This window comes from Peribacillus aracenensis, assembly GCF_025175645.1.
GTDB classification, from domain to species: domain Bacteria; phylum Bacillota; class Bacilli; order Bacillales; family DSM-1321; genus Peribacillus; species Peribacillus aracenensis.
On sequence record NZ_JANZMJ010000031.1, the window covers coordinates 1 to 57,671 of the forward strand.

Sequence of the window (57,671 nt, forward strand, 5' to 3'; positions counted from 1 at the left end):
ATGAGCTACTGGCTTCAGTTCCTGGATTAGGAGATGCAACCATTGTTGATTTGCTTTCAGAAGTTGGAAGCTTTTCACTTTATGAAAATCCACGCCAATTGATTAAACTAGCGGGATTAACATTACGGGAAAACTCATCTGGTCAACATAAGGGACAAAAACATATCTCCAAACGAGGAAGAAAGCGACTTAGATCTATTCTTTTCAAAGTAATAGTACCACTCATTCGTCACAACGAGGGGTTTAAACAGCTTCATGAATATTACACAACACGCCAACAAAATCCCTTACGCGGAAAGCAATCGATGGTGGTACTCTGTGGTAAATTGTTGAAAGTATTGCATGGTATTTGTAAAAAGAAAGTCCATTTTAATAAGCAGAGTATGATGAAAGATCTCTACTGCCTCTCAGAGGCAGCGTAAGCATTTCTAACTATCGATTTATAACAAGAAGGATGACACGGAGAAGCCAGCAACATTACTAAACTAAGACCAAGAGTCCCCGGGGCAGCTTAGCAGGCCTCTGCCTTATGAATAGACCGAACGAAGGAATGTAAGCGCAAATGACGCTAAGAGACATGGGAGGGTACGTCATCATAAGTTTCGCAGAGATCTATTGTGCATCACATAGTGGAGAAAATAGCTAATGATTTCCATTAGTTTTAGCGAAGCGTACTCTCAATTTAGTAATAAAAACCAGAATTTCAATACTCTGTTTAAAAGTAGGGTAAAAAAATAATTCGCCTAATACACCGAGTGGTGCAAACCGTTGATACATCAATGTTCATAGAGGGAGTTTTTAAAACTTCTCCAGACAAATGTGTGAAAATTTGTGCAAAACAAGAATATCTCGTTAAAGCGGTGGATGTATTGAAAATTGCACAAGAGTCTTCCGCTATTACACTCGGGCAAATCTATATTAATTTGGAATATCTTGTGGGCCAACTTCATTCCAATATTTAGGTCTGGAGGTATCTTATCAGAAAAATTGATAAGGCAAATTCTTTTTGTGCTTAAAGAAATGAAGCGTTTAAAGCTTACCAGATTGGCTATCGATTTGCGCCACATTATAACAAAAGATGAGGAATTAAAAGTGATTGATCATTATAGCTCCTATATAAGAATTCGAAACAGGCCAGAGTTGATATTCAAAGTTTTGAAAAAGTTGGGTCCATTACCATTATTTTTGGAAGAGTTAAAATAAATGGATTTCGATTCTATATGGAATGGAAAGATTTATAGATAAAAAAAGTAACTCCTTTAAAGCTAATAAGGAGTTACTTTTTTCTAGGGGAAAAACCAATGTTATTTTGGGTTGCTATGATGCTGGATGATACGATCAACGATATCTGGCAATTTAATTTTCTGGTCTAAAAGAAACTTGTAGAGAGCATCTCTATCCTTCTTACTCACATTCCACTCTTTTGGGATGGATTCAATCACTTGATAAATCGATTTGTTCGGCAATTTCACTACCTTTTCTATAAACGATGTAAGCTCTGTGTGATCATCGAGAAGGGAGTAGGCCCATTTATAAAAAGGCCAATGGTAGTTATATACCGGTGTTTCACTTAGCGTTTGAGCTGACCATTTGTAACGTCCAGGAAAAACTCTGCCATGATCAATCATATGGACATAATAGCCACCATCACTTAGATTTTCCAATATGACATTCATCGTACCTCGATCAGAGTTATTTACCCATTGGTCGAATACCGTTATACCGGCTAGCATATCTCGGTTTTTAACATCCGACTTAGTGGGAAGACTCTGTCTAACATTTTCGAAAACTGTACTGTTTTTAATATAAACACAGCCATATTGGTATCCAGATCTATAATTGTATATAGTGGATTGTAATTCAGGAGTTTTCTTGATAAATTCTTCCGGTATATATACAAGATCAAATGGGATAACGGGAAGTGAAAGGAGCTCAGCCAATTTGCCGATCAGGTATTCATTGACCACTTCTTTTTCTCTTTCTTTCTTAATATCGAACCACTTCACGACATATTCTTTACCATCGCTGAAAAGAATGACATGTGCGGTTCCGCCCCTTAATGTTTGTACATACCGAACAGGATATTTTGTCATATCACTTTGTCTCCTTTAAAAATATTTGTCTAGCTTTTACCTTGTCTTTTTTATAAGCATATTGCTCTTGCATTGTTCGATCAAATTGGTCATAAGATTCGGTATATGACCTTTTGTTCTAAAAGAAATTTGTACAGCGCTTCACTTTACTCTTTTGGGAACCCGCCCTTAACAGGGATGGTTTCCAGTTAATTCGTATGGAAGGGGCACAATTTTTTCTGTAAATGATGTAAAACCCTCTCCATTTAACATAGTGAATCCCCATCGGTTTCTTTCTGGTAAGGGATATCATATTTCAGATTCTGGGTAAGCGTTATATTAGACTAATGACATCCACCCTAATATGTTCCATGATCAATCAAATGGACAAAATAGCCGCCTTCACGTACTACAATGAAAATGCTCATGGTCAGAACTCGCGTATTGGCATTCTAACTGAATTTTGTATTTTTTTGGAATGTGATTCAGGAGTACTTTATAAGAATTACTAGTCCGAGGGGGATAAAAGGAGAAAGGAACATCGCTGATTTACTGACAACATAATCATTTACTTTGACTATGTCAATTAACTCCGTTATTTTTTTCCATTAAGCTGTATAGCCTTTGTTGTTCGATGATTTGTTTTTTTAAATCAAAATTTTCATCAATAACCTGTCTTGCACTTCTGGTATATCTCTTCCATACTCTTGGATGATTCAGGAAATATTTTATACCTTGAGCCAATTTTATATCATCTTTCTCAGGAACAAGGTATCCTGTTTTTTTATGCTCAATCAATTCCGGGATTCCTCCATGAAAAGTGGAGATGACTGGTAAACCGCTTGCCATGGCTTCTTTTAATGCATTGGGGATTCCTTCTACATCGCCATCTTCGCCTGTTTCACTGGCAAGGCAAAAGAGATGGGAATCTCTTAATTCCTTAGAAATTTGATTGGAATCCATTGGCCCCCTAAGAAAAACGTGTTCGTTTAATTGGTTTTCATCAATGAAAACTCTTAGCTTCTCTTCATCTTTGCCTGTCCCAATGATGTGCAGTGTCGTTCTTGGGTATTCTTTTTGAATCCGTTGAAAAGCCTTCAAAAGCGTAAAAAATCCTTTTTTCTCGACAAGCCTGGCCACAGACAAGATTCGGATTTCACCTTCTTCAGGTAGGGAACGTTGGACATACGGGTATAATTCTAAATCTAGACCGCCATATAATACATGTATTTTATCTTCTTTAAATCCTAATTTTTTTAGTTCATCTGCAAGAAAATGGCAAACGGCAAAGCAGCCGGCTCCCTGTTTTACTAAATTTTGATATCGGAGGACATTTTTGCGAAATCTCTTATATGTTTGAGTGGATGAATCACGTCCCCGAAAATGCACAATCAAAGGAATATCATACTCTATAGCTGTTGGTAATATATCAGTGGAATGTTTCCCTTGGTGAGCGTGAAACGCCACGACATTTTGCTCCTTAAGGAAGGTTCCAAGGTCTGGGATTTCGTTTAAATTAAAATAATGTTCAAACTGATATTGAACATTGTCGGTATTTGGGTAAGGTCCTATTACAATAGGCCGATATTGATCCAACATGATGATCTGATTGTACATAAATCCTTGATTTATTTTAATAGGTTCTCTAATGTAAAAAGCGATGGTCTTCACTACTTCAATCCCTTCCTTCCCTTTGAAATCAAGTTTTCGATAAAACTTTGAAATATTTGTCGATCTCGTTCAGTTAATTCTTTCGGAAAGGCGGACCATTTAAAAAATTGAACCTTTTGTATTTCCATATCATCAGGTTTTAAATCCCCGCTGAGTATGTCTTCGGTCACGTAAGCAATGTTGACTGGATAGTATTGATCACCATTAGGCAGCTTCGTAAAATAGTCCTTCCCTGAAAAGACGCCAATTAATTGAAGATTACCAATGTTAATTCCCGTTTCCTCCAAAATTTCACGTCTGCATGCCTCTTCCGCAGATTCTCCTAATTCGATAAATCCGCCCGGGAATTTCCATATTTCATCAGATTGTACCATCAGAAAACGGCTGTTTTGATCGATAACCAAAACGGTAACCCCAGTAAGTATCAAAGCTCTGGTCCCAACGAGAGCACGTAAATCTTCAATGTATCCCATCTCACGTCTCCTTTCTGATCATTGATCATTTTCTTTCTGGTTATTCCTCTTTTTTATTAAATGCAAAATGGAGAGGACTTGAAACGGACAAGTACATATATTTGTATGTTTTTTGTGAAGTTTTTAATTGTACGTATATGAGCATAAGACACTGAAGAAATGCTGGGAAAAGCTTTCCTTTAGGACCTTTTCATCATTAAGAACCCTGTAAAAGAGGGGATGACTTAATTTTGTGAAAAAGTGTGTTATTAACCTAAAGCAACTAATCGATGATTTCATATTATAGGTTATGGTTATAAAGAAGAAAAGAGGTGCAAGAGTAGATGGAGGAGTTTAAATCAATAAAGGTTGAGAGAATAGAAAAGAACGGTAAAAAGGGACTTATTATTCATAATCCAACCAGATTAAAACTAATTGGGGAAGGAAGTCAAGGTGCAGTTTTTCAGCTTGATGAAGATCTTTGCGTAAAAATATATGTCAATCCGAATGCAGCAACTAAAGAGGGGAAAGCACTTGAAGCAGCGAAGGAAACTCATATTGTTCCGAGGTTATATGAAGTCGGACCAAACTATGTAATCATGGAGTATTTAAAAGGTCCCAATCTAAAAGATTATTTGAAAGGAAAGCAGGATATTCCCGAAACGTTTACAGAACAAATCATAATGATTCGAAAGGAACTAAAGAGAGTTGGATTTAGTAGAATCAAGACCTCAATCGGACATTTTGTTGTAACAAAGGGAAATGTGCTGAAAGCAATCGATCATTCAGATGGCCTCACAATGAATGACCCATATAATCCGAAGATGTTTCGTGATCTAAAGAAATTGGGGTTATTGGATTCATTCCTGGAACAAGCAAAGAAAATCGATCCTGAATCATATGAAGACTGGCAGAAAAATATCGATTTCAATGCGATATAGGAAACCTATCCGTTAGTAGGACAATATGGGGAATTGGCTTCCGCAAATGCTCTAACCGGTACAAGTATGGCATACGTCAAAAAAATTAATGATGTATTCCCCACAGAACCAATTATGTTGTACAGGCAGGAAAAGCTAAAGGAATAAAGTCGATTCTTTCATGTAAAGGAGTTCGACTTATTAGGATGGAATTCTCTTAGACTATAAAATTTGCGAAATGCCCAGTATGCCTTGTTACTCCCTTTCGTAATGTACACGTTCGGTAATATCCTTAGCGGCTTTGTAAAAACAATAGCCTATTGTTTTTCCGAAAGGAATGGTTGCCGACATGTTCCGCGCCAACGAACTCTACGGTCTAATTTAGCTGCTGATAGGCCTAGCTGGATAAAATGGGATGTCGCATTCTTAAATGGGTATAAGTAAGAGCTCTATACGTTTTTCATAAAGTCATAGACCTTCAGGAAGCAATTCGCGATATTCATGTCGCGAATTTTTTCCGTTTTGCCTTCATTGTCACGAAGATAATTATATTTTTAAAAACGGACAACGATTTTTTCTTTTATAAAGTGGTTTTTTTGCAAGGTGGTATAAGTTTAACGGCCATACATGACAAACGCTCAGTCATTCAAAGGTGTGTTGAATACTGGTTTATCTATTTAAGATCTCTGTCAAGAAGAATAACAAAGTACTCATGTATGGATTCCTAAATAAAAAGAGAGGTCATTTTTTCTCAAATAGCTCTAATATTGCAACCGTTTCCCCATTGCTCCTAAGACTGTACCGCTCTTTTTGGCTTCCATTACTCTTGAAGAATTGGACCTAGCTTCCAGCAAAAATGCTGAGCGAAAGAAGCTTTAATTTGAAGGACACAACAACTAGTGACTTCTTTGATTACGGTGGATCAATTTTTGCCCTTCATTGACTAGGAGATAGTTAATAAATTTGCCTAAGCTATATCCATTCCAACATATTTCGTACTCTTAGTTATCAAGCCTGAACACAATTTAATTAAGAATGTAGGGGAGAATAGACCTCCCCTTTTTATTGTTTTATCAAATAGTAGATTAAGAATTAAATTGTAAAAATTCCCCCCTTAAAAATCGTGAATACAGTCCATCATATATTTTGATGAAAAGTGGACTAAAAGGTATAAAACCCATATTAATTAGTCTCGTAAAATGGGACTTGCGATACCCATCATATTAATCAAAGAAATTGTTGCCTTCATTTCTGACGGCTGGAGTTTTTCAATGAAAGAAAAAAGGAAATCGCAAAGCCGCAAAAAAGCTCACACGTTGGTTTATCCAAACTTTTTATCGACCATTACACCAAAACCATGGTAACTCCATTGCATAAAAAGTGTAAATGGAGTTTTTAATTTAGCACCAACCGACTGGTTGCGACGCTCGGCTACAGCCATTATGGGATGCTTGCATGTATAGCCTACTGGTCCTCGTTAAATAAAAATAGACTAATTGGGCTACTAACTAGACCGGAAGTTGTCCTAATGCATATAAAGGATTAATGAATGACAAAGGAGGCAGCTTATGAAAATCCGAAAGGCCATTATTCCGGCCGCAGGCCTTGGAACCCGATTTTTGCCTGCAACAAAAGCTCAGGCTAAGGAAATGCTGCCGATTGTTGATAAACCAACGATTCAATATATTGTTGAAGAAGCCGTAGCTTCGGGTATAGAGGAAATTATTATCATAATCGGTAGAGGCAAAAGATCAATAGAGGATCATTTTGATAAATCCTATGAGTTGGAAGATGCACTTTTAAGAAAAAATCAGCTAGATATTTTAGAGGAAGTTCAGAAAATATCAAGTTTGGCAAATATCTATTTTGTCCGTCAAAAGGAACCGATGGGGTTAGGGCACGCAATTCTCTGTGCTGAAAGCTTCATTGGAAATGAACCTTTTGCTGTTTTGTTAGGAGATGACATCGTTATGTCTAACACACCCTGTCTGAAACAAATCATCAGTGTTTTTGAGTATTGCAACAGTTCCGTCGTAGCTGTACAGAATGTACCGGAAAAGGATGTCAGTAAATATGGAATTATTAAGCCAAAAGGGACAATGATTGAGAATAACCTTTTTCATATCGATTCTATGGTGGAAAAACCGAAAAGGGAAGAGGCTCCATCCACATATGCGATAATGGGGCGTTATGTTTTTAGACCTGAGATTTTTGAAACGCTATCAAAGCTTCCGATTGGACATGGTAATGAATTACAACTTACTGATGCCATAAATGAGCTAAATAGGCAGCAGGCCGTATTAGCATATAATTTTGAGGGAAACCGATATGATATTGGTGATAAAGTTGGATTCATTAAAGCAACAATCGACTTTGCTTTACGCAGGGATGATATAAGAGATGAAATACTTTCTTATTTAAGGGATGTAAATAAGAAAGAAAACCTTCAGATTATAAAGAGAGAGCTTGAATAATATGAAAATAGCCGTATTGGGTACAGGTTATGTCGGGCTTTCCACAGGGGTTTGTTTGTCCGAAATAGGGCATAGTGTCATTTGTATCGATACAGATGAACAGAAAATTAAAAGTTTACGTCAAGGGATTTCTCCAATATATGAACCGGGCATTGAGAGTTTGCTTACTCAAAATGCCGCAGCGGGCAGACTGCTGTTTACAACATCTCATCGAGAGGCGCTAAATGGTGCCGAGATCATCATCATTGCCGTAGGTACACCGCAAATGGAGGATGGGGGAGCAGATTTATCGTATATTGTGCAAGCCGCGAAGGATATTGCCGCGAACCTAGTGCAGAGTTCAGTAGTCGTTATAAAGAGTACTGTGCCAGTTGGTACGAATGATTTTATTAAAAAAATTATGGAAGAACGCTGTAACGAAAGGGTCACCTTTAATATGGTTTCAAATCCTGAATTTTTAAGACAAGGATCGGCCGTTATGGATACGATGAAGGCAGATAGAATCATCATCGGTTCTGAAAATGATGAGGCGGCTAAGAAAGTCCAAGAAATGTATCGTCCGTTAAATGTACCATTTATACTAACCAGTATTAGAAGTGCCGAAATGATTAAGTATGCTTCTAATGCATTTTTGGCGACTAAGATTAGCTTTATCAATGAAGTTGCCAATCTATGCGAAGTAGCAGGTGCAGATGTTAAAGATGTAGCAAAGGGGATGGGAAAAGATAAAAGGATTGGAGAAGCTTTTTTACAGCCCGGTATTGGTTATGGTGGATCTTGTTTTCCAAAGGATGTTAAAGCGTTGCTTCATACTGCCAAGTTAAATGGAGTACATTTTTCCCTATTAAAAGAAACAGTAGCGATTAATGATTTTCAGCAGGAACTCCTTGTAACGAAAGCGATAAATCGCTTTGGGGATTTAAAAGGGAAAAAAGTTGCAATGTTTGGTCTTGCTTTCAAGCCAGAGACAGACGATATGAGGGAAGCTCCATCCATCAAAATTGCACGTTCTTTAACCAAACTTGGAGCAGAAGTGGTAGCTTATGATCCGGTGGCAATAAACAATGCGAAGAAGATATTAGGGGATACAATTAAATTTGCCAGCTCAGTCCGCGAAGCGACAGTGGGTGCGGATGCTGTATTTATTGTTACCGAATGGAATGAGTTTAGACATTTAGACGTGGAGACATTGATGAATAGAATGAGACAACCGATTGTTTTTGATGGCAGAAATTGTCTTGAAGAAGATCGAATCAGAGCGTGCAAGAAAATTGAATATTATCCAATAGGAAGACCAGCAATTGTTATTGATATGACATAAAGCGAAAACACTTTCTAACACTTCATTAATCCGAACATGATTCTTTAAAGACATATGTTCGGTTCATACCGGCAATACAGCACCTTTGATAGTCCTAGGGTGCTTTTTTATATTTCTTTAAATGGATGAAATATCTTCATCGATACATTGTTTGCACAAGCCCTTACTTCAATCCCTCCTTTGTATTAGGCTCTCCGCCATTTAGCTTTACTTTATGTTATTAGTCCATGCGTACCTAAAGAGTTCTGCATAATATACTTGAAAAGGTCCAGGAAATTTGCTTACTATGCATGAAAGGAGATCATTTATTTGCACACAGTTATGCATTTGAATTTAAGAGTCGACCCGACCCAATATATTTCACAGATTCGAGAAGTTCCTGATTATGATTATATCCACATGGTACGACAACCTAAGTATATGATAGATCTTTCCCTTTTGAATGAGAAAGTTCATTATCTCAATGAAATTTTCTCACCGAAAGAATATGTGAAAAGTAATAATATCTCCCTCTTACATGCTCACCATGGTCAATTAGGCATGTTATTACTTCCTTTTAAAGAGGAAACAAACCTTCCGTTGGTAACAAGTATAAGAGGCAGGGATGCAACCCTGGCTAATCAGCCCATTGGCTATCTAGATAACATGAAAAAGCTATTTGATCGAGGTGAGCGTTTTTTTCCAGTTTGTCAGTATTTAGCAGATAGGCTAATTGCTTGGGGTTGTCCTTCAGAAAAAATCAGAGTGCTCTATGGGGGCGTAGACCTTAACGAATTCAAATACCGGACTCCAGACAAAGGGGGCTCTCAAAACATTTTATCCATCGGTAGGTTGGTGGAAAAAAAAGGACATCATATCTTAATGCAAGCATTTCAAAAAATCAGAGGTAAATTTCCAAATGCAACCCTAACGATTATCGGAAGGGGGGAGCTTGAAGAATATATCATGTCATTGGCAAATCAACTTAATTTAGGAGACTCTTTTCGTTTATTGAATCATCTCCCTAAAGATCAAGTACGAGAACAATTGACCAATGCGGATATATTTTGCGCCGCGAGCTTAGAATCTGCCGATGGCGATGTTGAAGGAATACCTAATACATTAAAAGAAGCTATGGCGATTGGAGTACCAGTGATTTCGACCAATCATGCCGGCATCCCTGAATTAATAACCAATAACAAAGAGGGGGTTTTAGTACAAGAAAACAATGTGGATGAACTGGCAGATGCTCTTGAATTCATGCTAACTAACAGAGAGATGTGGGAAACATATACATTGGCGGCTCGTCAAAAAGTCGAACAAAACTTTAACCTCGCCCATCAGCTTCGACAACAAGCTGAATTTTATGATGAACTTGTAGCCCCTTATGAAGTAAGGAAACAATATGCAGTAAAACCTCGCCGAATTGATAAAAAATCCCTTAAGGGGACTCCACAGCCTCAACAGCAAGGTAATGATGGCGAAACAATTACGTCTAGAAAAAAAGTCGATTTAGCCAAAAAAGCCCTTATTTATATGCAACAGCTACAGAAGTTTCCAGAGCTTCAAGAACTTCCACAGCTACAGCAGCTACAACAGTTTCAAAAGCTACAACGGCAGACTAAAGATAAAGTCAAAGATGAACTTGTAGCATCTAATAAAAAGGACAAAAAAGAGAAAATTCAACTGAAGGCTAAAGGTAATGATGAAAAAATAGCATCTCGTAAAAATGCAAAAAAGGCTCAAAAAGCCGAAAAGGTCAAAAAAGCCCTTAATAAAATTCAAAATTTTCAACATATGGCCAAAGATGAGCAGTTAGGAGGAGAACATGGAGGATTATAAAACCATTACTGTAACTAAAGGTGAAAAATCTTTGGAAATTCACAATCCGACTACCTATACGCTGATTGGAATGGGAGCTCAAGGTGCAGTATTTAAACTTTCAGAAGATAAATGTGTAAAAATCTATTCAGACCCCGTACAAGCGGAAATGGAGGAAGAAGCTCTTAAAGCTGGAAAGCACCTTCCCTTTATGCCAATGGTGTATGAAACAGGTCCAAATTATATAGTCATGGAATATTTTAATGCGCCAACCTTAAAAGAATATCTGAGAAATTGTACGTATATCCCTGATTCTATAGTAAAGAAACTTCTCTATATATTAAAAGAATTAAAACAAGCAAAATTCACCATGTTAGATGCCCCCCTACGTCATATTTTTGTCGTTGGTAATGAGGAACTTAAGGTGATTGACCATGTAAATTCCTTTAAAAGGATGCACCCTGTGCCTTTAAAATTATTAAGAGATTTAAATATTATCCTTTTAAAGGAATCGTTCTTAACCCAAGTGAAAAAGCTTGAACCGGACACCTTCAATGAGTGGAAGGATTATTTCAATCAAAATAATATGGACTTTAGAAACATTCCCGTCCTCTCAGGCGGGTCAGGTAATGGAGTGAAAGTGGATAGCGCTATATCACAAACACTTATTGGAAAAGGGCATCAAGGTGCTGTTTATCGAGTGTCTGAAAACGCATGCGTTAAGCTATACGGGAAAACTGAACATGCAGATCAGGAAAAAATGGTTCTTTTATCAAGTCAAGATTTGCCTTTTATACCGAAAGTCTTTGAAACAGGACCCAATTATATTTTAATGGAATATCTATTAGGTCCGGATTTAAATACGTTTCTAAAAAAACAATCTGTACTTTCTGAGGACATAACAAGTCGATTACTCTATATATTAAAAACAATGGAAAGTTCAGGTTTCAAACAAATTGATGCTCCATTACGGCATATTATCATAACCAAGAATGGTTTTAAATTAGTCGACCATGTGTACTCGTTTTCACGTGAACAAAAAAGGCCTCTCGAGTTATTTAAAGACCTTCGAGAAAGAAATTTTTTAGATGCTTTTTTGGAACAAGTGAAGGCGATAGATCCTGATACGTATGCTGAATGGACAAAAACACCGATCCCATTAACTGAAAATGATAATACGCTTGTATAGTCATGGTAATGTAACTGGAACCTAAAAGGGTATTACGCCTATTTTGTTGAGCTTTTAGTTATGACAAAAAGGAGCATTTTAATAAATCCATGGTGATTTTCCTTTCAATGGTTTTTAATTCGTGAATTACGAATAAAACGTAGGTATCTTCATATTGAAGATGTTGAGTTTGCTTCCTCTTAATATCCGTCATAATGAACTTTGTTCCGTTGCTGTAAAGGGTCGAAAGTATAAATATATAATTAATGCTTACACAGTGTTCCGAAAAGGTGTCAAAATCCTATTGTAATAGAAAGGATTGGAATTATTGTTATGAATATTTTAGTAACAGGGGCTGCAGGATTCATTGGTTTCCATTTAACAAAACGTTTATTAAGCCTAGATATCAAAGTTATAGGAGTAGACAATATTAATGATTATTATGATGTTATTTTAAAAAACAATCGACTCAAGATATTAACAGAAAACCCTGATTTTGAATTTCACAATTTGGATTTGTCCAATAAAGAAAAATTAAATCAATTATTTAAAGACAGGACCATTGATATAGTCATCAACTTAGCAGCTCAAGCGGGAGTACGTTATAGCATAGAAAACCCGGATTCTTATGTTAAGTCCAACCTTGTTGGATTCGTAAATATCTTAGAGGTCTGTCGACACAATAATGTGAAGCACTTAATTTATGCATCATCCAGTTCTGTATATGGTGCAAATACAAAAATCCCCTTCTCAACCAAAGACCCAGTGGATCATCCAGTAAGTTTATATGCTGCCACTAAAAAGTCGAATGAATTAATGGCTCATACTTATAGTCATTTATATAATATTCCAACCACAGGACTCCGTTTCTTTACGGTGTATGGTCCATGGGGGAGGCCAGATATGGCTTATTATACTTTTACTAAAAATATTATTGAAGAGAAAACAATAAAGGTTTTTAATAATGGAGATATGAGAAGAGACTTTACTTATATCGATGATATTGTTGAAGGAATAATCCGGCTACTTGATAAGCCACCGGTTTATAATATTGGATGGGATCGAGCTTACCCTGACCCAAGTTCAAGCTATGCCCCATACAAAGTTTATAATATTGGTAACAATAACCCGATAAAATTAATGGATTTCATTATCACATTAGAGGAAATTATTGGAAAAAGGGCAAAATTAGAATTCTTACCGATGCAACCGGGAGATGTTAAGGAGACATATGCAGATATTGCCGATTTGCATGCTGATGTGGGGTTCTATCCTTCAACAACAATAGAAGAAGGCTTAACTCATTTTGTGAATTGGTACAAAGATTATAATAAATAAGAAAAAAAGAAGCAGTGAATTTTAATAAGTGAGATTTTAGGGGATAAAAAATAATGATGTAATTTCTGTTTCATTCAGAAAGGTATAAAAAGTTTCAAACACCTCAACTTGAAAAGAATAACAAAGGTAAGGTAATGGTTTCAGGCCTTGAGAAGAAATAATTCGGAATAGGTCAAGTTTCAAAATTGTGAAAACCATCAAACGATCCGCCATCAAATATAGCTTCATTGACACCATTTGTTTTTTCTTGTTTTTTTAATCCTTGATTTGGTATGAAAGGCCAATTAACGAATGCCATTAATGAAATGCTGAAAATTAAAAAATGTCCATGTGAAAACGATATATGGAGACAGATTCGGTTTAAGTAGATTTAAAGTGTGCATGGCAATTCAGTTCAATATAAATAAAAATATATTGTGTAAAAATCCAAAATCTAATAAAAAAGAGAAGGGTAAATTATATGCATGCAAAAAGATTAATTAAAAATTTGTAAAAGGAGAAAGTAATTTGAACCCTGAAAATATGAAAATACCATTGGCAGTTATTAAGAAGCGTATAGATTTTCTCATGAAGTCCTTTACATGTAATTCTACAAAAAACCCTCTATTCAAATTAAATCCTCTGTTTAAAAACAATTTTATAGTTTGTTCTGAAGACCTACCATACAAAGACATTTATAAAGCTGATTCCATTTTCACTCATGAATATCACAAGCAAGTGAAACAAATTGGAGAACAAGGAAAGATAAAAAAAATAGATAATTATCAAGAACTATTGGTTTTAGCAGAACGCGAGAAGAGAAATATGAATTTCTTGTTAAAGGGACTGAGGCATGATGAAAACCATTGCTTATTATGTAAGTGAAAACATTAAAACACACCAACGTTTTATATATAATCAAATCGTAAAAATAAGTAGCTATCGCTCAATCGTAATTGGCCCATTCGAAGATACCAACCATACAGAATTCCCCTTTAAAAACTACTATAATTTAAACAAGATTAAAGATCTAGAAAAATTCTTCAAAGAACAAGAAATCATAGCCATTCATGCTCATCATGGAAAACATGGACAAGAAATTTTGCCTGTTTGTGAAAAATATAATATTCCATTAATCGTTAGCATTAGAGGGCGCGATGGTTCTGACAGACCAGAAATTTTCAAGAAAAATGCCCAGCGATATTCATCATTAATTAAACATGGTGCACACTTTTTTCCTGTTTGCCAATATCTTGCACAAGGTTTAAGAAGTTTAGGAATTCCGGACGATAAAATTCATGTGTTATATGGAGGTATCGAATTGGATCTTTTCGCCTATTCTACCCCCAAACTACCCAAAGAAGGCGAAATAAGGGTTTTGTCTGTAGGTAGACTTGTAGACAAAAAAGGATATATCACTCTTATAAAAGCATTTAAACGGATTTATACAAAATATCCAAATGCTAGACTGCATATTATCGGAGCAGGTGAAGATGAGAATAAAATTAAATCGGTCATTACAGAATTTAACCTTAAAGATGCTGTGGTTATTAGAGGAGCTATGAATTCAAAACAAGTTTCGAACGAATTGAAAAAAGCTCATATCTTTTGCCTTGCAAGTCAGACTGCTAAAAATGGTGATATTGAAGGCATTCCTAATGCCTTAAAAGAAGCCATGGCTAGCGGGTTACCCGTCGTTTCTACTCAACATGCGGGTATCCCTGAATTAATTGAACACCAGAAAACAGGATACCTGGCTCCAGAAAAAAATGATATTGAGTTAGCGAAAGGCATACAATTCTTTTTAGAACATCCAGAGGTTTGGAACGACTATACGGAAAGAGCACGGAAAGTCATTGAAGAAAAATTTGATATCAATAAACAAATTATGGAGCAACAAAGATTATATTCACTCGTTAATACAACGGAAACGGAAAGGAAAACGGAAAAGAACAAGAACAAGGAGAAGGAAACAGAAAGGAAAACGGAAAAGAACAAGAACAAGGAGAAGGAAAAGGAGAAGGAAAAGAAGAAGAAAAAGGAAAAGAAAAAGAAAAAGGAAAAGAAAAAATGAATCAAGTAAGGAAAACTTAAAAAAGTTACGAGAAAACAAGCTGGATCCCCAATAGTTGTTAGATAAAGGGGTGCCATGGGCTATATTGAGGATTTACGAAGCTTGTAGGGAAATGCAAGTGATTTTAAATATGGGCAATAGTATTAATATTTAATCCACTTGTACAGATTTCATTACAATTTCGAACAGATACAAAAGTATAGAGATTACCACCAAAAGATATGGATTCTGATATCATCAAAGAAATTTGTAATTATTCCAGATTTCGCAACAGAATTTTTGCGAAACCAGCCGTATTTTCGCTCTTCTTAAAAAAGCAGTAATGAAGCATAAATGACCTCTTTCCAAAGTATTGGTTAGGAATATGAATAAATCGTAACCAACAGCTTTGGAGGGAGGAGATTTGCCGATTCTACAACTCGTTGCAAAAGAGGTACTAAAGGAAGATAAAAAAATGATATCGGAATGGAAGAAATAGGAACGATGGCTTTTTAGATTTCATACTCAATTGGTCTCCAACAATGTGTACTAAGATCAAAGAGTAAAGAAATGCCAAACAAAGCAAAGGTGGAAGGAGCTGTATTTTAATGAGCTGGAAGCATTCGTATACTATTTGGACAAGTTACCCCCATTTAAATCATGAAATGCGTTTATTGCTTGAAGAAATGAAGGAAGATGAAATAGTACTTGAAGACGCCTTTTATAAAAATTTGGAATTTGGAACGGGTGGTATGCGAGGGGAAATGGGTCCAGGTACTAATAGGATGAACATTTATACAGTGCGAAAAGCGACTGCAGGACTTGCTGAGTATATTCAATCGTTTGGAAACGAGGCAAAATCGAGAGGAGTCGTAATTGCTTACGATTCAAGACATAAGTCTCCCGAATTTGCATTGGAAGCAGCCAGGACTTTGGCAACAATGGGAATTAAAGCTTATTTATTTGATGAATTACGGCCTACCCCCCAGCTCTCTTTTTCCGTACGTAAGCTGGGTGCATTTGCCGGTATCGTCATTACAGCAAGCCATAATCCCCCTGAATATAATGGGTATAAAGTGTACGGATCAGACGGGGCACAGCTACCTCCTGAAGCGGCGGATCAAGTCATTAATTACGTGAACGCGATTGAAAGTGAGCTTTCCATTGTAGTTGAGGAAGAAGAAATCCTAGAGGACAGAGGACTCATTCAAATCATCGGGGAGGAGCTGGATACTGCTTATAATGAGCAATTGCTCACTATCCCGGAAAATCCAAAGTTAGCAGATGAGATCGATGTAAAGCTCGTGTTTACACCGCTTCATGGTACAGCCAATCAATCAGTAAAACGTGCTTTGCATGATCTAGGATATCGAAATGTCCATATTGTTAAAGAACAGGAAATGCCCGATGCTAACTTTCCTACCGTTAAAGTCCCTAATCCAGAGGAACATGCTGCTTTTGAATTGGCCATTGCGCTTGGAAACCGCGTCGACGCTGATTTATTGATTGCCACCGACCCGGATTCGGATAGGCTCGGTATTAGCGTGAAAAATAATGCTGGAGAGTATGTCGTATTAACAGGCAACCAAACCGGCGCTCTCTTTTTGGATTATTTAATTTCACAAAAACAAAAGAAAGGGACTCTTGCTGGAAATGGAGTCGTATTAAAGACCATCGTGACTTCAGAAATAGGAAGGGCGATTTCGGAGCAAAATGGTTTAAAAACAGTAGATGTTTTAACTGGATTTAAATTCATTGCTGAAAAAATCAATGAATACCACACAAGTGGAGAACATTCTTTCCTGTTTGGCTATGAAGAAAGCTATGGATATCTAATTAAAGATTTTGCTCGAGATAAGGATGCCATACAGGCTACCATTCTGGCAGTGGAAGTCTGTGCCTATTATAAAAAGCAAGGCAAAACCATGTACGAAGGTTTAATGGATGTTTTCGATAAATATGGATATTACTTGGAAGGTTTGCAATCATTGACTTTAAAAGGAATTGAAGGTGCCAGACAAATTGAAGCGATTCTAAATGAATTCCGTGAAAATCCACCAGACCAAATTTCTGATCTTCAAGTAGTGGTTCAAGAGGATTATCTAAGCAGGAAAAAATACATGTTTGCGTCAAATAGGGAAGAGGCAATCAAGCTCCCAAAATCGAACGTATTAAAATACTTTCTTGAAGATGGCACATGGGTATGTTTACGACCTTCGGGAACAGAACCTAAAATTAAATTTTATTTCGGCGTTAAAGGAAGCTCGATGAAGGAAGCGAAAGGGAAATTATCCATCGTTATGAAAGACTTTATGAGAAGTATCAATAAAATGCTTTAAAGAAGGACTCTCATTCAGAGGATCTCCTTAAAAAACTGGGGTTCGCATTCATTAAGTAAAGAAATGCGAACCCCTTTTTGTCTATCATTAGATTAGTACTGCTTTCTAAATCTAGCAACACAGCCTTCCGGAGTCATAATTACCCTACTGGAAATCAAGATTCCCGGTAGGTCATCCTTATCCCAACATGGGGTGGGTTTGAGGTTGTGCGTGGTAGGTTATAAGGGGCTGATGCTGATATTTATTACTATTCGACACTAATTGGAATATTGAGCATATAATATACTATTCCAATCCAATTCTCCAAATCCCCCTATTTAGTAGCCTTGCTGATACCGTATGACGTTACGTAGTACAGTTGTACAGGCCCTAGGGTGGGCCTTATGAAAGGTGCTGAATGGGAGGGTTTTTAAAAGGTTCCTTATTTGTGCTCTTGGTGAGACCATCCCCGAAGAGATAAGTCAAATAAGAAAATAACCTTTAAAGAAGAAGTCATAAAACATAAAACGAGAACATTTAACATCATACATAAAATCGACATTCAAACAAAAGAAACTCCTCATATTTAACTCTGTCATATTATTGTTATAAAGATATATTTTAAGCATGCATACCCCAACTGGTTCCTTCCTGGAGACTTGCCGAAATTACTAATGTTTCTTACCTAGTGGTGATGCACATTGCTCTTTTTGTTCTCTACGGAGCCTAATTTTGATATTTGATCAAGCAAGCTTTAATTGAGTTCATGAAAGGTTTCTAAAACTATGGCTGTGCTTATATATTATTGCTGTGATGATTGAAAACAGCGTAATTAAACGTAAAATCATGGAATAAGTATTAGAAGTGAAACGGTGCTTTGTTAATTATTTTTTTCATCTTCTATTCGTTTTATCTCCAACTTTCTTCCTTTTTATTATTAGGGATTAGACGTTTATTCGAATAAAAAAATTTCAATCTCATGAACCTTTTTTAAAGACTTTAAATTTCTTTCCTGCTTATAAAAATATTCGAAGGTGAGTGAACATGAAAAATATAATAAAAAGAAAAATGATAAAAATACTTAGTGGAAACAAGGAAACTAGATTAACCGTTCATGTTGCTGATACTCAAAGAAAAAGAGAAATGGGTTTAATGTTTGTTGGGAAATTACCCGAAAATGAAGGGATGTTATTTGTGTTTTCAGAAGAAGTATATGGTGGATTTTGGATGAAAAACACATTAATTCCTTTATCTATTGCTTTTCTTGACCCAGCTGGGGAAATTCTAAAAATACTTGATATGGCGCCTTGTAAAGAGTATATATGCCCTACCTATGATCCAGAAATAGCATATCATTATGCAATTGAAGTGAATCTTGGATGGTTTGAAAAGAACCATATTAAAGTAGGGGATTATGTTAAGCTTGGTTGAATCATATCACCTCACTTATTTGGCTCTTGCTATTATAACAGACCATTTACTCAAATTTTTAACTTTTAAAAAATTTGAATTTCCACCTTCATTTTCATATGAAAAGTTCAACATTAATATTGAGGAGTTGGAACCGAACTTTCCTTAACTTTTGAAGTAGCAGAATGGTAAAACAACTCATTCAGCATAAAGAAGTATTAAGTTGATACACATGAGGAAATGAACCTTAATAATATGATTTCGATATTTTGTGAAAAGACAATTGACCAGCTATCGGAAAGAATTGAGATATTCTCGCTTATGGAAGGTAAAATAGAAACGTATATTCCGACCTTGAAGGGCGTTTCGGATGGATTGGAATACCTCAAATTTTAACAACTTGTATAAAAGGGATGATTTACTATTAAGCGGGTTTCGATTAGGTAATTAATTCTAATAGAATGATAGAATCAGGAAAATTAGAAGGAAAAACTTTCCTCATTAATAAATTGCTTCATTGGATTTACGTACTTTTAAAGAGGAAAAATTGTTCCTGGCACTTTTGTCCGATTAACTGACACAGAGAAAAACCCTTCCAAAAAGGTTTGGAGGGCTATTGGGCATGACCAAAAACAGTAGATCATATGGGTAATAAGATTTTAGAGAAAGATATTGACATCTTATTAGCTGGTTGGTCCTGTATGAAGTATGGAAAATGATCAAACTTTTTTATAAAAATATCATTCAATCAAATACGGTTAAGAGCATGTTTTGGATCGATCTTTTTTTCAAAACATGCTCTATCAAGATTTTTTGTATTAATTTGAGATCACTTTGTTTCAAAACCACAATAACACTTCTCGTTAATTATGCCATTGCACGTACCAGAGGATGCATACCAAGGCGCAGATAACTTCTCTCTTATGCTAGTTCTTTTTGTTCTTGGTCTAAGCGATGGCTTAGGAAAGTTAGAAGACTTGCAAAGATAGCAACCAACCCACCTACCAATGTAACATTCATCAAATTTCCCTGATGGTAAACAACTCCGCCTAATGCAGAACCAAAAGCTATACCGACATTGCTTGCTACTGGCATCAGTGAAGCAGCTAGTCCTGTAGCTTTTGGTTGATAAATGCCAGCTAGATCTATCAAATAAAGCTGGGTAGATGTTGTTAAAAGGATGGCCATTAATGACATTAAGCTAATATTAACCAATCCCAAGATTAAGTTATTTGTGGTCCAATATAAACTGACCAGAACAATCGCTTGAACGAGAAAAACAAACCGGAGACGTCCGATAGCATTGTGGCTGGCAATTTTACCAGCAAGAATGTTGCTGAAAATGGAAATAAATCCGTAGCCAAACAAGATTAGACTGATTGAACTACTTGGTGCTTCCATTCCTTTCAGGATCGGAACAAGATACGTATAAACGGCATACGTTGCACCAAATCCAAGAGACGGAATGAAAAAAGCCATTAAGATCCTTGGGTGTGTTAACAAAGAAAATTGCTCACGCATTGAACTGCGAAATCTACTGTGCATAGTAGGCAAAATCAAGAAAGATGCCAAAAACGCAATTCCACCGAGAAAAGTCGTTAAAAGAAAGGTCGCATTCCAGTCGTACCAATCAGCGATGACAGTGCCTATTGGTACTCCAATTACATTTGCAAGAGTAAAACCACCGAAAACGAATGATATAGCTAGTCCACGTTTCGCGATTGGCATGGTTTCACTTGCAACAATCATGGCAAGTGAAATTAAAACTCCTGTTACGATCGCAGTCATCATCCGAAGAGCAAGCAGCATGATGAAGCTCGTCGATATTACGCACAAAGCATTCAGGATAATGAACGAACCTATCAAAAACAACATCCATTTACGTTTTGGAAAATGGCTTGTTGCCGACATCACGAGCGGTGTCGCAATGGCAAACGTAATGGCAAACGCAGAAACGAGTGTACCTGCTTTTGCATTTGTAATATTTAGACTCGAGGAAATATCGGTTAAGATTCCGATGATAACAAATTCGCTTGTCCCGAGAACAAATGTTAATAAAGTAAGTGTTAAGATGAGTAACCAATGTCGCTTGGATAATTCTGTGTCGTGCATAAATACCTCTTTTCTTAGATGAATGTAAATGTGTCACAGGTGAGATAAACAATTTAACTATCATATCATAAAAAATATTTTTGAGGAAAACCCTTGCTTAGTTATCGTTTAATATTTCTTGCTAAAAGGCTTGTACCTGAATCATTCACTTATTTTACCGTAACCTGTTTTGTAATAGGACAAAATATAATAGGAAAAATCATAAGGATCTTGATGGTTAATGAAAAAAAGCAAAAAACTCAAACGGGAACAATGGAAAAAGAAAGTTAAGGATAGAGGAAAGCTGTCAAAAATACCATGGTAGAAGACCATGTAAGATTTGATGCTAATGTCCATAATACTTACTATAAACATCAAGGATGGAAGGATAATAAGCAACATATAAATGTGAAGTGTATTGTCATTAATGGTAAATCCAATTCAGGAAATTCTGGTGCTAAGCTAATTTCAAACACCTTTTAATTAGGTATGTAATTTATAAAATAACCGAACCGGAACTTATTATTCACTTTGTTTTTTACCCGAATTACATGAAAGTTTCATGTTACTATGGGTATTAATTCGGGGTATATTTCTTCTTTCTGATCTCATACTAAAGGTAAGAAGGAGGGGTATCCATGGCAAAACGAACAAAGAAAAATGATGCAGACCAAAAGAACAAACAAGGATTCAATTCAAGCAAAACTGATTCTGAATTCTCTAAAGAATTTGGCAGTGCAAACGCTAATCAAGCACATAAAAATAAAGCAAAAAAAGAAAAAGCATCTAAAAATCAAGGTGAGTGGAAAGGCATGCATTAATTCATACTTGCCAGACCCCGACTCATGATAAGTGATGACTGCACAGGGTCAATGGCTGGAGGCTTTTCATGCTTCTAACGTTTTACTGAACTTTATGTAAAGGGGCAATTTAGATGACTCAATCTAAGCGACAAGAAGAACGCCAATGGAAAGATCGTAAACAATCGCAGAATCCACATGGTAAGGTTAAATCATTTGAACAATTAGCTGAAGGCATGGGTAAAAATGAATCTGAAACTAAGTAAAACGGCTTAAAAATGAGAGGCTAGCCCAAAGGGCAGAGCCCAACATAATAGTGGGGTCACTTCCTTGGAGGGACCCTCTTTTTGTCTTACCTAAATTAGTTTGAAAATGTAATCTTTATCAATAAGCATATTGTCTTCGTATTGGTCAATATTAAACATTTTATGGTAATTGATATATTTTTTGGTTAATATGATTTAGAGGTGATTTTGTTTTGGAATACACAAGTTTGTTCATCATGCTGGCAATAATCTTTTTAATAGTAATGACCAATAGGTTTTTAATTTTGTGGATAAAGGCTACAATAGTAGCTTATTATTCTGTAATTTCTTATATCTTTATAAAAACTAAAAACAAAATTGATAGACAATATGAGAATATTCTCCCTGTACCAGATATATATTGGGATAAAAATTCAGGCTGGGTTGACACGATGGCTGGATATTATTTCTGGCCTTTGGCAGTAATTCTCCTTTTTATTTATTACAAATGGTATAGAAGTGTACAAAGCAAAACAGCTAAAGGATTGATTGTTGTTAGCTTCATTCCATCAACTGCCATTTTTTTAATTATTACTTTTTTATTCGGGTTTGGCTACGGGTACAGACCATAATGATAGTGCTTGTTTATTACATAGTTTGTGTCAACTTTTAATAGGTCTTAAGCAACTAACGAGTGTGTATGCGACATAATAATGCTGTCATTTGGCGGCCTTTTGAAAGTATGATTAATAATCAAATTCAAAGTAAGAAAGAAAAGGAATGCTAGGGTTATTTTAGATATTTTGTATTTTTTGCACACTTTATGCATAAAATTGTAATCATAATGTAAAATTAGGTAAATATGTTTGTCACTTAAAGCTGATAAAATCAAAAAAAAAGGATTTTATCGGGGGAGAAAATGAAAAAAATTATAGCATCTTTTGTAGTGTCAGGATTGTTACTATCAAATCCGTTGGTTAGTAATGCTGCATTGGGCGATCGGACGTTAAAAAGTGGAATGACCCATACCGAAGTAAAACAATTACAAGAGGTATTAAAGAAAAAAGAATATTTTAAGAGTAAGAATACAACTACATATTTTGGCACGGTTACTAAAAGTGCAGTTGTAAAGTTCCAAAAAAATAAAGGTTTAAAAGCTGATGGTATTGTAGGTCCGAATACATATAAAGCATTGGGTGTAAAAAAGCAGACATCCACCGTAGCTAATGTGAATCAAGCTAGCAATAAATCTTCTGCGATAGTGAAAGAAGCAAAAAAACATTTGAATGTACGGTATGTATGGGGGGGAACTACGCCTAAAGGTTTTGATTGCAGCGGATTTCTAAAATACGTTCTCGAAAAAAGCGCAGATGTCACTTTACCAAGAACGGTATCTGAAATTTATAAAAAGGGGACAAAGGTTTCCAAACTACAAGCTGGAGATTTGGTCTTTTACGAGACTTATAAAACTGGCGCCTCACATGCTGGTATTTATATAGGGGGTAATCAATTCATCCACAGCTCATCATCAAATGGCGTTAGCATTACCTCCATGGATAATAGCTATTGGAAAAAAAGATATTTAGGAGCAAAAAGAATGTAATAGAGAAAGTTGCCAGTCCTTTTTTTGAGGCTGGCTTTTATTTGTTAAAATTGCTCTACTAGTAGTTTATGATACCGAGAAGTCCTATGTGAACTTTATCAATCAAATAAGGATTCTAGCATTAAACCCTACAAATCCATACTATGCTTAAGTAATGTGGACCAATTCCTCTTTTCAATTATTTACTAGAAAAACGGGTTAACAAGTTTTCATCTTGGATTATTTACAAACTTTTAAAAACTTTAATAATCTGCATCGATCTTTTTATGACAAAATCCTCATTATTTTCTCGACTTTGAATCCATACCATCAATTTCCTCTTATGCATGTTGTAAATGTGGTAATAACATCCATTTTTTGTGTATTAACCGTGACTTTTAGCTTGTTTTTCATGCAAAAATATAAATCACAAACAATTAACAGAACATTTAAAAAGGTTTGTTAATTTTGAGGGGAGAGTTTGCTTTAAGGAATATAGCATCCCTCAAAAAATTTTTGGAGGTAATGTTAATGATATCTAGCAATAGCGGTTTAAACAGACGTAATTTCTTAAAAGTTGGTGGAATGAGCACTTTAGCATTAACACTTGGTTCAACTGGGGTATTTTCTCTTGCGGGAACTACAAAAGGGTTTGCAGTGGAATCTAGCAAACCAACAAGCGGTTTTGGTGGATATGGCCCGCTAGTAAAGGATCCAAATGGAATTCTTGATCTGCCAAGGGGATTTCACTACACAATGCTTTCACGGACTGGTGATGTCATGCCTAATGGTGACCTTGTCCCTTCTGCTCACGATGGAATGGCTGCATATAAAGGAGAGAAGGGTACAACCATACTTGTAAGAAACCATGAAAATGGGACAAATTCTGATTACCCTGTAAATGGAAAAAAACCTTGGAGTTCTGGTGCTGCGGGCGGCACAACCACATTGATCGTTGGACAAAATAATAAAGTCATTGATCAGTATGTATCAAGTTCAGGTACAATCCGTAACTGTGCGGGTGGAGCTACGACTTGGGGTACCTGGTTAACAATGGAAGAAACCCGTGATATGGGACATGGCTTTGTATTTGAAGTAAATCCGCTTGATCCTGAAAACGAAATGTCAAGAACACCAATCCGTGATATGGGTTATTTCTCTCATGAAGCTGGGCATGTTGACCCTTCAACAGGGATTTGGTATTTAACGGAAGACGCAAGTCCAAGCTTCTTGTATCGTTTTACACCTCATGACCGTAGTCAAAAACTAGGTTCTCTTCAAAAGGGCGGTACACTTGAAGCAGCAGCGATTGATGAATTACCAGCTGCAGCTGCAAGTCAATTTAGTACTAAACAAAAATTCGGGATTGTTTGGAAAAAATTAAATCCCGAAATCGCACAGCAAGACGCTAAGGAAAAAGGCTGTATTCAGTTTAGCCGCTTAGAAGGGGCTTATTTTTCTGAAGGCACTTTATGGTTTGATGATACAAGTGCAGGTTCAGCGCGCCTTGGCCGTGTTTATCGCTACACACCAGCGACAAACACTTTAGAACTATTCTATGAGTCTACGGATAAAAATGATTTAGAATCACCAGATAACATTACAATCACTCCCTGGGGAGATCTATGGATCGCCGAAGATGGTGGCGGTAATGATCGTATTGTCGGATTGACTCCTGAAGGACATATTTATACTTTCGCTGAAAATATGATGAACGGTTCTGAATTTGCTGGCCCTACATTTTCTCCGGATGGAAATACTTTCTTTGTAAATATGCAAACACCAGGTATCACCTTTGCGATTTGGGGACCATTTGCACGCAGAAATTCTACACGTAGACGAGCTATGAACCAGGCCCTGCCGCCCGCAAGTCTTGCTCCTGTTGTTTCGGATAAACTTACTGCAGTTGCAGATGAACAAGGCATGTCTATATTGGAAGCAGCAGCCTTGGAGCGCCATGGTATGCCAATTTTATAATTTATCATCGCATTTTGATTACGAACAAACCATCATGGTTTAGGAGGTGAGAAAATTGTTATCTAGTATCGGCATTCCCGGCCTAATTCTCATTCTAGTCATTGCGTTAATCATTTTTGGTCCTTCTAAATTACCGGAAATCGGAAGTGCGTTCGGGAGAACTTTAAATGAATTTAAAAAAGCAACAAATGATTTGATCAGCAATGACAAAGAAGCAAAAACTAACTCTGAAGAAAAAACGAAACTAGTTGCACTTGATAAAACCGAAAAGACTGGAAACTAAATAACTTGTGTCTACAATTTAATAGAGTAATTGCTTGGAGGAAATAGGATGAATAAAATGGGAATGAAGTTATTGATGGGTTGCTTTTCGCTGGCGATGGCTGCTGCTTTTGTCGGAAAGCCCTTTACAGCAGTTGCGGAGGAAAAGCTCAAGAAGGGAGAGAAGTTTGAACTCACCATTCTCCAGACGAATGACTTTCATGGTCATTTGGATGACATCGTCACGCTGGTTGATGGAACCGTTCATCACAATTCAATTGCGAAGTATGCCACCATCATTGAAAATGTGCGCAATGAAGAGGAGAATCTGCTTCTGGTCGATGGCGGGGATGTCTTCCTGCGCGGCGAGTTTCAGGCGGGTCAAGGAGAATTGGAGACGTCGCTTTTGAAAGCTTTGGACTATGATGCAATGGTTCGCGGAAACAACGATTTCCGCGTTTACCCTGCCGGAGAGGGCACACAGAAAAGCCGTTATGAACAGTTAAAGAATTATCACCGCAACGTGAATTTCCCCATCCTTACTGGTAATGTCATTGACCGGGAAACAGGAAAGTACATTCAGAATGTCAAGCCTTGGAAGAGTTTTTCTTTCAATGGCGTTAAAGTCGGCATGATCGGCCTTACTTCGATGAAGCCGGAAATTCGCGGTTGGAATGATGTTGCAGACCTCGATTTCATCGAACCGGTAGAAGCGTTGAATGAGTTGCTTCCTGAGGTGAGTGAAAAGTCCGACATTAATATAGTCCTTTCGCATGCTGGAAACACTGAAGACCACAAGCTGGCTCAGGTTCCTGGAGTTTCAGCGGTAATCGGTGCAGATACACACAAGGTCATCGAAACGCCCGAATACGAATTCAATGGAGAGGTGATGGTGCCAATTACTCAAGCCGGCGGAGAACAAGAACATTATTTGGGACGCTTGGATTTGACTTTTGAAGTTGTTGACGGGAAAATGACGTTGGTTGAATCCGATGGATTTCTCTACGACGTCACAAATGTCCGAGCCGATCCGGAGATACAAGAGATTATAGATGAATATCGTTCAGAGTTGAATGCACGATAATCCAAATGAAGTCTTCATAATGCTTTGTCGTTTCTTTATTAATTATGCAGTATGAATGCAAGAGGTTGTGCAGAAAGTCGGTGAAAACTAAACTAACGACTGCCGGCCTTTTTTTGCGCATTACCGTCCTTTCCATGGAGAACGTCGAACTTAGTGTAGGTTTTATCTGAGTCGTTTCGCTTAATTCCGCTCCTTTTTTATAAAAAGGATGGTAAGATAACTATGCATTTGTTATGCCATTGAGGTTGCGAAGGATTTGTACTTAAACTACGATGAATATTTTATTGATATCCATAAACAACCAATAATATTTTGCCCGCTGATGGTCATAATAAATAAAGAATAAGGGGCTAGTGATTTACGTGTGATTCATATCATATAGTAAATGAGGTGTCAGTTAAAGACGTTTAACTTAACTACTGGAAGCTTCATTAAAAATCGTTTCGAGCAAGGAGATGGTTCGCTTGCACGTAAAAGCAGAAAACTCATTCAATAATTGTCAATTATGCTTTGAAAGTTGATAAAACTTTTTAAGATATAGGGGATGGTTGCTTTGGATGGTAAACTCTAGTCAGATACCGGTATTTACTCTATTGTAGATGAGGTGTTTATCGCAGAGAATTAATGCTGATTCGAAATGAAGCAAACCCCTTTTTCAGACAGGGTGCAACATTCAGTTGCATCCTGTTTTTATGTGTGTTCTTTTCTTGTTATCACTAGCGTGAGCATTTTATTTAAATCCTATTTACTTACCGTTACGTTATAAAGTAAAAAAAGAACCCAATAAGGAAAAGCATAAAGGTAACAAGATGATAAAAATATAATACACTATTATCGGAGAAGACCTAAATCAAACAAAAAGGATGGGATCCTAATGGTTGATGAAAAGAAGCAAAAAAACAAACGGGAACAATGGAAAAAGAAAGTCATGGATAACCTGAAGAAGGAAGCGGTCAAAAATATCATAGCAATAACGGGAGACCTAGCAAGATTAGATGCTAAAGTCAATAATACTTACACTGTATACATCAAGGATGGAAGGATGATAAAGCAACCTAAAAATGGGAAGTGTGTTGTCATTAATGGAAAAGTCCAAAATTAAAATTTGTGAAGGAATAGAGAATATATATTATAGAGGCGAAACTATATAGCGGTCGGATCACAGTAAATGGTGCATGGCCATAACGAAGTTCATAGTGCAAAGGTGCAAGGAAAGATTTCAGGAGCCTTTTATGAGCTCTAATTTGATTAGATTTGGTACATTTGAGATGTATGGCCGAGCAAACCGTACTTGAAACCCACTACAGGGGAAGAAATACAAATTACTGCTCCAAAAGTTTACCGCTTCTAAACATCTGATAAGGTAAAGATGCGGTTTAATGAAAAAGTAGTATAGCGTAAAAAATACTCTGGGATGAGATATACTCCAGAGTATTTTTTATGTGAAGTTTAGGTTATATACTTTTGCACCTATTTTTACATAGTTTAGTGCTATGGGTAAAATGTAAAACACTTATATCAGTAGACAGGGCAGGGCGTACGGGTGCGTGGGACATGATTTCGTGACGAAAACTGCCCGCCTCCTACTTGTAGAAACATGTTGGAGGTTGGCTGGAATTAGATATCGTATAACAAGCGAAGCTATGACACTGCAGGGAGGGCCAGGGGTACTGTTGAGGAGAAACAAAGGTAACGGATTGTTAAAATACCCATTTTAATAGGAAAAAAGAATTTTTGCTAAATTAATACAAATATATTCCAAAAACAACCTCGATAGAATATATAAAAAACCCATATTCAAAGCAGTTAAGTAATAAATAAACAAGATTTAAAATGGAAAAAAATAGTTTTTTTAAAAGGGAATTCAATACTTTTGTTGAACAAGAATATTGTGGGTCATTTTAACCGTTTGATATTTGCGATTGTAACCGTTTATAACGAGATGTTTAACTTGATCATGTTAGTGGATTATACGTACAAAATCGTTAGAGAATGGAGGTTAACCCATGGTTAGCACGATGGAGATAAATAAGGATGATTCTCGTTCCTTCCTAACGGAAGAACACTTATTATTTAAACAATCAATTCGTGAATTTCTCGCCAAGGAGGCTGTCCCCTTTTATGATCAATGGGAAAAGGAGGGGGGGATACCTTCCTCCTTTTGGAAAAAGATTGGAGATAATGGATTTTTATGTCCGTGGCTTGATGTGGACTTCGGTGGAATAGGAGCAGATTTTGGATATTCAGTTGTGCTGGCAGAGGAATTGGAAATGGTCGGATCAGCGTTAGGAGGAATATCCATTCATTCTGATGTTGTAGCCCCTTATATTGCCTCATTTGGAACAATAGATCAGAAACAAAGATATTTACCGAAATTCATTACAGGTGAATTGATTTCAGCTTTTGCATGGACAGAGCCGGGAATGGGTTCGGAATTAGTGGATATCCAAACCACAGCGATTAGGAAAGATGGGTATTATATTGTCAATGGAGCCAAAGAGTTTGTCACAAATGGCTTTAAGGCAGACTTCATGATCGTGGCATGCAAAACTGATCGTAATGCTGTTCATTTCCAGGGCGGGATAAGCTTGCTGATCATTGATAAAGATACACCAGGTTTTTCACGGGGAAGGAAGCTTGGTAAAACAGGACAGGGATGCTTAGACACAGCCGAACTATTTTTCGATGATGCTTCAGTTCCTGTTGGCAACCTCCTTGGGGAGGAAGGGGAGGGTCTCTCATATATCATGCAAAAACTGCAGCAGGAAAGACTAATGTGTGCGATCGGGTCTTTAATGGCGGCGGAAGAAATGCTTCACTTAACGATGGATTTAATAAGAGGACGAAAAGCATTTGATAAGAAAATAAGTAAATATAAAAATGCACAGTTTACCATTGCTGAAATAGCGACAGATATTCATCTGGGAAGAACATTTGTTGATGGTTTGATCTGTAAACATATGACTGGGGCGAATATCATAGCTGAAGTATCGATGGCTAAATATTGGATAACGGAGATGTCTAAGCGAATATCTGATAAGTGCATGCAATTACATGATGGCTACGGAAATATAGAAGACGATAAAATTGCCCAGCGTCACCGGGATATTCCTTTGACAACTTTCTTTACAGGGACAGATGAAACCGTAAAAACCCTTATTGCTAAAAATATTGGATTTTAATTCATCTTTAATTTTATATATCTTTTAACTACCTCATTTTAATTGAGGTAGTTTTTATCATTTATTCAATATAATTCCAATGAACTAGTTTTTTTAAAAAAATAGGTTTATCAAGTTTGCTAAATGGGTAGAAGAGACTGTGCAAATGAAAAATTAATATATTTGTAAAATTTGTAATTGTATGCGACTGATGGAGGTGCTTGTTATGTTAAAAATCGAAAATGTATCGAAAATCTATAAGGGAGGAAAGAAAGCTGTAAAAAATATATCATTGGATATTAAAAAAGGTGAGTTCATTTGTTTTATTGGACCGAGTGGATGCGGTAAGACAACGACAATGAAAATGATTAACCGTCTTATCGAACCGTCGGAAGGCAAGATACTTATTAATGATGAAAATATACTGGATAAAGATCCAGTCGAGCTAAGAAGACAGATTGGGTACGTTATCCAGCAAATCGGACTTTTCCCTCACATGACGATTCTTGAAAATATCACCCTCGTTCCAAAGCTTCTCAAGTGGAATGAACAGAAGAAAAAGGAACGCGCACTGGAATTGCTTCAGCTTGTTGATATGGGTCCTGAATACTTGGAAAGGTATCCCTACGAATTGAGCGGCGGGCAGCAACAAAGGATAGGCGTTCTCAGAGCACTAGCTTCAAATCCTCCACTCATTTTAATGGATGAACCTTTTGGCGCTCTAGATCCAATCACCCGCGATGCCCTTCAGGAGGAATTTAAAAATCTACAGCGCACACTTGATAAAACAATTGTTTTTGTTACCCATGATATGGATGAGGCCATTAAACTGGCCGACAGGATCGTCATCTTAAAAGCTGGTGAAATCGTCCAAGTGGGAACACCGGATGAAATCCTCAGAAACCCAGCCAATGAGTTTGTGGAAGAATTCATCGGCAAAGATCGCCTACTTCAAACAAGACCGAATGTTGAGTTGGTTGAACAAATCATGAGTCGAAACCCAATATCCATTACAGAGGAAAAATCGCTTACAGATGCAATTACGATCATGCGCGAGAAACGGGTAGATTCTTTACTTGTGGTCGATGAGCAAAATGTGTTGAAAGGGTTCGTGGATGTTGAAACGATCAGTGAATATCGTAAAAAGGCTAAATATATCAGTGAAGTAATCAATACTGAAGTCTATTCAGTGAAACAGGATACTTTAATCCGCGATTCCGTTCAGAAGATTTTAAAACGAGGATTCAAATACGTGCCGGTAGTTGACCACAATAAACATTTGGTCGGGATCGTCACTAGGGCTACATTAGTGGACATCGTATATGACAGTATCTGGGGAGAAGAAGAAAATCTAATGGAAGAAATGGCAGAAATGATTTAGGAGGTGAATGAGATGGTAACTTTGCTCGATTTTTTACAAATGAACTGGCAAGAATTGGTTTACAAGGCATGGGAGCACTTATATATATCTTTGATCGCTGTTTTCCTTGGAATAATAGTTGCTGTACCACTAGGGATCATGTTGACGCGAATGAAAAGGACCTCTTCAATAATAATCGGAATGGCAAACATTATGCAGACATTGCCAAGCTTAGCGGTATTAGCCTTTTTCATTCCTTTCCTCGGAGTTGGGAAAACACCCGCAATCATTGCGTTATTTTTCTATTCCGTTTTACCCATTCTCAGAAATACATACACAGGCATTAAAGGCGTAAATGAAAATCTTCTGGAATCCGGACGCGGAATCGGGATGACAAGCTGGGAGAGAATTCGTCTGGTTGAATTCCCGCTTGCACTTTCCGTCATTATGGCTGGCATCCGCACGGCTTCCGTCTATTTAATTGGATGGGCCACCTTAGCTTCCTTTATTGGAGGCGGGGGACTTGGAGATTACATTTTTATCGGTTTGAATTTATACCAAACAGAATATATCATCGCAGGTGCAGTTCCGGTAATCATCATGGCTATCCTGGTGGATTATGTATTCTCGATCATTGAACGAAAAGTCGTACCAAAAGGTTTGAAAGGTATGAAGGAAGTTGCTTGAGGAGGATTACCATGTATAAAAAAATGAGACGTACAATTTTCATGACCCTTTTAGTTTGTTCATTAGTGATCACCGGCTGCTCCTTGCCTGGTTTAGGGTCATCTTCTGAAACTACTGTAAAGATCGGTGCCCAAAGCATGACCGAATCCGAGATCTTGGCGAACATGATCGCTCAACTCCTTGAAAGGAATACGGAAGTTGATACGAAAATCATTAAAAATCTAGGTTCCAATTTCGTTCAGCAAAAGGCGATGGAGACCGGTGACATAGACATAGCCGCAACTCGATATACAGGGACTGATTTAACGAGTGTGCTGGGACAGGAAATTGAAAAGGATCCAGTAAAGGCGATGGAAATCGTTCAAAGGGAATTCAAAAAACAATATGGGTTCAAATTTTTTGATTCTTACGGATTCGATAACACTTATGCCTTTACGATTTCAAATGAATTGGCAGAGGAAAAGGGTTATCAGAAAATATCGGATCTGGAAAAGGATGCAGATAATTTAAGGTTAGGTGTAGACAGTGCTTGGCTGAAAAGAAAAGGCGATGGTTATAAAGGGTTCGTCGATACATATGGATTGGAATTTGGGGAAACTTATCCGATGCAGATTGGCTTGGTTTACGATGCAGTTAAAAATGGTCAGATGGATATTGTCCTTGCATACTCCTCAGATGGACGGATTAAGGTTAATGATTTGAAGCTTTTGGAAGATGATAAACAATATTTCCCTCCATATGACTGTTCACCGGTCGTTACCGAAGAATTATTGGAACGATATCCTGAAATTGAAGAAGAGCTTAACAAGTTAATTGGTGAAATCACTACTGAAACCATGCAGGAACTGAACTATGAAGTGGATGGAAACTTGAAGGAACCATCGGTCGTAGCATCGGAATTCCTAAAAGCACATAAATACTTTGAATAAATGGGAGGTGCACACTAATGGAAACCTTGCAACAGCTGGGAACTTATTATTCCCAAAATTGGATGTATGTACTTACTGAATTTTATCGCCACTTTTTAATGTCCGCCTATGGAGTTTTATTTGCAGCAATAGTAGCCATCCCGATAGGCATTTTCATCGCGAAACATAAGAAATTGAGCAATTGGGTATTTTCAATAACGAATGTCATACAAACCACACCAGCATTGGCTATGCTCGCTCTCCTGATGCTAGTAATGGGGTTAGGAACAAATACGGTTATCTTATCATTGTTTTTATATTCCTTACTGCCAATCTTGAGAAACACTTATGTCGGAATTACAAGTATCGATCATGCTTATTTAGAATCTGGCAAGGCAATGGGGATGACGAAGCTCCAGTTACTAAGAATGGTCGAACTGCCATTATCTCTGTCTGTCATCATGGCTGGCTTACGTACAGCGCTTGTCGTTGCAATTGGAGTAACCGCGGTCGGTACATTCGTAGGCGCAGGCGGACTGGGGGATATCATTGTCAGAGGAACGAATGCTTCAAATGGAACGGCAATCATACTTGCAGGAGCAATTCCGACGGCATTGATGGCCATTCTCTCAGATCTGATACTAGGATGGCTGGAACGAATTCTTTCACCGATAAAAAAGAAAAAAACTCATACTGCCTAAATCAAAAGAGCCATTGCATGTTAATGCAATGGCTCTTCCTTGGCCAGAAATGACAATTACCGATTGGAAGTCAGAAGCGCAGACTGGCAGACTTAGTTTTTTATTTCAGAAAAAGGGTAACTATAAGGGTAGTCGTAAAAAAATATAAGGGGAATCAATCATGAAACTTACACCAGAGCAACGTATTGAACTTCATGGCTTTAATAATCTTACGAAATCTTTAAGCTTTAATATGTATGATATATGTTATACAAAAACGAGGGAAGAGAGAGAGGCCTACCTGGATTATATCGATGAACAATATAATGCAGAGCGGCTTTCGAAGATCTTGCACAATGTTTCTGATTTAATAGGGGCACATGTTTTAAATACGGCCAAACAGGATTATGTACCTCAAGGAGCAAGTGTAACGATTCTTGTTTCAGAAGGTCCTGTCGTAGAAGTACCTACAGGAACTTATGAAGAATCACCAGGGCCTTTACCTGATAATGTGGTCATGCAACTGGATAAAAGCCATATTACCGTACATACATATCCTGAATTCCATCCAAATGAAGGCATTAGCACATTCAGGGCCGATATCGATGTCTCTACTTGTGGGGAAATATCACCTCTTAAAGCCCTTAATTATCTCATTCATTCCTTCGATACCGACATTATCACGATCGATTACCGAGTGAGAGGCTTTACGAGAGATAAAGATGGGCGGAAATTGTTCATTGATCACGATATTAATTCCATTCAAAACTATATTCCTGATGAAGTGAAGGGTTTATATGACATGATTGATGTGAATGTATACCAGGAAAATATATTCCACACAAAATGTAAGCTGAAAAGATTCGATATTAATGATTACCTATTCGGGTATACAGAGGAAAAACTGAATACAGAAGAAAGGCAAGAAATTATAGAAAGGCTTCGAACGGAGATGGATGAAATTTTTTACGGTGCCAATATTCCGCATCCAATAGAAAAAAACAAGCATGCCGATTAAGGGATGCTTGTTTTTAATCGAAAACTTAATTTAAATGGAATACCTGAACTAATACATACCCGAGACAAGTCAATAATATAGAGCCGATTAGTCCAGCTATAAAAGGTTTACCGCCATATTTCCTAAAGGTTACGAGGTCAATATTCAATCCTAGTCCTGCCATGGCCATAGCCATCAGGATATAGGAAAGCATTACAAGTTTATCGGCTATGGTTTCAGGTACTGAACCTGTAGAATAAAGGGCACTCATTAACAAAAATCCAAAAATAAACCAAGGTATTTGTATGGACTTCCAGGAAAATCTCTTTCCGTTTTCTCTTGATCGATCTTTCCAATTCATGATGAATCCGATTAAAATGGCAACGGGAATGAGCAGGGCCACCCTTGTCAATTTGACCACGACTGCCAAGTCGACTGCCTCATTTCCCCCTGGCGCCGCTGCAGCGATCACGTGAGCGATTTCATGGAGTGTCGCACCCGAGAATATACCATATCCTTGATCGGATAACTCCAATAATGGATATAGGATTGTATAACCGAAAGTGAAGGTTGTACCTAAAACAGCAACCGTCGCTACGGCTATTGCTGTATCTTTTTCTTTTGCTTTTATTTGGGAGGAAATTGCCAAGATGGCAGCAGCGCCGCAAATTCCCGTTCCGCAAGCTGTCAATATGCCTAGCTTTTTCTCCACTTTAAAAAGACGGGTCAATCCATAAACTACCAATATAGCAAATCCAAGACAAATGGCACCCACTGCAAATGTTTTCGGACCGGCATTAAATATATCCTTTAGGTTCAGGCGCATTCCCAATAAAATAATGCCCATTCTCAAAAGGACTTTACTTGAATAATTTGTCCCTGCAACGGTGTAAGCTGGGACGCCAATGATCGCTTTCCATACAACACCAATCAGTATCGCAATGACTAACTGTCCCATTATATGAAGGAATGGAAGCTCCGCTAAGTATTTTGCAGCAATGGCGATTAGCAAAGTCAATGCTATTCCTTTTGTAAATCCAAGTTTTTTAGTTTCGACGTTTGTTTGTTCCAGTGTGATCACTCCATCTTTGTTGATGCCTTAACTTTAAAGCTAAATTAAAAATAAGTGAAATATATTTTTGCTATTTCAAAGATTACTTTTACTTATGATAAAATGAAACACATAGGTAAATAAGGGAGGTTGCCATGGATCCGTTAAAAGTATTCGTCACCGTAATCGAACAGAAAAACTTTTCAAGAGCAGGGGACATTCTGAACTTGTCGCAGCCGGGAGTCAGTCTTCACATAAGAAATCTGGAAAATGAGTTAGGAACGAAATTAATTTATCGTTCTCCCAAACAAGTACAAATAACAGAGCCGGGAAAAATTTTGTATAGACATGCTAAGCAAATGCTTGATCATTATGAGACAGCAATAAGAGAAATAAATGAATTTAATAACGTGGTTAGCGGAACGATGAAAATAGGTGCAAGCTTTACGATAGGCGAATACTACCTGCCAAAAGTTTTAGCGGAATTTGCGGCTCAATATCCGTTGGTGGACATACAAATCATTATCTCGAATTCAAATGAAGTCATACAAGGAATACGTTCGAATAAGCTTGATATAGGCTTGATTGAAGGTGAAACGAATTATAAGGATATTGATGTCAGACCATTCATGAATGACGAGATGATTGTCGTCGTCCCCCCGGTTCATCCACTTTCACAAATGGATCTCATCGAGGGCACATTGCTCCAAAACCAAACATGGGTGCTCAGGGAGCAAGGATCGGGAACCCGTACATATTCCGATAAACTTCTGAGTAGCCTGGAGTTAAATATAAAGAAAACGTTTATTTTCACCAGTATCCAAGGAGTGAAGGAAGCGGTGATGGCTGGGCTTGGCATTGCCCTGTTATCACGCTTGACTGTACAAAAAGAACTGAAGTCCAATGAATTGAAAACCTTTCATTTGAAAAATGAGCCCATTATAAGACCTTTTTCAATCGTGAAAAAGTTAGACCTCGAAGCCTCAAAAGCCATGGAGCTGTTTTTAAGGAAGGTCGAAGAATTTGCGATAAAGGGGCCGTCCTAAATAAATCACCTTAACTTTTGCTCATCCTTTCATTTTCAATGAAGAGGTTGGGCATTTTTAACGACGAAATATTTTTAATTTTAATGAAAACGTCGAAAGTATTTTGGAATATGTCAATCATTATGCGAATTTTACGTATTTTCACATAATTACAAACATATAAATTAAATAGATAGTCTCCAGGAAGTTCTAAGTCCCTGTAGACTTTTCCTGATATTAATAATCTTAAAAGGAGAAACCACATTGGCTATAGAGGAGCAGAAAGATAAGCGGATTTCTGTTTTCGACAGGATTATAGGATTCATGCCAAAATTTTATGTGATTGGGACAATTTTAATTTTTGTTTATACGCTCGTTGCAATGGCTCAATTAGGTATCCAAACTTTGAAAAAGCCAGAGGAAGCCGTTGGTCCTGCCACAAATCCCCCAATCTCCCAGGGCTTTGAAAATACATTGATATCGTTAATCATCGAACCGATCGTTACTTCTGAATTTTATCAAATCATCTTTAACACGTTATTTCTTTACCTTGTTTGGATATTGCTTTTCCTACTAGCACCGATTGCTTTTTACCGTTTAAAGCACTTTAAATTTTTTAATATCGAAATTGAAATTGAAAAACAAGATGCAGCCGTTTATGAAGTATTCAGCATGAGCAGTTCAAAAATGAAATTTGCTGCGTATTTAACATCCGAGGAATATCAATTGGAGATATCAGAAGAAATTGCAAACAGCAAGGACTTTAAAACTCCCTTAATCTATACATTGGACTGTGCCGTAGATTTTTATTCCAATCAATTAGGACTTTCATTTACCTACGATATCTATACACTGAACCAGTTCAAAAAAGCAAAGCTGCCTAAATCCATCAAATCGATGCTTGATAAATCCATTCAAACCGGCGATCCATGCATTTCGAATAAAAGCAATAGTGATAGTGAATATTACAAGAACTTTCTTATCCATTATTACGAAAACATGGAAGGGAAATTTGTCACTGTTTTAAATAGTTACCAAACTGAATTCGATACATTCGATAAATCACTGCTTAAGATCCTGCAAAACGTTATATACGATTACTATTTACAGTATCACTATATTTACGATGCGAGTGAGAAGCTGGAAAAGAATGAAACGATCTCCCATAATAATTAAAAAAACCACCCTACAAGTGGTTATTTTTTTTGGAAAGGTGATTGTTAATTATATTTTGGACAATTTCATTATTCCCGATGAGCTCAGACGATTTCTTTACGTGTTGTTCCCGAAAATCCATGTTCTTTATTTTCTTGGACTTTTTCCCATTTTTAAAATTATTGAAGGCATTTAAAAAAGCTATCTGAATCACTCCCCTTATAGATTAGTATATTCATATGATGGATAAAATTTCATGAAAAACTACAATTTATAGAAAAATATTTTGCGGTTTTAAGTGATGAAAATTACTTAAAAAAGCTATTAAAGACTTTCTGGAAGAAGTGATTTTAATTTAGAATGAGGGATTTTTAAGCTCAAATTATTGGTTACTACGGCTTTTTTATAAAAAATAAAGAAATTCCCCCAAAAATATTGTATAGTTAGAATACAGAGATTCGAACAAACATTCGTTTCTTGCGAACAGAGATTACTTCTTAGTGGGACAGGAGAGAGACAGTGAACGGTACAGCACACATGGCATTAGGGGCAACAGTTGGATTTTTGACGGCAAACACGCTTCAAACAGATCCAACCACCACATTATTCTTGGTTGGCATTGGGGGAGTTTCAGGTCTTATGCCCGATATGGATATTGATGGGAAGTTAAGTAATAGGATTACTTTTTCACATAAGTTTATTCGAACGATAGCACAAACGATGGGGATACTAATGATCATTTATAGTCTTTTGGAAGGCTCTGAAACGGAAAAATGGATCGGTGTAGGGGCAGGAATCGGAATCATCATCATTTCATCTTTCATCAGACAAAGGCATATGTTGACCTTGTCTGGATTAGCGGTTTTAGGCGGCGGTTTATCTTTGCAGGAAAGCTGGTTGTGGCTGTTAGGAGTTTATATTATCATAGCTTCGTTTACACCACATAGAAGTTATACACATTCGATTGCAGGTATCGCTTTCTTTGGCATCATTGCCCATCAATTCGAAGCCTTTATGGGGATTGACGGAATTTTCACTACTTGTTTATTAGGATACATAAGTCATTTAATTGCAGATTTGAAATGTTTACCTTTTAACAAGCGTGGGGTAAAGTTATTTCTTCCATTTTTCTCAAAAGAATTTTGACAGTGGTTTCCTTACCACTGTTTTTTCTATGAGGTAGAGTAACTTTAAATTGAAGGGACACTTGATTCGACTTTTTTTTATGTTTTATATGGTCATTCTTCCTGAATCTACTAAATGTAACATATTTGTAAAGATCCTGTGATGCGAGTGATATACCTTTTCTAGTATATTAAGTTTAGCAAATCGCATCAGGGGGTAAAATAATTTGTTTAAGAAAATTGTCGTCGGATTGTCATTGGCTACCATGCTTGTAACCGCATCTTTTGCTGGGAACCCAGTGGAAGCTGCTTCATATCATACAAAAGCGATTAAAGTGGCTAAAAGTGAATTAGGTACAAAATATAAAATGGGTGGCATTTCTTCTACAGGATTTGATTGCTCCGGTTTAGTGAAGTATTCATATCAAAAGGCTGGTAAGAATTTACCAAGAACCGCTGCTGACATATATAAAAAAGGAAAGAAAGTTAAAAGTCTGCAAAAAGGTGACTTACTGTTTTTTGCACCAAATAAAGCGAAAAAACCTACACATGTGGCTATATACATAGGAAACAATGAATTCATACACTCATCATCATCTAAAGGAGTTTCATACGCTAAAACCAATAATAGTTATTGGAAGCCAAAGTATATTGGTGCGAAACGAATATAATAGAAGGAACTCAACTTTAATATAAAGAACAAAGAGACTCAATGATGTCTCTGACTGCAGGCAAACTCGAAATAATTGAGTATGCCTGCAGTTTTTTTCTTTAAAAACGTTCAAAGTCCTTCAAGAAATCCCTCCCTTTCCACCGACTGTCTGCCAAGCCTCATCAAAGCAAGCGTCGTGGGATCTTGGCTAGCCAGTTATTCGGAAAAAGTGTCACAGATTTCTTCAATCTAATAGATCAGGATGAGACTAACCCTGGCCCTTGTTGTTTACAAAAAGAGACTTTAATGCAGTCTCTTTTTTTGTTTTAAAATAAGAGTGGATGAGGCATATGGACAAGGAAATAGGGAATTGATGATGTTTTTGTTAATAGATTAGGTTATGGTTATCCTGAAGTGGGTAATCAATAATATCTGAATGTACTAAGAGGCATGCATAGAAACTTTTTATTTGACTGGAAATGGATAGTTTAATATGCTAAGCAAACCAAATCGAAGGAATTTCTTTTTTTATCGCAAAAAAATTCCCAGACAAAATTATTGAAAGTCAAAGAAGGTCAAGGTATAATAAAGTCAGAAAGTCAAAGAAGGTCAAAGTTTTATTGTGAATTCATTATTTAAAAGGAGGAGTACTACATGCTTTGTGAAAAATGTCATGTAAACCAAGCAAATATTCAAGTTCACCTAAATATGAATGGTCAGGAGCATGATGTGAAACTGTGCTCCACTTGTTATAAAGAAGAACGAAACAAACTTGGAGCAGCAATGGGCGGAATGGATACAGGAAAATTCCAATATAATGGATTTCCAAATTCATTCAATCCATTTAATTATAATGATGTACAAAAACCGGATTCAGCTGAACAAAGCGAGGATGGAGGATTGCTTGAGGAGTATGGCCGCAATTTGACCGATGCTGCGAAAGCTGGACTTATCGATCCGGTTATCGGAAGAAATGAAGAAATCAAACGCGTCATTGAAGTTCTTAATAGACGCAATAAAAATAATCCCGTTTTAATCGGTGAACCTGGTGTCGGTAAAACAGCCATTGCCGAAGGTCTTGCTTTAGCGATTGTAGAAGGTTCAGTGCCTGTTAAATTACGTAATAAGCTTGTATATATGCTTGATGTAGCGTCCCTTGTTTCGAATACTGGAATTAGAGGGCAATTCGAAGAACGAATGAAGCAATTGATCAGTGAATTGCAGGAAAGAAAAAATGTCATTTTATTCATCGATGAAATTCATCAACTTGTGGGAGCGGGTTCAGCCGAAGGATCAATGGATGCAGGGAATATCTTGAAGCCTGCACTTGCACGCGGTGAACTTCAGCTTGTCGGGGCAACAACTTTATCCGAATATAGGAAAATTGAAAAAGATGGTGCCCTTGAAAGACGCTTCCAGCCTGTTCACGTTAATGAGCCGACAACGGCTGAGGCATTGGTCATCTTACATGGTTTAAAAGATAGTTATGAATCTTATCATGGGGTAACATATAGTGAGGAAGCCCTAAAAGCGGCTGTTGAACTCTCGAATCGCTATATTCAAGACCGATTCCTGCCTGATAAGGCAATAGACTTAATGGATGAAGCTGGTTCCAAATTGAACTTGAACATCGAAGACGGCCAGGTAGAAATCATGAAAGAGCGTCTGGCTCAAATTTATAAAGAAAAAGAAATGGCCTTAAAAGAAGAAGCATATGAAAAAGCTGCCCTTCTTCGTGATGAAGAAGAAAAACTGGAAAAGTCCTTGCAGGCTGGGGAAGATGCAATTAAGCCAACCGTTACCGTTGAAGACATTCAAAATATCATCGAACAAAAGACTGGTATACCTGTAGGTAAGCTCCAAGAAGATGAGCAAGAAAAAATGGTTCATCTCCAAGAGGAGCTGATGAAAAAAGTAATTGGACAGCAAGAGGCTGTCAAAAAGGTTTCCAAGGCCGTTCGAAGAAGTCGTGCAGGGTTAAAATCCAAAAATCGTCCTACCGGATCTTTCCTTTTCGTTGGTCCGACAGGAGTAGGTAAAACCGAGTTGGCGAAAACTCTCGCAGAGGAATTGTTCGGGGACAAGGAAGCGATGATTCGTCTTGATATGAGTGAATTCATGGAGAAACACAGTGTTTCTAAATTAATCGGTTCTCCTCCTGGATATGTAGGGCATGAGGAAGCTGGACAATTGACGGAAAAAGTTCGCCGCAAACCTTACAGTATCATCCTATTGGATGAAATCGAAAAGGCACATCCGGATGTATTGCATATGTTCCTGCAAATCATGGAAGATGGCCGCTTAACCGACAGTCAAGGGCGGACCGTTACTTTTAAAGATACCGTAATCATCATGACGAGTAATGCTGGGGTCGGTGAGAAACAAAAAGTAATGGGATTCGGTACAAGTTCAGCTGTGGAAGAGGCTTCAATCCTACAATCTTTAGGCAGTTTCTTCAAACCGGAATTCTTGAACCGATTCGATAGCATCATTGAATTCTCGGCATTGAAGAAGGAAGATCTTCTGCAAATCGTTGATATCATGATTCACGAGCTAGACGAAACCCTTGCTGCAAATGGTTTATCTTTAGATGTAACGAATGAAGCGAAACAAAGGCTAATTGAACTCGGATATCACCCAGCTTTCGGAGCGAGACCGCTCCGCCGTGTACTTCAAGAACAGCTCGAAGACGGCATCACTGACTTTATCTTTGAGCAGCCTGAAGTTAAGAACTTCACTGCAATTGTTGAGGATACCTCTGTGAAAATTATTAAAACACCATAAAGTGTACTAGAAATGCCTCCAAGACCGTAAAACTGTTATGGAGGCATTTTTTTACTTTTATAAAATGGTAGGTAGGGTTCAGCTAATTGACCTATAGCTTTCGATTATTAAATGTAGATTTCTGAATTTTCGACATAATTTGCCGATCGAATGTTTTGATGGGAAACGCCTGTGGAATCATAACATGAGGGAAGATTCGCTTATGATTATAAATATTAATAATTCCTGTTCTAAAATGGGAATTTCAATGGAGGAATGACCTATTAAAGATTCACTGTCTTACTTTGAAGAAGAAAATAAAGATAATCGAAAACCAATGGATAATGAAGCGGAAAATCAGTTGGAATCTCTGCCGATTGCAAATATTAATCCAGTGAACCCGGCGGAATTGGATGAACTATATTTCTATGAAGGCAAAGATTTAGGAAATTCCTATCTTAAAGATAAAACGGCATTCCGATTATGGGCACCACTTGCATCTGAAGCTAAGCTAGTCACTTATAACCATTGGGATGATACAGATGGAATGGAGATTCAGATGGTTCGTTCGGAGAAGGGGACATGGACCGTTGAGCTGAACGGAGATCAGGATGGCTTGATTTATACATATAAAGTGAGAGTGGGAGAAACCTGGAGTGAAGCCGTCGACCCCTATGTTCGTGCAGTTACTGTTAATGGTAATAAAGGAGTCGTGATAGATTTAAATGATACGAATCCTGAAAGGTGGACACGGAATAAACCACCACTCGAAAAAGCCGAGGACATAGTCATTTATGAATTGCATACACGGGATCTGTCGATTCATCCTGAAAGCGGAATCCATCATAAAGGTAAATTCTTAGGAGTGATCGAAGCCGGCACCAAAGGCCCTGAAGGAGCGAAAACGGGTCTTGATCATATTAAAGATCTAGGTGTTACCCATGTTCAGTTTATCCCGATATTCGATTTTGCTACAGTCAATGAAATGAAATTGAATGAACCACAATATAACTGGGGATATGATCCACAGAATTATAATGCTCCCGAGGGTTCTTATTCAACTGATCCGTATCAACCAAAAGTCAGGATCCGGGAGTTAAAGGAAATGATTCAAGGTTTACACGATCATGGTTTACGCGTAATCATGGATGTTGTGTATAATCACGTTTATACAGTGGAGGGCTCAAACTTCCATAAACTCGTTCCCACTTACTTTTTTCGCTATAACGCCGACGGCACCTTATCTAACGGAACCGGTGTAGGAAATGACACCGCGTCTGAACGTAAAATGATGCGAAAATTCATCGTTGAATCTGTAACCTATTGGGCGAAGGAATTTAACCTTGATGGTTTTCGTTTCGATTTAATGGGGATTCATGATGTGGAAACGATGAATGAGGTGAAAAAGGCACTGACAGAAATTGATCCATCTATCATTGTTTTGGGAGAAGGCTGGGATATGGATACACCCCTGGCCCAAGAGCTGAAAGCAAATCAAAAGAATGCTTGTAAAATGCCTGGAATCGCTCACTTTAACGATGCGATCCGTGATGGTTTAAAAGGGTTTGTAATGAATGAACATGATAAAGGATTCGTGAATGGCAAACCAGGAATGGAAGATATAATAAAAAAGGGCATCGCTGGTGGTTTGAAATATGACGAAGATATAGCAACCTATCAAAGACCAGATCAAGTGATCAATTATGTTGAAGCACATGACAATTATACTTTATGGGATAAGCTTCTTATCACTAATCCAGATGCGACAGAACAGGTACGGAAACAGATGCATAAATTAGCTTCGGCCGTCGTCTTACTGTCACAGGGAATTCCAATGATACATGCTGGACAAGAGTTCATGCGTACGAAGGATGGGGATGAAAATAGCTATCAATCTTCCGATTGGATTAACCGGTTGGATTGGAAAAGGAGAGCAGTGTTAGATCGGGAAGTGGAGTATATGAAAGGACTAATTTCGCTCAGGAAAAATCATGCTGTTTTTAGGTTAAGCACATCCGAGGAAATTGACGAGCATTTACAATTCATTGATGCTCCGCCAAATGCGGTTGCATTTACTTTAAAACATAATGATTACAAAATTGCAGTGATTCATAATGCAAATTGGGACACGATAACCATTTCTATTCCCCACGAAGGTGATTGGTCCGTTTTAGTAGATGGTCAGCGGGCGGGCCTGGAAGAAATAGAAAGGGTTAAAAAGAGTCATATTACCGTTGCCCCTTTAAGTTCGTTTGTACTGAAAACAAATTCTAACGAATGATAATAAAGTCGAAGTGAGTGAATCCTATGTCTCACTTTGACTTTATTTCATTTTCTGATGTGAAAATTATTGGTCAATTGAAATCTTCCGCTATTTTCTATCGCAAGTTTGAGAAAAAATGTGCGGGGGTAGAAAATACTTAATGATGAATTTTATCGTTTTTTAAGAGGGGAGCGATTATTTTGCCAGAGAAAGAACAGATAACAATCAATGGTGTCGAGGCCAGCCTGGAAGGTAATCAAACAATTTTACAAATGCTGACGGATAGCTCGATTGAAGTCCCGAATGTTTGTTACCATCCTAGCCTGGGGCCTATCGAAACATGTGATACTTGTTTAGTGAGCGTTAATGGAGAACTTGTAAGGTCTTGTTCCACCAAGATCAAGGCTGGGGATGTAATCGATACAGTTGCACCAAATGTAAAAGAAGCACAGGTCATGGCGATAGACAAGATATTGTATAACCATGAGCTTTATTGTACGGTTTGCGATTATAATAACGGCACTTGTGAAATCCACAATACGGTTAAGGAAATGAGGGTAAATCATCAAAGTGTTCCTTTTGATCAAAAACCATATGAAGTAGATCGGTCAAATCCATTTTATCGATATGATCCGGATCAATGCATCCTTTGCGGCCGTTGTGTTGAAGCATGTCAAGATGTACAGGTCACTGAAACATTGACCATTGATTGGGAAGCTAAACGCCCACGAGTCATTTGGGACAATAATGTTCCAATCAACGAATCATCATGTGTGTCATGTGGACACTGTTCCACAGTTTGTCCGTGTAATGCAATGATGGAAAAAGGAATGGAAGGGGAAGCTGGATTTTTAACCGGCATCGCTAAACAAACTCTTCGACCCATGATAGAAATCACGAAAAATGTTGAAACGGGATATGGTTCGATTTTAGCGATTTCAGATATGGAATCAGCCATGAGGGATGCAAGGATCAAGAAGACAAAAACGGTTTGTACATACTGTGGGGTAGGATGCAGCTTTGACGTTTGGACAAAAGATCGTAAAATCCTAAAAATCGAACCGCAAGTGGAGGCACCTGCAAATGGAATTTCGACTTGTGTAAAAGGGAAATTCGGATGGGATTTCGTGAATAGTGAGGAAAGACTCACAAAACCTTTAATTAGAGAAGGAGATGCGTTCATGGAAGCTGAATGGGATGAAGCCCTTGAATTGATTTCCCGAAAATTCACCGAAATCAAAGAGTATCACGGACCGGATTCAATGGCTTTCATAACGTCTTCCAAATGCACCAATGAAGAGTCCTATTTAATGCAAAAGCTGGCAAGGGGAATCATTGGCACCAATAACGTGGATAACTGTTCCCGGTATTGTCAAACGCCGGCTACTTTGGGATTATTCAGAACGGTTGGATATGGCGGAGATACAGGAGGGATAAAAGATATCGAAAAGTCCGAACTTGTATTGATCATAGGCTCCAATACATCCGAATCCCACCCCGTTTTGGCTACTAGAATCAAACGTTCCCATAAACTAGGTAAACAGAAGCTGATCGTAGCGGACATCAGAAAGCATGAAATGGCTGAACGTTCCGATCTCTTCATCCAGCCTGCCCCGGGGTCGGATATCATTTGGCTGTCCGCCGTGACTAAATATATCGTCGACAAAGGTTGGACAGATAAAAACTTCATCAAAAATCGTGTAAATGGGATGGAGGAATACATCAGGACTTTAGAACCTTACACAATGGAATATGCGGAAAAAGTAACAGGGATAGCTAAAGAAGATTTAATTACGCTTGCAGAAGCCATTCATGAAGCGGGGAGCGTCGCAACCCTTTGGGCCATGGGAGTTACCCAGCATGGCGGAGGAAGCGATACGAGTACTGCAATTTCCAATTTATTGCTCATAACTGGCAACTACGGTAAACCTGGAACAGGTACTTATCCTTTACGCGGACATAATAATGTCCAAGGAGCCAGCGACTTTGGCAGTATGCCGGATCGCTTGCCAGGTTACGAAAAAGTAACGGACAAAAACGTACGTGCGAAATATGAAAACATCTGGGGTGCAAAAATACCAGAAAACCCTGGCCTTAATAATCATGAAATGGTCGAAGGGATTCATGCAGGTACCATCAAAGCAATGTACTTAAAAGGAGAAGATATGGGTCTGGTCGATTCCAATATCAATCATGTTCATAAAGCATTTGAAAAACTGGACTTCTTTGTGGTACAAGATATCTTCTTATCAAGAACGGCAGAATTCGCGGATGTCGTCCTCCCAGCAAGCCCAAGCTTTGAAAAAGAAGGTACCTTCACGAATACCGAACGCCGTATTCAACGTCTATATCAAGTCTTTGAACCGTTGGGTGACTCAAAGCCTGATTGGCAAATCATTATGAATGTAGCTAATTCGTTAGGAGCATGTTGGAATTATGAGCACCCAAGTGAAATCATGGACGAAGCAGCTAAACTATCACCATTATATGCTGGAGTAAGTTATGAACGCTTGGAAGGATATAAAAGTCTCCAATGGCCAGTTGCACCAGATGGTAAAGATACGCCGCTTTTATTCACGGAAGCTTTTCCTTTCCCCGATGGAAAAGCAAGGTTATTTCCAGTCGAATGGACCAAACCGATTGACTTTGGGGATGAGTTTGATATCCATGTGAATAATGGCCGATTGTTGGAACATTTCCACGAAGGTAACATGACTTATAAATCAAAAGGCCTCATTTCCAAAACGCCAAAAGTATTCCTTGAGGTATCACGGGAATTGGCAAAAGATAGAGGGCTTGAGGATGGCACTCTTGTTCGGCTAACTTCACCATATGGAAATGCAAAAGTGCAATGCCTGATTACAGATCGTGTAAAAGGTAAAGAGGTTTATCTGCCAATGAACGATTCAGGTGACGGGGCAATCAACCAATTGACAAGCAGCCATTCAGATAAAGATACCGATACCCCTGCCTATAAGGAAGTTCAGGCAAAAATGGAAGTGCTCAGGGTCAAAGGAGATAATCCATTGCCGAGCATCAACCATCGGAATGGTAATCCACAACCACAGATAGGTGTACAAGTACAAAAAAAATGGGCCCGCGAAGATTATATATTCCCAGGTGACCTCTTGAAAATCAAGAAGGAGGAGAGGAACCGTGGCTAAAGCGACAAAAGTGATCAATCGAATCACCTTAAACGATGAAGAAAGAAAAAGAATTGAACTGGAGGAGATAGAGCGTACCCTTTTGGAAAATAAAGAAGTGATTAAAGAAACGTTTGAAGTTATGAAAGGCATGCAGGATCGTGGGATATTATCAATGGTTAACAGTTTGTTGAAGGAAGGGGACAAAGTGCTGAACATTCTGGTCAAAACAGCAGACACCCCAGAAACATCAAATACGCTAAAAAATCTCCTTCTCATACTTGGCACTTTAGGATCACTTAATGTTCAGCAGCTTGAACCGCTTATCCTTAAAGTCAATTCAGGGATTGCCCGTGTGGCCGAAGCGGATAAAACTCCTGATAAGCCAAGCTATCTAACATTGATGCGTTCCTTGAATGACCAAGAAGTCAAACAAGCCATGACTTTTCTGATGACCTTCCTTAAAGGAATGGGAGAAGATACAAGCGATTTAGAAAGAACCACCCAACTACCAGAGAATCAGCAATTGCATAAAGCGAATGAAACAGCAGGCATAGAACGGCCGACCACAAGAAAATCATACGGATCAAGTATACCCAGTGAAGGCGGAAGAGGAAAAAAACGATATACCAGCTGGTTTTGGATCGCTGCAGGAGTTTCACTCGTAACCATTCCGCTAACTTTATCGAGAAGTAAGAAATAAGGACCTTGCTCGTTTGTCTCAGGAATATTGGAATGTTAGTAAAGGAGACGAATTCTCAATAAAATATTTAAGCCGATGATTCCCTTATATGGAATCATCGACTTTTTTTGAAAGGTAAGTAATAAATTTCTCACTAGCCTTTTATTAAAATATTTTTATTAGATTCAAATAATAAAGTCAATCATCAGAGAATCGAACATATACACACACTTAATCAAAAAGGGTTGAAAAGTGAGAATAGGACACTTCATCCTTTTTTTAAGGCTGTTTTCGCATACTTTGTTGCTACCAAGTAATGCGGTGTGGTTGATTTCCCCTCCAGATGCTCGCTTTCCGCGGGGCGGGCGGTGAGCCTCCTCGGTGTTAACGCCTGTGGGATCTCACCTGTCCCGCTGCTCCTGTAGGAGTCTCGCACTTGCACTCCATCAACCTTAAATCGTTTAGTTTTTAAAAACAACAAACTTTACGAAAAGAGTCTTTTTTAAAGTTTGGATAATACTTTAAGAATACGACGAAGTCGTACCAGTTAGGCATTTTAGTATACTTGTTATTTCAAATCCTTATCATTATGGAAACTAATGCTTGTAGAATTCCCTTGGGTACCATAAAATGGGGATATCAAATTGATCAAGGAGTGTATAAATGAAGCTAAAATTAATGACCATCACTTTAGGAATCTGTTCTTCATTAATACTTTCAGGTTGTTCAAGTGAAGAGGAAAGTGTTATTCAAAAAGAAAACAGTCATGAAGGACATTCAGAGCATACGGTATCCGGTGATCTTCAGGAGGAGACCAGCAGCAAGGAGATAGCACCGGATTTCTTAGCTGATAAACCTGAGGATATGAAGACAATCTATTTAGCTGTTGCGCAAAACAAAAATTTACTTGAAAAAATACCTTGTTACTGCGGCTGTGGAGAGTCAGCTAACCATAAAAATAATTACGATTGTTTTATTCATGAAAATAAAAAAACTGGTGAAGTCGTTTGGGATGACCACGGGACGAAATGCGGAGTTTGCTTAGAAATAGCGGCACAATCCATATTGGACTTGAATGACGGTATGAGCATCAAAGAGATCCGGAATAAAATCGATGAAAAATATAAAAGTGGATATGCTAAACCAACCCCGACCCCTGAAGTGTAAAAGGAAAGAGAATGAAATCCTAGCGTGAATATGATAGTTGGAAAAATGGCTTTTGCCCGATATTCATTCGGAAAAAGGTCATTTTTTTATTTTGGGGAGGGATGGTTGCTTACATATATAATATTGATTGCAAAGGGGAATACTTCCAATAAACATAAAACCGTAAAGGAGCTATCCCATTGACATTAATCCGCCTTGGTTATGTAGCCATGAGTAATCATGTTCCAAACTGTTCACCATCCCAAACGATGACTTTTGCTCAGTTTTCAAAAATTAAGGACAGAGATGCCGCGATAAGGAAGCTCGAACGTATTTCGATTTCCAATCTTCATAATTGCTGGCGTTTGCTGATTCATAACGAAGCTAATAATATTCAGTTTTTTAGGCTTTCTTCAAAACTAATCCCTTTAGCCAATCATCCAGAAATACCAGAATGGGATTACATCGATCCGATTTCAGAAGAACTGGCTAAATTAAAAACATTCATTACAAACCACCCAAAAATAAGGATAGATTTTCACCCAGATCATTTCGTCATCTTGAATAGTACAAATATCGATATTCTGAAGACATCTTTAAAAACATTAAGGATGCATCATACGTTATTGAAAAAAATGGGAGTCGATCCCGAGCACCGCTGCGTTCTCCATGTTGGGGGCGGTTATGGGGAGCATGTTCAGGCTTTAGAGCAGTTCATCCATAATTGGGGTTTGATTCCTGAATCGATTCAAAGAATGGTCATTCTTGAGAATGATGATACTACCTATACTTTATCGGAAACCCTTTATTTATGTGAGAAATTAGGGATTCCGATGGTTTTTGATTACCACCATTACCTCGCACATCAGTTACCAAGTGAAGATTGGAAAGATCATTGGAACCGTATATTAAATACCTGGAGTATTTCGAAGCTACCTCCTAAAATGCATATTTCAAGTCCAAGGTCCGATAAGGAATTTCGAGCACACGCTGACTTTGTGGATGTAGGAATGTTCATGGAATTTTTGCAACAAATAAAGGGAAGCTTACCACAGCTGGATTGCATGATTGAAGCAAAACAAAAGGATGGAGCACTTTTCCAATTGATAGATGAGCTAAAAAGTTACAAAGAAATAGAAATCATAGATGATGCCAGTTTTTATATTCATTAATTGGTTGGAGGTACATTTGAAAAAGAGAAGTAACTAAGATTCTCTTTATCATAATAATTGTTTACATAACATGATTATTGTTAATATAAATGAATCTAACAAAAAATGAGGGAAAGAAATCCCGGGCCCGATTTTATTTGTTCTCACAGGAATAAATTGTAATTAATGCCGGACATTTCTTAGCAGGGGAAATCGGCTTTTTTAAAATGGGCGTTCCCTTTATATTAATATAGAAAAGAGACAATATAAAAAAAGAAAAACAGTCTTGTTTTAATATCCGTATATTTTCATAAAAAATTATAATAAAAGTCAAAAAGCGAGCTTCATATTTCGCTTTTAAAGCTGTTGTTTTAATTCCTTAGAGTCAAGAATCGAGTTCGGATTAAAAACGCCATATGAGGCTATAGAAGCGGCTGATGGAGATTGGTAGATTTTAGCGATTTCAGGAGTTATATTATAAGAATATTCCGAATGTAACAAAGGACCTCTATTGATACATTCGAAAACGCGTTATATCAAGGTTTATAAGGGTATCAAAATTTATAAAACTTGCCTTTTTTTCACCTGTTCACGTACAATGAAAGAAGGGGGAAAGGGGAATGAGCCATTCATGCAAGCAACCTCTCAAAGAATAAAGAATGTCCAGCCGATACGCCGGTTGGATCACATAGAAAAGATGAAAAAGTCATTATTAAAATATTGCAGCTATAGGGATTATATGATGTTTTCAATCGGGATAAACATTGGGTTACGTATAGGGGATCTTTTACAATTGCGGGTTAAAGATATTCTTGAGGGTACGCATATAGTCATTGTTGAGCAAAAAACTGATAAAATTAAGAGATTCCTGGTCAATCCTCAACTACGGAAGGAAGTAAGGAAATATGTCCGGAAGTCGAACCTAAAGAATGAACAGTATTTATTTCCGAGTCGAAAAGGAAATGGTCCAATCACTAGGGTACAGGCTTATCGGGTGCTGAATAAAGCAGCTGAAATGGCAGACATTCCGGATGTCGGTACACATACCCTTCGGAAAACTTTCGGCTATTTGCATTATCAAAAATTCAAGGATATTGCTTTACTGCAGCAAATCCTTAATCATTCCAATCCAAAAGATACGATGATTTACATTGGACTCACACAGGATTTAATGGACGAAACATTGATGGATTTCTATTATTAACAGAACGGACGAAGACAACTCTTGTATTACTCATTATTAATTACTGATATTTCAGTCGTGTAATAGGGAATTATTCCAATGCAAACATTTTTAAGAATTTGTATGCACAGAGGTAACTGGTATTACTGGAATTGGATAGGACCTTAACACAATCGAATGATATCAACAAAAAAAGACTAGAATATAGTCTTTTTTTGTTGATATCATCCAGTAGTGATTATGTAAAAAAATCCAATTTCTTTTCAAACAATATATTAGTACATTTAGACTTCTGAAAATCTGTTATTCTACTTTTTTGAATAAATAATGTTACAAAAGTTATCAAGAATGAAAGGGGGGGACAAACATAGAGGTTACTATAATGATATTATGGTAACTAAAATTAGCGATTTATCCTCCTGTCCAAAAAAGGATTCAACCATATGAACTTCACCCCAATTGTTAGAGAACATGTAATAATCGGGGTGAAGTAGAGAATGCTTGTAAGGAATTTGGGTTATTAGTTTGGTTAAAAAGTACTTTTATTCGTTATATGATCTAGCTCCAAAGGTAAAAAAGCATACTCCCCGTCCTTAATAATCTCACATTTACGAACGGGAATCGGTTGTTTAAAAATAGGCCCATCTATTACTGTTGTATGAAACTCTCCACCTTCTCCACAGGGGTCAATGCTGCGAGCTTCAAGTTCCTTCACGTATTCATGGGTTAAAGTTCGCCCTAAATCATCTTCTCGCATTCCCAATGATAAATTGACGGTTACAATGATCGTTACGAATCCTAGATTCATGAACTCATCGACAGCTTCACGATGGTTCATTCCCCATAAAGGCATTCCGAGCTTCAACCCGGCATTCTTCGTAACCTTATCATGCCAACAGCCATGAGCGGGCATATCCAAGTCTCCAGTTACTAACACTTCTGCTCCTTGATTTTTAGCATTTTCTAAAAGGCTCATAAATACTTTTTCGTAATCAGTCCAACTGGCAGCTGCTGTATATAAGGGCAATCCTATTGATTCAGCTTGAGCATGTATGAGTTCCGGAGGCATTCCATGGGATCTGGAACGTTTTCCTTCTTCCTCCAGCATGACGATCAGTCCTGCAGGCTCACCAATCTTTATTGCTTTATATAGAGCTAAGACACTATCCTTTCCACCGCTAAAAGAAGCTATGAACTTATGCCCGTGAGCACCATTTTTCCAATCTTTTAATTCCGCCATTCATATTTTCCCCTTTATTCTAAAGACTTTTTTGTCAATTTCATATTTTATAGATGAATTCTCTTAACTATATTTGTTTGATTTTATCACGGTTGTAGCTTGCAGATAAAATATTAATGTATACTGATACAAAAAATTGATGAATAAAAAAGAAGGCTAACTTTAAGAAACTACAAATAACGGACTGGACAAGATAAGTCATATTGCTAAAAGAGGATCATCTCAAATCCCTAGTGAACAAAGGTGAAATAAAAAAGCATGAGTCCCTGTGGGTGAAGGGGTTCATGCCTTTAAGACTAGCTAAATAAAGAATCTACTTTTATTACTCATTTCACATAATAGATGCTTTTATCACTTGTAAATTGCAATATATTTTTCCACCTTTCCAGCAGGATAGTACTTTTTAAAATCCAGACTATATTTCTTTTTCTTCTTCCAGCTGACATATCTTTTACCAAGTTTTTTCCACGGATTGTTCATCTTGAAAACATTCAAACAACACATATTCCTGATCTGGAATGACCAATTTTTCATTCGATATAGGGGTTTCGGTGACTATAGCTAAAGTATAATCGCCACGATAGTTACTTTCGTACTGATGGTATATCCCATATTTCAAATCATTTTCAATATCATGATCATTTGCTTTGCTCCATAGAGATCCGATTTTCTCGAAAATTTCCTTATCCGAGAAATCATTAGTCCTTGTTTCGCCAATCATAAAGACTTCTTTATTAAATTAATAACAACTCCTTTTTTGTATGAATTAGGATTTAGTAACAATGATATCATATTGATATATTTTAGGTTTTGTCATTAGTTCCTTGTTTAGAATTTGTGAAATTTAATGGTCCTGGATCAAATACTAAGTTGTTTAATAAAAAAATATAAACGGGTCCCTAAATGATAATAAGGTCTGAAGAAGATCGTTTTCTAAATTTTTGTATCCATTATTTTTGTAATTGGATACAATATATTTAATTTTCAGTATTGTAATCGCTTTATATAGTTGTTATAGTTAATATTGTATCCAATATCGAAAGGTGGACGCTGGATTGGATAATGCTAATTCTAGAAGAGACAAATCAACAATCGTTAAAAATGTAACAAAAAGTCTTAGGAAAGCGATTTTGAATGGGACTTTGAAAAAGGGAGAGCGACTTATCCAAGAGGAGTGGGCCGATCGCCTGGAAGTTAGCAGGATGCCCATTCGTGAGGCACTAACACAGCTTCAACTGGAAGGGTTGGTGGAAATGGTTCCCCATAAAGGAGCGATAGTCACACCGATTACCCGGGATGATATTGAAGAAATTTATCATACTAGGTCTCTGCTTGAAGGCCTTGCAGTAGAAAAATCACTTCCTTACTTAACAAAAGAGGACAAAGAAAAACTAAAGGGAATTTTGATTGAAATGGAAGGAATTCAGTTATCTGATGAAACCAATGAGCATTATATCCTTTTGAATGCGGCTTTTCATGAAACCCTTCGAAAGGGATGCCCATGGCCAAGGGTTCAAAAAATGGTAGAAACGCTGGGGATTTCACCCATTGCGCCGAATTTGCTGATTGATTATTACCCAGAAACGCAACGGGAACACCGGATGATATATGAAGCGGCACTAAGAGGGGATCCTGCAGAACTAAGGGCAGCAGTAGAATTTCACATCTTACGGACTAAGAACAATTTAATTACGTATATGGAGTTGCTGAATACTAAAAATCATCAATAAAAGGAGTGTTAATTGTGTATGATTTCGCAATTGTTGGCGGAGGAATTGTAGGATTATCGACAGGAATGGCACTTTACCAGCGTTTTCCTAATGCTAAAGTGGTAGTCATTGAAAAAGAGGCTGTTGTTGCAGATCATCAAACGGGACATAACAGCGGCGTCATTCATTCAGGAATTTATTATAAACCGGGCAGTTTCAAGGCACGATTTGCCCGTCAAGGAAGCAAATCAATGACGGAATTCTGCCGGACGCATGGAATTGAACATGATATTTGCGGTAAGGTCATTGTTGCAACAAAGCCAGAAGAGTTGCCTCTTTTAGATGATTTATATTCCCGCGGTTTGCAAAATGAACTGGCAATACAAAGAATCGGTGTGGATGAGTTAAAGGAAATCGAACCACATGTTAATGGGCTTGGTGCGATTCGCGTCCCGCAAGCCGGCATCGTCAATTATCGTCAGGTAAGTGAAAAGATGGCGGATATCATCCGGGGCAACGGCGGTGAAATTAAGCTGAAAACAAAGGTCGAGAAAATTGACGAGGATTTTGATGATGTCATCATCGATACGAACAACGGTACCATTAAAGCAAAAATGGTCATTAATTGCGCAGGGTTGCACAGTGACCGTATCGCAGCAGCAGCTGGGTATAAAACTGATATGAAAATTGTCCCGTTTCGCGGTGAGTATTTTAAACTGAAGCCTGAAAAATGCTTCCTTGTCAATCATTTGATTTATCCGGTACCTAACCCGAAGTTTCCATTTTTGGGGGTTCATTTTACTCGGATGATTAGCGGTGAAGTAGATGCCGGTCCAAACGCTGTACTAAGTTTCAAACGGGAAGGTTATAAGAAAACGGACTTCAATGCGAAAGATTTAACTGAAGTTTTAAGCTATAAAGGTTTTTGGAAGCTGGCCAGTAAATTCATGAAGGAAGGGATGGAGGAATATGTCCGCTCTTTTAGTAAAAAGCAATTTACGAAAAGCCTGCAGGAGTTGATTCCTGAAATTCAAGAAGATGATTTAATCCCTGCACCAGCTGGAGTACGGGCCCAGGCGTTACAGGATGATGGTAATATGGTGGATGATTTTCATATTATAATGGGGAAACGGACCATCCATGTATGTAATGCACCGTCACCTGCAGCAACAGCCTCGATTGAAATCGGAAAAGAGGTTGTTAACCGCATTCCGGAACAAACACACTTATTGGAAGCTGTATTGAAAAAATAAAATTCGTTAAAGAGAGAGGAAGACGCCTCATGTTCAATGGTAAAACAATTTTCATTGCAGGTCATGCACGTTTACCTCAAGGGATGGCAGCGAAAAGTGTTTTTGAAACACTGACCATCACCGCAGAAGTCGATGCTAAATATGGGGTTGTCCTGGAAGCTTCCTGTACACTGGCAACAGAGCATGGCAGGGAATTTATTGGGCGTTTATTAAAAGGGATCAGTTTAAATGATGGTGTTGATGACGCGATAGAATCCATCCAATCTTATTATCGGGGAAAAGCGGCTAACGCACTGATTGCTGCCTTGAAAGACCTCGATCTCCATTTTCAGCAAATTAAAGCAGGAGATAAATCGAAACTACCAAGTTAGCAATATAATTTTTCAGAATAATATGTTAAAAAGGTTGACAACTTTACGAAAAAATGTTTTAATTGAATTAAGCCAATATTATGACATTAACACCTTTGGAAAATACCTTTTCAGAATCGTGTAAAGATCATAATGATTGGAAACAGGAAAAATAAATCATACATAAACTGCATATTCGCTGTGACTCTATTTGCATAGAGCAGTGAAGTGAATATAAGCCAGTTGTACAGTTCGATTCCTATTTTATTTGGGGATCATGTGCGACTGGCTTTTTATATTTCCCGTTAACTTTGTCACCTATATTACAAATAACAGGAGGAATTATTCATGAGCATTGCAGAAAAAAAGAGAGCAAAGTTCGAAAGGAAAACAGAAAAATACGAGGTGAAAGTTCACCCTCAATCCAGCCGTTTATATCATATTGAAATTTCAAAAGAGGCAATTGCCGCTTTTTTAGAAACCGTATCGAAGGATAAACAGTCTGTTCAACATCTGGAATATACACCATATGCACGAATCATCGTTGCTTCATATTTATTGGATCAAGTGGGTGAAGATTTTGGTGAAGTGCTTCGGAACATCGTTCATGATCGGGAATCCGGTGGCTTTACACTAGGCTTGGAGGGTGTTACGGAAAATACGGATGAATACGTCATTTTTGCAACGGCCATTTCATACTTGCTGGGAACTCCAAACCATGATGCCATGTCAGGAAAATATTATGCCCGCTTTAGTGTTCAAGACACGGATAGCAGTGATTCGTATTTGCGTCAGGCTTATCGTTTATTTACCCTTCATACGGACGGCACCTTTGTAGATGAACCGACGGATTGGTTACTAATGATGAAAATGATCGAACAAAATGCACGCGGTGGAGAATCACGTTTATTGCACTTAGACGATTGGAAAGAGCTTGATATGTATGTGAATCATCCATTATCCAGCCACAAA

General features: G+C 37.6%; 45 protein-coding genes and 2 pseudogenes (1 of these 47 running past the window's edge). 40 read left to right on the top strand and 7 right to left on the bottom strand.

The window, feature by feature from the left end; genetic code table 11:
• Window positions 1–422: transposase (locus N0M92_RS22910; RefSeq protein WP_260288009.1), on the top strand; the 422-nt coding region annotated here is incomplete at its 5' end.
• 882 nt (window positions 423–1,304) lie between these two features.
• On the opposite strand, the gene N0M92_RS22915 is transcribed toward N0M92_RS22910, so the two are convergent.
• The 3 genes from N0M92_RS22915 to N0M92_RS22925 all read right to left on the bottom strand — a co-directional run bounded on the left by N0M92_RS22915 (window position 1,305) and on the right by N0M92_RS22925 (window position 4,216).
• On the bottom strand, window positions 1,305–2,093 hold the full coding sequence (locus N0M92_RS22915) for a HipA family kinase (protein ID WP_260288010.1): 789 nt from the start codon (window positions 2,091–2,093) through the stop codon (window positions 1,305–1,307).
• Window positions 2,094–2,654: 561 nt separating this feature from the next.
• Window positions 2,655–3,743 (bottom strand): glycosyltransferase, encoded by a 1,089-nt coding sequence (locus N0M92_RS22920; protein ID WP_260288011.1) that lies wholly within the window; start codon window positions 3,741–3,743, stop codon window positions 2,655–2,657.
• Window positions 3,743–4,216, bottom strand: coding sequence for an NUDIX hydrolase (locus tag N0M92_RS22925; RefSeq protein ID WP_260288012.1), 474 nt, complete (start codon window positions 4,214–4,216; stop codon window positions 3,743–3,745). Before N0M92_RS22925 ends, N0M92_RS22920 begins: the two co-directional genes overlap by 1 nt.
• 323 nt (window positions 4,217–4,539) lie before the next feature.
• Here N0M92_RS22925 and N0M92_RS22930 point away from each other — a divergent pair, with 323 nt between their 5' ends.
• From N0M92_RS22930 to N0M92_RS22975, 10 genes are all read left to right on the top strand, one after another.
• Window positions 4,540–5,136: a serine/threonine protein kinase gene (locus tag N0M92_RS22930; protein WP_260288013.1), complete on the top strand. Its 597-nt coding sequence runs from the start codon at window positions 4,540–4,542 to the stop codon at window positions 5,134–5,136.
• Window positions 5,137–6,683: 1,547 nt separating this feature from the next.
• Entirely contained in the window at window positions 6,684–7,589 is a 906-nt protein-coding gene (gene galU, locus N0M92_RS22935) for a UTP--glucose-1-phosphate uridylyltransferase GalU (RefSeq protein WP_260288014.1), read from the top strand.
• A gap of 1 nt (window position 7,590) precedes the next feature.
• Complete coding sequence (locus tag N0M92_RS22940) at window positions 7,591–8,910, top strand: UDP-glucose dehydrogenase family protein (protein ID WP_260288061.1); 1,320 nt, start codon at window positions 7,591–7,593, stop codon at window positions 8,908–8,910.
• Window positions 8,911–9,219: 309 nt separating this feature from the next.
• Entirely contained in the window at window positions 9,220–10,731 is a 1,512-nt protein-coding gene (locus N0M92_RS22945; protein WP_260288015.1) for a glycosyltransferase, read from the top strand.
• Entirely contained in the window at window positions 10,718–11,899 is a 1,182-nt protein-coding gene (locus N0M92_RS22950; RefSeq protein WP_260288016.1) for a hypothetical protein, read from the top strand. Before N0M92_RS22945 ends, N0M92_RS22950 begins: the two co-directional genes overlap by 14 nt.
• Window positions 11,900–12,211: 312 nt before the next feature.
• Entirely contained in the window at window positions 12,212–13,216 is a 1,005-nt protein-coding gene (locus tag N0M92_RS22955) for an NAD-dependent epimerase (RefSeq protein WP_260288018.1), read from the top strand.
• Window positions 13,217–13,723: 507 nt separating this feature from the next.
• On the top strand, window positions 13,724–14,080 hold the full coding sequence (locus N0M92_RS22960) for a hypothetical protein (RefSeq protein ID WP_260288019.1): 357 nt from the start codon (window positions 13,724–13,726) through the stop codon (window positions 14,078–14,080).
• Complete coding sequence (locus N0M92_RS22965; protein ID WP_260288020.1) at window positions 14,049–15,269, top strand: glycosyltransferase; 1,221 nt, start codon at window positions 14,049–14,051, stop codon at window positions 15,267–15,269. The genes N0M92_RS22960 and N0M92_RS22965 overlap by 32 nt, the downstream gene beginning before the upstream one ends.
• Before the next feature lie 587 nt (window positions 15,270–15,856).
• Window positions 15,857–17,587 carry a phospho-sugar mutase gene (locus tag N0M92_RS22970; RefSeq protein WP_260288021.1) on the top strand — a complete coding sequence of 577 codons (1,731 nt, stop codon included), beginning with the start codon at window positions 15,857–15,859 and terminating at the stop codon, window positions 17,585–17,587.
• Between the two features lie 1,023 nt (window positions 17,588–18,610).
• On the top strand, window positions 18,611–18,997 hold the full coding sequence (locus N0M92_RS22975) for a DUF192 domain-containing protein (RefSeq protein ID WP_260288022.1): 387 nt from the start codon (window positions 18,611–18,613) through the stop codon (window positions 18,995–18,997).
• A gap of 900 nt (window positions 18,998–19,897) precedes the next feature.
• Here the strand turns inward: N0M92_RS22975 and N0M92_RS22980 are convergent.
• Window positions 19,898–21,088, bottom strand: a complete 1,191-nt coding sequence (locus N0M92_RS22980) for an MFS transporter (protein ID WP_260288023.1) — start codon at window positions 21,086–21,088, stop codon at window positions 19,898–19,900.
• A gap of 617 nt (window positions 21,089–21,705) precedes the next feature.
• Here N0M92_RS22980 and N0M92_RS22985 point away from each other — a divergent pair.
• The 14 genes from N0M92_RS22985 to speD all read left to right on the top strand — a co-directional run bounded on the left by N0M92_RS22985 (window position 21,706) and on the right by speD (window position 34,830).
• Window positions 21,706–21,888, top strand: coding sequence for a hypothetical protein (locus N0M92_RS22985; RefSeq protein WP_260288024.1), 183 nt, complete (start codon window positions 21,706–21,708; stop codon window positions 21,886–21,888).
• A 113-nt stretch (window positions 21,889–22,001) separates the two neighbouring features.
• Window positions 22,002–22,133 carry a DUF6254 family protein gene (locus N0M92_RS22990; RefSeq protein WP_228467419.1) on the top strand — a complete coding sequence of 44 codons (132 nt, stop codon included), beginning with the start codon at window positions 22,002–22,004 and terminating at the stop codon, window positions 22,131–22,133.
• A gap of 212 nt (window positions 22,134–22,345) precedes the next feature.
• Window positions 22,346–22,744: a hypothetical protein gene (locus tag N0M92_RS22995; RefSeq protein WP_260288025.1), complete on the top strand. Its 399-nt coding sequence runs from the start codon at window positions 22,346–22,348 to the stop codon at window positions 22,742–22,744.
• Between the two features lie 287 nt (window positions 22,745–23,031).
• The gene (locus tag N0M92_RS23000) at window positions 23,032–23,715 is read left to right on the top strand and encodes a C40 family peptidase (RefSeq protein WP_260288026.1); all 684 of its coding nucleotides are present in this window, start codon (window positions 23,032–23,034) and stop codon (window positions 23,713–23,715) included.
• A gap of 510 nt (window positions 23,716–24,225) precedes the next feature.
• Window positions 24,226–25,671: an alkaline phosphatase PhoX gene (locus tag N0M92_RS23005; RefSeq protein ID WP_260288027.1), complete on the top strand. Its 1,446-nt coding sequence runs from the start codon at window positions 24,226–24,228 to the stop codon at window positions 25,669–25,671.
• A gap of 55 nt (window positions 25,672–25,726) precedes the next feature.
• Complete coding sequence (gene tatA / locus N0M92_RS23010) at window positions 25,727–25,954, top strand: twin-arginine translocase TatA/TatE family subunit (protein ID WP_260288029.1); 228 nt, start codon at window positions 25,727–25,729, stop codon at window positions 25,952–25,954.
• Window positions 25,955–26,002: 48 nt separating this feature from the next.
• A complete protein-coding gene (locus N0M92_RS23015; RefSeq protein ID WP_260288030.1) occupies window positions 26,003–27,016 on the top strand; it encodes a bifunctional metallophosphatase/5'-nucleotidase in 1,014 nt (337 codons plus the stop codon).
• 874 nt (window positions 27,017–27,890) lie between these two features.
• Window positions 27,891–28,118, top strand: a complete 228-nt coding sequence (locus N0M92_RS23020) for a hypothetical protein (protein ID WP_260288031.1) — start codon at window positions 27,891–27,893, stop codon at window positions 28,116–28,118.
• A 904-nt stretch (window positions 28,119–29,022) separates the two neighbouring features.
• Window positions 29,023–30,198, top strand: coding sequence for an acyl-CoA dehydrogenase family protein (locus N0M92_RS23025; protein WP_260288032.1), 1,176 nt, complete (start codon window positions 29,023–29,025; stop codon window positions 30,196–30,198).
• 205 nt (window positions 30,199–30,403) lie between these two features.
• Entirely contained in the window at window positions 30,404–31,558 is a 1,155-nt protein-coding gene (locus tag N0M92_RS23030) for a betaine/proline/choline family ABC transporter ATP-binding protein (RefSeq protein WP_260288033.1), read from the top strand.
• Between the two features lie 12 nt (window positions 31,559–31,570).
• Window positions 31,571–32,224: an ABC transporter permease gene (locus N0M92_RS23035; protein ID WP_397443915.1), complete on the top strand. Its 654-nt coding sequence runs from the start codon at window positions 31,571–31,573 to the stop codon at window positions 32,222–32,224.
• An 11-nt stretch (window positions 32,225–32,235) separates the two neighbouring features.
• Window positions 32,236–33,153, top strand: coding sequence for an osmoprotectant ABC transporter substrate-binding protein (locus N0M92_RS23040; protein ID WP_311202593.1), 918 nt, complete (start codon window positions 32,236–32,238; stop codon window positions 33,151–33,153).
• 17 nt (window positions 33,154–33,170) lie between these two features.
• Window positions 33,171–33,833, top strand: coding sequence for an ABC transporter permease (locus N0M92_RS23045; RefSeq protein WP_260288035.1), 663 nt, complete (start codon window positions 33,171–33,173; stop codon window positions 33,831–33,833).
• A 160-nt stretch (window positions 33,834–33,993) separates the two neighbouring features.
• Window positions 33,994–34,830, top strand: coding sequence for an adenosylmethionine decarboxylase (gene speD, locus N0M92_RS23050; protein ID WP_260288036.1), 837 nt, complete (start codon window positions 33,994–33,996; stop codon window positions 34,828–34,830).
• A 25-nt stretch (window positions 34,831–34,855) separates the two neighbouring features.
• Here the strand turns inward: speD and N0M92_RS23055 are convergent, their stop codons facing one another.
• Window positions 34,856–35,881, bottom strand: a complete 1,026-nt coding sequence (locus tag N0M92_RS23055; protein ID WP_260288063.1) for a YeiH family protein — start codon at window positions 35,879–35,881, stop codon at window positions 34,856–34,858.
• A gap of 134 nt (window positions 35,882–36,015) precedes the next feature.
• Here N0M92_RS23055 and N0M92_RS23060 point away from each other — a divergent pair, with 134 nt between their 5' ends.
• From N0M92_RS23060 to N0M92_RS23110, 11 genes and pseudogenes are all read left to right on the top strand, one after another.
• Window positions 36,016–36,906: a selenium metabolism-associated LysR family transcriptional regulator gene (locus N0M92_RS23060; protein ID WP_260288037.1), complete on the top strand. Its 891-nt coding sequence runs from the start codon at window positions 36,016–36,018 to the stop codon at window positions 36,904–36,906.
• A gap of 243 nt (window positions 36,907–37,149) precedes the next feature.
• The gene (locus N0M92_RS23065) at window positions 37,150–38,061 is read left to right on the top strand and encodes a hypothetical protein (RefSeq protein WP_260288038.1); all 912 of its coding nucleotides are present in this window, start codon (window positions 37,150–37,152) and stop codon (window positions 38,059–38,061) included.
• A 498-nt stretch (window positions 38,062–38,559) separates the two neighbouring features.
• Window positions 38,560–39,186 carry a metal-dependent hydrolase gene (locus N0M92_RS23070; RefSeq protein ID WP_260288039.1) on the top strand — a complete coding sequence of 209 codons (627 nt, stop codon included), beginning with the start codon at window positions 38,560–38,562 and terminating at the stop codon, window positions 39,184–39,186.
• Between the two features lie 205 nt (window positions 39,187–39,391).
• On the top strand, window positions 39,392–39,835 hold the full coding sequence (locus N0M92_RS23075; RefSeq protein WP_260288040.1) for a C40 family peptidase: 444 nt from the start codon (window positions 39,392–39,394) through the stop codon (window positions 39,833–39,835).
• Window positions 39,836–40,470: 635 nt separating this feature from the next.
• Window positions 40,471–42,600, top strand: coding sequence for an ATP-dependent Clp protease ATP-binding subunit (locus tag N0M92_RS23080; protein WP_260288041.1), 2,130 nt, complete (start codon window positions 40,471–40,473; stop codon window positions 42,598–42,600).
• Window positions 42,601–42,973: 373 nt separating this feature from the next.
• Window positions 42,974–44,860, top strand: a pseudogene (gene pulA / locus N0M92_RS23085) (type I pullulanase); the annotation flags it as partial.
• A gap of 182 nt (window positions 44,861–45,042) precedes the next feature.
• Window positions 45,043–48,006, top strand: coding sequence for a formate dehydrogenase subunit alpha (fdhF, locus tag N0M92_RS23090; protein ID WP_260288042.1), 2,964 nt, complete (start codon window positions 45,043–45,045; stop codon window positions 48,004–48,006).
• Window positions 47,999–48,520 (top strand): annotated as a pseudogene (locus N0M92_RS23095) (DUF1641 domain-containing protein); the annotation flags it as partial. The gene fdhF and the pseudogene N0M92_RS23095, both read left to right, overlap by 8 nt.
• A gap of 810 nt (window positions 48,521–49,330) precedes the next feature.
• On the top strand, window positions 49,331–49,834 hold the full coding sequence (locus N0M92_RS23100; protein WP_260288044.1) for a PCYCGC domain-containing protein: 504 nt from the start codon (window positions 49,331–49,333) through the stop codon (window positions 49,832–49,834).
• A gap of 179 nt (window positions 49,835–50,013) precedes the next feature.
• On the top strand, window positions 50,014–50,985 hold the full coding sequence (gene uvsE, locus N0M92_RS23105; RefSeq protein ID WP_260288045.1) for a UV DNA damage repair endonuclease UvsE: 972 nt from the start codon (window positions 50,014–50,016) through the stop codon (window positions 50,983–50,985).
• 610 nt (window positions 50,986–51,595) lie between these two features.
• A complete protein-coding gene (locus N0M92_RS23110; RefSeq protein WP_194719377.1) occupies window positions 51,596–52,168 on the top strand; it encodes a site-specific integrase in 573 nt (190 codons plus the stop codon).
• 508 nt (window positions 52,169–52,676) lie between these two features.
• Here N0M92_RS23110 and N0M92_RS23115 read toward each other — a convergent pair.
• Window positions 52,677–53,387, bottom strand: coding sequence for a Dph6-related ATP pyrophosphatase (locus N0M92_RS23115; protein WP_260288047.1), 711 nt, complete (start codon window positions 53,385–53,387; stop codon window positions 52,677–52,679).
• Window positions 53,388–53,838: 451 nt separating this feature from the next.
• Entirely contained in the window at window positions 53,839–54,108 is a 270-nt protein-coding gene (locus tag N0M92_RS23120; protein WP_260288048.1) for an effector binding domain-containing protein, read from the bottom strand.
• 334 nt (window positions 54,109–54,442) lie between these two features.
• Between N0M92_RS23120 and N0M92_RS23125 the strand changes: the two genes are divergently transcribed.
• The 4 genes from N0M92_RS23125 to glaH all read left to right on the top strand — a co-directional run.
• Entirely contained in the window at window positions 54,443–55,117 is a 675-nt protein-coding gene (locus N0M92_RS23125) for a GntR family transcriptional regulator (protein WP_260288049.1), read from the top strand.
• 14 nt (window positions 55,118–55,131) lie between these two features.
• On the top strand, window positions 55,132–56,349 hold the full coding sequence (lhgO, locus tag N0M92_RS23130) for an L-2-hydroxyglutarate oxidase (protein ID WP_260288051.1): 1,218 nt from the start codon (window positions 55,132–55,134) through the stop codon (window positions 56,347–56,349).
• 29 nt (window positions 56,350–56,378) lie between these two features.
• Window positions 56,379–56,720, top strand: a complete 342-nt coding sequence (locus tag N0M92_RS23135; RefSeq protein ID WP_098373302.1) for a DUF3870 domain-containing protein — start codon at window positions 56,379–56,381, stop codon at window positions 56,718–56,720.
• Window positions 56,721–57,047: 327 nt separating this feature from the next.
• Window positions 57,048–57,671, top strand: partial view of a glutarate dioxygenase GlaH gene (glaH, locus tag N0M92_RS23140; protein WP_260288052.1) — the 5' portion only. Its footprint extends 315 nt past the window's final position; 624 of the gene's 939 nt are visible here — the first part of the coding sequence; its start codon is at window positions 57,048–57,050; its stop codon lies beyond the right edge, outside the window.

Bases quoted from the DNA above. Each gene is read 5' to 3' on its own strand.
- N0M92_RS22915 (WP_260288010.1), bottom strand. From the start codon at position 2,093: ATGACAAAATATCCTGTTCGGTATGTACAAACATTAAGGGGCGGAACC.
- N0M92_RS22925 (WP_260288012.1), bottom strand. From the start codon at position 4,216: ATGGGATACATTGAAGATTTACGTGCTCTCGTTGGGACCAGAGCTTTG.
- N0M92_RS22930 (WP_260288013.1), top strand. From the start codon at position 4,540: ATGGAGGAGTTTAAATCAATAAAGGTTGAGAGAATAGAAAAGAACGGT.
- galU (WP_260288014.1), top strand. From the start codon at position 6,684: ATGAAAATCCGAAAGGCCATTATTCCGGCCGCAGGCCTTGGAACCCGA.
- N0M92_RS22940 (WP_260288061.1), top strand. From the start codon at position 7,591: ATGAAAATAGCCGTATTGGGTACAGGTTATGTCGGGCTTTCCACAGGG.
- N0M92_RS22950 (WP_260288016.1), top strand. From the start codon at position 10,718: ATGGAGGATTATAAAACCATTACTGTAACTAAAGGTGAAAAATCTTTG.
- N0M92_RS22955 (WP_260288018.1), top strand. From the start codon at position 12,212: ATGAATATTTTAGTAACAGGGGCTGCAGGATTCATTGGTTTCCATTTA.
- N0M92_RS22965 (WP_260288020.1), top strand. From the start codon at position 14,049: ATGATGAAAACCATTGCTTATTATGTAAGTGAAAACATTAAAACACAC.
- N0M92_RS22970 (WP_260288021.1), top strand. From the start codon at position 15,857: ATGAGCTGGAAGCATTCGTATACTATTTGGACAAGTTACCCCCATTTA.
- N0M92_RS22975 (WP_260288022.1), top strand. From the start codon at position 18,611: ATGAAAAATATAATAAAAAGAAAAATGATAAAAATACTTAGTGGAAAC.
- N0M92_RS22980 (WP_260288023.1), bottom strand. From the start codon at position 21,088: ATGCACGACACAGAATTATCCAAGCGACATTGGTTACTCATCTTAACA.
- N0M92_RS22985 (WP_260288024.1), top strand. From the start codon at position 21,706: ATGGCAAAACGAACAAAGAAAAATGATGCAGACCAAAAGAACAAACAA.
- N0M92_RS22990 (WP_228467419.1), top strand. From the start codon at position 22,002: ATGACTCAATCTAAGCGACAAGAAGAACGCCAATGGAAAGATCGTAAA.
- N0M92_RS23000 (WP_260288026.1), top strand. From the start codon at position 23,032: ATGAAAAAAATTATAGCATCTTTTGTAGTGTCAGGATTGTTACTATCA.
- N0M92_RS23005 (WP_260288027.1), top strand. From the start codon at position 24,226: ATGATATCTAGCAATAGCGGTTTAAACAGACGTAATTTCTTAAAAGTT.
- N0M92_RS23015 (WP_260288030.1), top strand. From the start codon at position 26,003: ATGAATAAAATGGGAATGAAGTTATTGATGGGTTGCTTTTCGCTGGCG.
- N0M92_RS23020 (WP_260288031.1), top strand. From the start codon at position 27,891: ATGGTTGATGAAAAGAAGCAAAAAAACAAACGGGAACAATGGAAAAAG.
- N0M92_RS23025 (WP_260288032.1), top strand. From the start codon at position 29,023: ATGGTTAGCACGATGGAGATAAATAAGGATGATTCTCGTTCCTTCCTA.
- N0M92_RS23030 (WP_260288033.1), top strand. From the start codon at position 30,404: ATGTTAAAAATCGAAAATGTATCGAAAATCTATAAGGGAGGAAAGAAA.
- N0M92_RS23035 (WP_397443915.1), top strand. From the start codon at position 31,571: ATGGTAACTTTGCTCGATTTTTTACAAATGAACTGGCAAGAATTGGTT.
- N0M92_RS23040 (WP_311202593.1), top strand. From the start codon at position 32,236: ATGTATAAAAAAATGAGACGTACAATTTTCATGACCCTTTTAGTTTGT.
- N0M92_RS23045 (WP_260288035.1), top strand. From the start codon at position 33,171: ATGGAAACCTTGCAACAGCTGGGAACTTATTATTCCCAAAATTGGATG.
- speD (WP_260288036.1), top strand. From the start codon at position 33,994: ATGAAACTTACACCAGAGCAACGTATTGAACTTCATGGCTTTAATAAT.
- N0M92_RS23060 (WP_260288037.1), top strand. From the start codon at position 36,016: ATGGATCCGTTAAAAGTATTCGTCACCGTAATCGAACAGAAAAACTTT.
- N0M92_RS23080 (WP_260288041.1), top strand. From the start codon at position 40,471: ATGCTTTGTGAAAAATGTCATGTAAACCAAGCAAATATTCAAGTTCAC.
- N0M92_RS23100 (WP_260288044.1), top strand. From the start codon at position 49,331: ATGAAGCTAAAATTAATGACCATCACTTTAGGAATCTGTTCTTCATTA.
- N0M92_RS23110 (WP_194719377.1), top strand. From the start codon at position 51,596: ATGCAAGCAACCTCTCAAAGAATAAAGAATGTCCAGCCGATACGCCGG.
- N0M92_RS23115 (WP_260288047.1), bottom strand. From the start codon at position 53,387: ATGGCGGAATTAAAAGATTGGAAAAATGGTGCTCACGGGCATAAGTTC.
- N0M92_RS23120 (WP_260288048.1), bottom strand. From the start codon at position 54,108: ATGATTGGCGAAACAAGGACTAATGATTTCTCGGATAAGGAAATTTTC.
- N0M92_RS23135 (WP_098373302.1), top strand. From the start codon at position 56,379: ATGTTCAATGGTAAAACAATTTTCATTGCAGGTCATGCACGTTTACCT.